We start from the raw sequence: 45968 nt of genomic DNA on the forward strand, positions 1-45968 counted from the left end.
ACCCCAAGGCCGAGAGTCTGTAAAAGTGTAACTCATTCAAATCATTGGGATGCTGGCGTAGCTCAATCGGCAGAGCAGCGGTTTTGTAAACCGCAGGTTGGAGGTTCGATTCCTCTCGCCAGCTCCATAGCTTTCCCCGACATTTCAGCGAGTTGCAGGAGAGGTCTGTTCTGGGAGTTCTGTACAAAAGCCCCGTCTGCTACCACTTTGCTACCACGTGCTACCGCCCGCTCTGATTGAGACGGTAGTGCGTCAAGGCGATCCAATGCACCGGGTGCTTTCTTCTTCAGCCATCTCCCATAAGTGCTCACTGTTAATTCAATCGTCGCGTGTCCCAATTGCTCTTGAACGTACGGGGCTGGGACACCCTCGGAAAGCAGGATCGAGGCGTAGGTATGGCGCAAACAATGAGGGGTGAAGTGTGTCGGCAACTTCGATGCCTTCAACGCATGGGTCATGCCCTTGCGCACATTTGCCGGATCGAGTGGCGTCCCCACCTTGCTCACGAATAGCCACGAAGGACGATTATTCCATCCATATTTGAGCGTGTCTTGTTTGCGCGCCCGTATATGAGATCCCAGCGTTTCCGCGAGGGAACGCGAGACATCCACCGTCCGCCCATGGCCAGACTTCGGCGTATCAAGCGCTCCATCTTCCGAAAAGGCACGGGCAATACGGATTGTCTTGCTATGAAGATCCACATCCTCAACTTGGAGCGCCAAGGCCTCCCCTAACCTCATGCCGGTTCCGGCCAATACGAAGAAGAGAGGATAGTAGCGTGGAGCTTGCTGCAAGACCGTAGCAAGGAAGTGTTGCCGCTGGACCTTGGTCATCGCCTTGATCTCTTCTTGGCGCGTCGTCTTTGAGACCGTCAGCTTCAGCACCCGTCCCAGGTTCGCAGCAGGATTGGCCGCGATCAGTCCGTCTTCAATCGCAGCGTTGAGCATCACCCGCAGCACAGCCTGAATGTTCCGCACCGTTCGCTTCTCAAGACCGGCTTGAAGTTTGTCTGCTAGAAACACCTTGATTCGTCCACGGTCCAAGTCACGAACGCGAATCTTCTCGAACCGGGGGGAAATATGAAGGTCAAGAATTTCGGTGTAGCGGGCGAGGGTGCGCGGTTTGACGGTTTGGCCAATAAGTCGCTTCCAATGCTCAGCATATTCCATCAGGGTGCTGGAAGCCGGAAGAGTAGAGGTTACTCGGTGACGTGCTTCTGGTCCGACTTTATCTCGGTGGGCATCTGCATCGGTCTTCCGGTCGAACGTCTTCCAATGACGGACTCCAGCCCCATCGCGCCAATCCACCACATATTTGCCGCGCCGTTTTCGCACACAAGCCATACATCACCGGCTATTGCGGGACTTCAGTAATCGAATCACAGGTTGCATCGCTTCTCGAAGTGCCAATTCATTGCGTTCCCATCAGGCCACGAGGACAGGATACGATTCGTATACTGCTAGTTTCAACCACCATGTTGGGCCATATACGCGTGCAAATCGGACGGTTTCACCCTCACCGATTTTCCCAGTCGGATGGCCTTCAGCTCTCCGTGACGGCACAATTCATAGGCGCGATATTGGCTGAGCTTCAGTCTCGCTGCAACTTGCCCGATCGTGAGCAAATCCTCGTCGCTCGCGCTGTCTGCGGAGCCCATTAGAGCTCGCTGAACCAGCAACGGCTGAAGCGACGCGAGTCCGATCAACAGTGCCTGCGCGATCTCCGGTGGCAGGATCGCCGCCTTTGCGGGGTCCTGGATCAATTGATCAAGGCTCGGTGGTGTCATGATCTCGCTTCCCCTTTACCTTAGTAGCGTGACAATGCTCGGCGGTTCCGTTTGATTGCTGTCAGGCAGTCAGCCGACTTCACGACGTGCGAGCTCGATAGCCAGCGGTCGAACTCCTCTCGCTTCACCAGGATCTTCCATGCGAGCACGATCTTCGCGCCACACGAGCACTTCTGTGACGTCATACCGTGTGCCTTAGACGAAGAGATACAGAAATCGTGTGGCACGGTGAGACTTATGAGCGGGTTCAGAATTTATAACCATACCGAAAAGGTAGGGGGCCGCAGAAAGGAAGGGATTCCTCAACAGTGACCGTCACAGTCCATACCCGTTGACAGCAGATTACCCATGACCGTAAGAAATTTTCCGAATCTCCAGAAGAAGTCAGTACTTAGGGAAGGTCTGATTTATTCCCCTTTCCTGATGTGCTAAGAGAAGTGCGGCACTGAACGGGAGGCGCGCCCATGCATCAGCAGACCTTTGCAGAAGTCCCCTTCGAGCAATATCGCAAACCCACCCGCCGCGAGCGGTTCCTCGACGAGATGAATCGCGTGGTGCCGTGGGCCAAATTGGTCGCGGCGATCGAGCCGGTCTACCCCAAAGCCGACGGGCCCGGGCGTCCGCCGGTCGGGATCGAACGCATGCTGCGCCTCCATTGTCTCCAACAGTGGTTCAACCTGTCAGATCCGGCGGTGGAAGAAGCGCTGTATGACTCCCGCGCCATGCGGCAGTTCGTCGGGATTGATCTGGGCCGTGAGCCCGTCCCCGATGAGACGACGATCTGCAAGTTTCGGCATCTGCTGGAGACGCACGAGTTGGGGAAACAGCTCTTTGCCGGGATCGGGGAGTATCTGACCCAGCAGGGGTTGCAGGTGAGTCGAGGCACCATTGTGGATGCGACCATCATCAGCGCGCCCAGTTCGACCAAGAATCGGACGAAGGAGCGAGATCCCGAGATGCATCAGACGAAGAAGGGCAATCAGTGGTACTTCGGCATGAAAGCGCATATCGGTGTGGATAGCCAGGTATTACCGGAGTTGCTGCATGGCCAGGAGACCCGCGTGTGGGGCGATGCCGCCTACAGTGGGCAACGCGCGGTGCTTCGACAGCACGCCCCCCACGCCAAGAGTTTCATCCAGACCAAAGCCCATCGCCATCGGCCGCTGAGTGAGGAAGAACGGGATCGCAACCGCACCAAGTCGAAAGTCCGGGCGAAGGTCGAGCATGCGTTCTTGGTCATCAAGCGGATCGTCGGCTGGGTCAAAGTCCGGTACCGGGGGCTAGCCAAGAATACCCACTGGCTCCAGATCAGCTGCGGCTTAGCGAATCTGTATGTGGTACGACGGCGGCTCTTGGCGGGCACGTAGGGAACATGTGTCCGGGGGCTGGCAGCGGGCGATCGGCCAGTGGATACGCCCAACCAACAGGCTCTCGAAACAGCCGATGCCCACCGAATTCGTCCTGGTGATGACCCCAGAAACAGAATTCCGAGTGGACACGTGAATTAATCAGACCTTCCTTAGCAGTACACTCCAATAACCAGCACATAATGCAAGAATGGCCAGTTGCCGACAGGGAAACTCATGAGGACGAGATGACCACAAGAACACCGCCCCGGGAGTTCATGGATAGGATTCGCAACGATGCAACCACGCTCCAGGAGAGGATTCCAGCTATGGTTTGGACTCAGTTTTAGTCCGTCCAAGATTGAATTCACCGTCGATAGGGTAAAGTTTTCCAATACATGGCCAATTGTCTATGGCTTGGTACGAGTATCTGATTGGTCGCGTCACTCGGAGCTACTTGTGATCGATGCATTGCTAGAAGGCAGCTTCGCTCCCCGCGGAGGCTTTCTCGCTGTCAAGGCGATTCCTAAGCCCTTCCGAGAGTTCCCCACAAGTCCTTGCCAGAACAGCGAAACCACTCTCTAGGAGTGGCGTTTGGATGTTTTTTGTACTCAGTTTAGCTCAGTTCAATTGAGGGGAATTGGGGCCTATTTTGCTCTCAAGAGAACACGCCGGGAACACGTAGGGTTTTTCTGTAGAGATGTCGGAGGCTCGCGACGCAGGCTGACCAGTCGTGCGAAGCGCTCGTCCCGCCTTTCTGTGTCGTGGTCGCTCTTTCGCCTGTCTGGGAGGCTCCACGCGACAGTACGGCGCAGCTCTTCCGAAAAGGTTGTTGATCTCCTCGCAGGGCGTTAGGACCCATCGTACAAATCATCAACAACAACCGACTTAAGGCCGACTCTAAGTTTCTTGGAATGACTCAAACTGCTTGACTGCACTTGAGATATCACGCTCATAGGTTGGGTAGCGTGACGAAAAACCAGACTAGAAAGATGGCAAGTGCCAGTAACAGCCCTGTAAATGCGATCGAGTCGATTTTATTCCTGGTTTGCTTTGTCATCTTGTTCCTTATCTTGATGAGCATGTGAGGGAGAGGTCGGGGAACTCTACAATCATGGCACCCTCCGCTGAGCTCAGATCAGCGCCGATGGGTAGCCAGAATCTCTATCTACGTTCATCTTGCTCCTCATCGGCGTCGCCCTCGGTCGATTCCCCTTTTGAAAGCAGCTCTTCTATCTGCGCTTCGTGGCACGTTAAGTCCTTTGCATTGAGCGCCTTCCCGCCGACCTTGCTGGATTGGTGAGGCTTGCCTACCCTTACGTTTTGACGACTTTCGTTCATGTCAGGCTCCGATCATGCCTTCCGTGATGGTGCCCTTATCCCCATGTGCGATGCAACTCGCTCACGTGCTCCACCCCGTTGGTCTTGTCGATGACCCACTGCGCGTCATATGACGGCAGACGACGGCAGTTAGGACGCCGGAGCCGGATCCTTATATCCGATGTAGTTTCCTGTCCAGTGGGAATAGCGTCGATTGACCCACCTGCGCACTTCCTCTTTCTGCAGTTCTCCATACCGCTTTTGAATGACCGAACTAAACGTCGCCAAATCCCCTCGGATCTCCGTCAAATCCTCCGCTGTAATCTTTGACCAGTAATCCTTGAGCGGTGTTTTCAATTGCTCCCAGAATTGTCCGAACTGTTCCTGGTTCATACGAATCTCCTTTGCCATGATGTGGGAAACCACCATCTGTCCAAGGCCCACCTTCGCACTCACGGCTCGTGGACAGAACGGACTTCTGGCGTAAAAGCGGCGGAGACCGGGGAATCAGACGCGCAGGAATAGGAGAGACGCGCGAGAGATGGGATAGTCGGCGTGGCTCAATACGTCACATTCACCCTACAGGGCCAACCACGGTCGTGTCAAATGGAGTCAATCGTGAATGTCTACGCGCTTGATGGGTAAAAACCGATGTCGATTATCCGTTCATGGTTGGCGATGTTTCAGATTCGGTAGGCCGTGCCACTCCAATACGATGGTATTGCCCTAACGGTCGGGATGTGCGCAGAGTGCTAGAGCACAAGTTGGGCATACAACAGTCTAGACAATTGCAAGATCCTAAGCACCGAACGCATGGGCCATGATTCGATGATTAGTAGTATTCGCACGTTCTTAAGACTGGAATCCGCCAGCGGCATTCTTCTGATGTTTGCCGCAGGCCTCGCCATGGTATGCGCCAATACCGGCCTGAAGCATCTGTATGAAAGCCTGTTGCAGATTCCCGTCGCGGTTCAATTTGGAAGCTTCCACATTCACAAACCTCTTCTCCTCTGGATCAATGATGGTCTAATGGTGCTGTTTTTCTTTCTAGTCGGGATGGAGTTGAAACGGGAATTCCTGGAGGGGGAACTATCCGATAGGGCCAATGTGGGGCTTCCGGCGCTGGGTGCTCTCGGGGGGATGGTGGTTCCTGGATTCATCTATTGGTGGGTCAACTATGACAATCCCGCCGGTATGGCGGGCTGGGCCGTTCCTATTGCCACCGATACGGCCTTCTCCTTGGGCATTCTCTCTTTGCTGGGTCAGCGTGTCCCGCTTTCCCTGAAGGTATTTCTGGTATCACTCGCTATTTTTGATGATGTCGGCGCCATTCTGATCATTGCTTTCTTTTTTTCTTCGAATCTCTCTACGACCATGATGTGGACTGCGGCGGTCTGCTTGGTGGTCCTCCTCTTTCTGAATCGAAAGGGCGTCACGGCCATTCCCCTCTATGCCTTGGTCGGCCTTGTGATGTGGACTGCGGTGTTGAAGTCCGGCGTGCACGCCACTTTGGCTGGTGTCCTTCTGGCAATGTTTATTCCCCTCACAGATGTCAGGAACAAGTCTCATTCACCGCTTCGGACCCTGGAGCAGGAACTTCACACCGCAGTGGCGTTTGTCACGTTGCCCCTGTTTGCCTTCTTTAATGCCGGCGTCTCCCTGAGTGAGGTATCTCTGGAAAGTCTCTTACATCCGGTCTCCCTGGGCATCACGTTGGGGTTGTTTCTCGGCAAGCCGCTGGGCGTCTTTTTGTTCTGCATGGCCGGGATCCTGCTGGGGATTGCCCGTCTGCCGATGGGAGTCACAGCGATCCAGCTGTCTGGGGTCGCCATCCTGTGTGGTATCGGGTTTACCATGAGTCTGTTTATCGGTGCGCTCGCCTTTGAGGAACTGCAGCGGCCTGCGTTGTTTGATGAGCGCATTGGGATTCTTCTCGGATCGCTCCTCTCGGCGATGGCCGGATATCTGGTACTCTGGCTGACACTCGGCAAAGCCGCGTCTCAAGCAAAGGACTGATTGATAAAACCGAGCCTCCCTCATTGCCAAGCCCTTCATCAGATCCAAGGTGTGGTAACCCAGCGGGAACCATCGAAATCTAAACATATTGGTGACTATCCAAATGATTAGTCAGTAATGAGTTTGACTCCTTCACAAGGTGCCTGTTAAGCTTGTCCTGCCTTACGGCTATTGTTTCTCCGCGCACTCCTCGTACTCACTCCCCGTCTCTGCGCGATCGTATGACGTTCTCATGCTCATCTCATTGAATGGCACGTCCTGCCGTTCGCGGGTGAGTCGACTCATTGTCGGCATGACAACAGAGCCCACAAGCTCCTCCGGTGGAGGAGTCTCTGATCGAGGCGCACCTCTGTACAGCAGGAGTTGCTATGAATTTCTTTTCGGCTCGGAGGGCTCACCACAAACGCAAGAGGAAGTCTGCCCACAAAAAACCGACCATTCGGTGGCACCTATTAGGGCTGTCTGATCCAATCCAGCGCGAGAGCGCATCCTCAATCGATGTCATCAGGGAGGGAGTCGCTTCGTTAGCGAAAGGATACCCGCTTACGTTGCACCATGTAAAAGGGAAGCCAGTGGTAAGGCAGAAACCAGAAGCTCGCCTGAGCAGGAAGAAACCGCTTGGGCACAAAACAGGAACATGACTAATATACACCGCTTTGTCCATTACCCGCTAAATAGGAACTGCAACCCAATGTCTCTCTTTCAGCCTTCCATCCAATGGTTCGTTCAGAATCCCCTCGCTGCGGCAACTCTTCTGTACATAATGGGACTGATTAGTGTCCTCGTCTATACCTATTTTGAACCTCGAGATGAGCGATAATCTTCTCGGTGTGAGTGATCACTTCACACAACAAAAGGAACGGTCATGAGCAAACGCGTCTTGTACGTCGGTGGCCTTTCAGAGGCCACCGACGATTATAAGCTCCGTGACTTATTTGGAATCTATGGTACGGTCGCACGCGCCTATATTGTGAGGCACAAATGCAGTGGGAAATCAGCTGGCTATGGATTTGTGGAAATGGGCTCGGGCGAGCAAGCTCTGAAGGCGGTCGTTTCCCTGGAAGGTACACTATTCGAGGGCAATTGCTTACGACTCTACGTCACACCCTATACCTCCACTCATTCCTAGGTTCTGCCCAACTATGCGAGAGGAACCGTACCAGTGAGTCGCATCAACTTGGATCCGCTGCTGACCTTTCCGGACGGATCACACCTGGTGATCAGCACGCAGTGTTCAGGATATGGAGAGTTGTACAGCCCCGTGATGGAGAAAGACGACCGCGCCGCGTTCCCAGCAATCTCGAACTACTTTGCAGTCTCAACCTGCATAAGCGTCCAAGAATACGCCGACAGTTACGCCCTTCAGCTCTATCCTAGTTCTGCTGAAACAATTGAAAAAAACCGCCGTCTCTCATTTGGCCTGGTCCACGCTCAGTCTTTCCGAAGCGAAGATTCTCCTCCTAGGACTCACGATAACATCACAACACACGGATACCCAGATTGTCATTTCAACCGGAACCGACGCGCTACTTCTTTGTTCCACAAATCTCGACAGTTGCTTCAACTTGACCATCTCTTGGACTGACCATCAACAACATCCCCTTATGCTCTGCAGCTCTCTTAAATCGAGTCGCATAGCCCTCATCGTATGGGTGTGCTTCGATCGTGGTCTCGCCGCTTTTGCGATCGTATACACTTTCAAGGACAAAGGCCTCCACAGTTTGCGTGCCATTCAACCGTGGTTTGCTCATGACGCGCCAGAATCGATTCTCCTGGTCGAACATCCTATTCGAAGTGTCCAGGGTGGCATTGGAACACAGCTTCACACCTTTCGAGACCTCCACATACTCACCTCGATCGACGAATTGAGCAAAGCCTGACAAGGGAGATCCGATCACAATTGCAAGAACCAGTACATACATGGACATAAATCCTCCTTCAGTAAGACAGCGGAAATCCATTCATGCGTGACCAAGCGGATTAAGAATCAGTTCACGTACAAGTTCCTGGATAGTTGTCATTCAACACTCGCTCAGTCGTTCCCCCCACAGCCGAGGCCATTTCCTGATGTCTAGCCGCTCGCACACGGAGGGAGGGCACTCTTACACCGGGACTCCGAGCCGAGCAGAAATCACTGACAGAATCTCCTTCCGCTTCTGCAAATCTTCCCGCATCGCCTGATTATCGGTGTGACCTATTTCAGTCCCAAGGTCTGAAATCGTACCCTTGACCGCCCATAACAATATCTCCTGCTCTTGTGGTACCAACTCCAACTGCATACGCTCCTCCTTCTTAAGAAGTTCTTCAGAAATGTCCTCGTCTGCAACGCACGCGTACAAATTCAGTCGTGCGGCCAGCGAGCCGAGTTATAATGTCTTATCCTGAATGAGCCTCTTCCCTGGCACCTTCTCTTCGGTCATTAACACCACTCCTGAAACAGCATCGACATAGACCGCCGTAATCGATTCTTCAGTGGTCAAAATTTCAACATTCCATACGGTCTTCTCCCCCCTCTTCTCCAGTTCTGCTTGAATGGCCTGCCCTGCAGTGCTTGCCAAAGCCGTCTCTACGGCTCCCCCAATCGTGATCTTGGTGGAAGTCGCCATGGCGATAACTTCCACCTCTTTGAGTTTCCCCTTATCAGCGCTCCAAACCATTTCACCGATAATTCCTGCTAAGCCGATCACCGTCCCTCCAATCAAGATTGCCCGCCATATCGTAAAACTTTTATTGGTCATGGCTGCCTCCTTTATGCATGACGGAAGATGTAGGAACATGACCACAAAGCCCCAGGCGGTCACGTTCACTCCACCTGCCAAACCACCGCGTCCATATAGACAGTTTCCTTTCTCAGCCGAAGTCCATGTCTTTGCTCTACTCATTCCTTCGCCCGCAAGCAAATCGTGGGCTCAAACTTGTGCCTTATTTCTTTGGTACCGGCATGCCGTCTTTCACCGGCTGTTCAACCGCGCCTTTTAGTGAGTCGACAACTTGGGGCTCCAGTATCCCGGTATTCTTGGGATCAATCGGCATCCTGCCCATTGTGGTATCTCCGGATTTCGCAGCCTCCTGAATGGATTGGCGATAGGTCAAGTTCGACTGGCCCGTATCGTTCGCAAACTCTCCGCTTGATGGATACCCAGGATGCTTGGGCAGCATCGCTGGATTCGCCATCGCAAGCGCGGTCATTCCGATGAACACAAGTCCCGTCCAGGTAATCGTATAGAGTCTCATGATGAAGACCTCCCTCGCTGAACACTCCGCTATCGCCTCGATAGAAGACGATCCCAATCCGTGACCAGGAAGTCGTCTCTGTCAGGACGGTGACAGACGGAAGTTCTCACAATCAGCCAGTGAGGGCACCACCCTCACCAGACCGTCGAACATCATCGGCACTCTGGCATTGAAGCGGCGGAGACTGGGGAATCGATCGCGCCGGGAAGGATGCGGGAAGCGCAAAGGATGGGACAGTCAGCGAAACTGGAATATCAGAGTGTAGGCAAACTCGCCAACGTTACATTCCTCACTTTCATGGCATGTAAGAGGTAACGAACACTCTACTAGAGAGGCGTGCGCCCCTCCCTTCTATTACTCTACTCTATTACTCTACAAAAGTTTACCATTTATAGTCAATATATATTCTCAACGGTGTACATTATATTTATTTATTAACTTAATTTGGTTAACTTCATGAAACAAGGTCACCATTACATACCTCGATCATCCGAGCACGATGCGAATGTGGTGCTCACCGTCTGTGACGAGAGAAATATTGTCCCGATTGATCAACGGCTTGCCATCAAGTTCCGCCAGCGTCACCCCGCGGCTCACATGACATGGATTTTCCACCGTAATGTCATAGATTGCGGCATGATACCGGAAACGAATGGAGTACCCCGGCCAGTGGCGTGGAACACAAGGATCGAGAGAGAGTGTGGTACCACGCAAGAGAAAGCCGAGCATCCACTCCGTACCGGCCCGGTAGAGCCAACCAGCTGCCCCGCTGTACCAAGTCCATCCCCCGCGTCCAACATGCGGTGGTTCGGCGTACACGTCACCGGCGACGACATAGGGCTCGAGTTTGTAGCGCTGGACGCTCGCTCGCGAGGAGATCCGATGGACAGGGTTCAACATGCGAAACAACTCGCCGGCCTTGTCCCCCTCACCCAACGCCGCGAAGGCCAGCACGGTCCAGACTGCCGCGTGGGTATATTGCCCTCCGTTTTCTCGTACGCCAGGGACATAGCCTTTGATATAGCCAGGATCCTTCGCCATCTGATCAAAAGGTGGGGTCAACAGGCGAATGAGCCCATACTGCCGGTTCACAAGATGCCGTTCCACCGCCGCCATGGCGCGCGCGCCGCGGTCTGGATCTGCCGCGCCGCTGATCACTCCCCAGGACTGAGCAATCGAATCAATGCGGCATTCCTCATCAGCAGCGGAACCGAGCGATGTCCCATCATCAAAGTACGCGCGGCGATACCATTCTCCGTCCCAGCCGTCCCGCTCGATCGCGGCCTTCAACGCACTTACATGGAGCCGCCACATTTCAGCACGAGCACGCTCCCCGCGCTGAGCCGCCACCTTGGCAAACTCCCAGAGAACCGTATGCAGAAACCAGCCGAGCCAGACACTTTCCCCTTTGCCTTCCTGACCAACGCGGTTCATCCCGTCATTCCAGTCTCCAGAGCCCATGAGGGGAAGGCCATGACTGCCGACGACAAGGCTGCGATCCAACGCACGTGCACAATGTTCAAAGAGGGTGGCGCGCTTCTGGGACACACGTGGTTCGAAATAGGATTCCTGTTGTCCTTCAGCTAGCGTCGGGCCTTCTAGGAAAGGGACCAATTCGTCCAACACAGTCATGTCGCCGGTGACTTCGAGAAACTGGATTACCGCATACGGCAACCAGACGAGATCGTCGGACATGCGGGTCCGCACACCGCGTCCGGACGGAGGATGCCACCAATGCTGGACGTCGCCCTCGACAAACTGCCGCGCGGCGGCCCTCAGCAAATGCTCACGCGTGACATCGCGTGCCGCCACGCTCAAAGCCATGACATCTTGAAGTTGATCGCGAAACCCATAGGCTCCACTCAATTGATAGAACGCCGCACGCGCCCAGACGCGACAGACCAGTGTCTGATAGAGCACCCAGCGATTCAACAGGATATCCATGGCGCGTTCCGGCGTCTGAACCTGGACAACACCCAACAGGTCGTCCCACCGGCGAGTAACCTCACCCAAGAGCGCGTCCACGTCTGCCCCACGATAGCGGTTCAGCAGAAGCCGTGCCTGCTCTCTCCCCGCTGTCTGGCCAAGAAACCAGATGATCTCGGCGCGTTCACCTGCTTTCAACTCGATCGACCGTTGAAGGGCCCCACAAGGGTCGAGACCTGCTCCGACCTTTCCGGATAATGCATCACCCGTTTCCAGCGCCAGAGGACGCTCAACGGTTCCGTTACGGCCGAGAAATTCCGTGCGATCACCGGTCCACGAGGTCTGTGTTCCGGCAAGATCGCTAAATGCAATGCGCCCATCGAACTCGCCCCCCAGCATACTGCGCGCACAAAGTGCCCCGGTCACCGGATCGCTCTCCGTGAGAATGTACGGTGCGGACGCACTGCGGGAACTCCCGAGTACCCACTCCACATAGGCCGTGACTGTAAGATGCCGAGGGCGACCGGACATATTCTGCAACCTCAATCGGGAGATCTTGATCGGATCGTCAAGCGGCACAAATTGCAGCAATTCGGCCAGGATACCGTGTGAACCATGATGGAAGCGGCTATAGCCCTGTCCATGACAAGCCAGATAAGGTGCCAGCTCGTCGCGAATCGGCAGTGCCGTTGGGCTCCAGATCTCTCCGGAATCGTCATCGCGGATATAGAGCATCTCACCCGACGGATCGGTTACCGGATCATTTGACCACGGCGTCAGCTGATTCTCGTGGCTGTTCAGCGACCAAGTAAACCCGGATCCAGACTCGGACACGAGGAACCCGAACGACGGGTTCGCGATGACGTTGATCCAGGGTCGTGGCGTCCGCAATCCTTCGCCGAGAATCGTGACATATTCGCGTCCATCGTCCGCGAAGCCGCCCAAGCCGTTGAAGAATTCGAGCTCTCGCTCAGGCAACGGCACATCCAGCCGTCTGACGGCACGCCGCACCGGCAGATTCAATGGCGCCACATGATGTCTGCGCTGTAAGCGAGTCAGCTGCTCCACCAACGTGCCGCGCCGGCCAAGCAGGACGACACGAGCGACCTGCTGCAGCAACAACCGATCCTGCTCTGAGAGCAGGTCGGTCCGCAGAAGATAAATACTGCCTCGCGCCCCGCCGGTATCCGGGCAGAGGCGCAGCCGACTGCCGCGCACAAGCCCTTCCAGCGAACCTTGCAATCCCTGCTCATACGACGAGGCCTTCTCATTCAGGATGATCACATCGGTTGATAATTGCCTCATGCGCCAGTATTCATGCGCTCGGAGCAATTGCCGGACGATGTCGACATCGTCCGCTTTGTCAATGCAGGTCAACACGATGGGCAGATCGCCTGAGATGCCGTGCGCCCACAGCGCCGCACGGTCCACCGTGCAGTGGCTCAGTGTTTCGGAAGACGGCCGCAGCGAGGCATCGGCGTACAGCACGGCATTAGCCAGTCGCTGGAACAACTGCGCTTCGTCGGTCTCGATACCGAGGTGATGGAGTTGCACTCGCGCTTGCGTCCAGGCCAGCGACAGGGCACGCTCAAAGACTCTCGGGTCGCTGTACTTGTCGACCAGCTCCAACACGTGATCGCGGGCTGAGCTGATAATGGTTGAAAACACCACGCGCACGATCCCTCCTGGAGGTACCCGCACCGTACGGCGCAAGCTCATCACCGGATCAAGTACGGATCCGACAGTATTCGAGAGCGGCCGTCCATCACTCATCGACACGGCCGAACGAGCGTGGTGTCCGCGCCCGAGGAACCGGGCGCGATCCGTTTCATATTGAAGGGCGCCCACCGTGTCTCCTTCGACCACCACCACCTGGGCCACCCACACCGCCGCTTCTTCATCTGATCGCCTGCGACGCGTCGCAAGTAACGCGCCGACCTCCGGCACGAATTCCGTCTGCACAAAGAGATTGCCAAAAGCCGGATGGGCCACATCGGCGGCCTGTGGAGCCAAGGACAGCTCGGCGTAGGAAGTCACTTCTAGCTCGCGCATGCTGGTTCCCATATTGGTCACGGAGATGCGCCGCACTTCAGCATCATCTTCTGACGATACCACCACGTCGAGCGTCGTGTTCCAATCGCCGTCCCGCCGGATAATTTCAGCCCGTTCTTCGGTAAACGACACCGCATAGTCATCGGCATCGACGCCGCTAGGCTGATAACCGGCCGACCATACTGACCCAGTTTGGATATCGCGCAGAAAAATATACGAACCCCAGCAGTCCCGCGTCGCATCCTCGCGCCAGCGAGTCACTGCAATATCCCGCCACCGGCTGTACCCCGAACCGGCGGTGGTCAGCATGACCGCATATTGTCCGTTGGACAGCAGATGTGTCCGCGGAGTCACCTCATGCGGCGAGGTAAATCGCCGCATGACGGGCGGTATGAGATCGCGAACTTGCGCTGCTGCAGCGACTTCTTCCGCGCGAGGGCGCGTCACGGGCACGTCGCGCGGAGTCCGTTCCTGAAGCAGGAGTTCGGTAGCCCGGACGATCGGCTCGGCATGGAAACGGTCCCTCATCAGTCCGTTGTTCAGGACATTCGCGAGCGAGACCAGCGTCATGCCTTGATGATGGGACATATAGGCCCGCACGATGGCCACGGCTTTTCCTTCGGGCACCCGTGTCACCGTGTAATCCAGTGCTTCATAGAACCCGTATGTTCCCCTCCCACCGGCCTCGGCGAGGCGCCTGAATCCTACCGTCGCTTCCAGAGGATCAATCATCGCCGCGAGGGCTGTGGCATAGGGCGCGATGACCACATCCTCACTCAGGCCGCGCTTGAGCCCCAGACCCGGCACACCAAAACTGGAATACTGGTACGTCAGATCAAGATCACGCGTATTATAAGCCGACTCCGAAATACCCCAGGGCACGCCTCGCTCTCTACCGTATTGAATCTGCCGGCGGACAATCAGCTCATACGTACGGCACAGTAGGCTGCCTGCCGGAAAACGCATCACCAACGCCGGCATGAGGTATTCGAAGATGGAGCCCGACCAGGACACGAGCGCCGAACCGTCTCCAACGGGCGTCAGGGCACGGCCCAAGTGAAACCAATGCGATGACGGCACGTCACCCTTGGCGATGGCGATAAAGCTCGCCAGCCTAGCCTCCGACGCCAGCAGGTCGTAGCAACTGGGGTCTAGGCTGGACTCCGGCACCCGATAGCCAATGGACAATAGTTTGCGTGTCGGATCAAAAAGAAACGTGAAATCCATGGCGTTCACCATGTGCTCCGCATGCTGTGCGATCGCCGTCAGACGGCGGGCCAAGGCCGTGATACCCGCGACCGATTGCCGGATGACATCAGCCAGGAGTGTGATCCTTGCCAAGGTAGCCCGATCCTGGGAGGGATAACTGAGCAACTGTTCCCGCAAGCGATCCAGCTCACGGAGCGCATCCGCAAACCGTGCGGGGGCACTCTCAAGTGTTGGAATCGGATGAAAGAACGGCTCGATCACCGCCCACTCCGGTGATGGTCCCGACGGATGGTCGAACATGGCCGCCAGGTCCTTCGCACTGAATCGGAGCCATGGAAGCAAAAGTTCCGCATCTCGGAGGTGGCTTTCTACGCAGGTCCGGACCGCATCGGCCCAGGCGCGCAACTCCCCATCGGACTCATCACTGCGCTCCTGTCCCAGTGCCTGAGCCATATCCGAGACAGTATGAGACAGGGTGGTGAGCCTGCCAAACCTGGCGGTCCAGCCGGCGGCATCGACCGGCCTCGACAGGAGCGCCATGGCCAGCATATCGACGGCTTGGCTTAGCTGCTTCCTGGTCACCGTGTGGGTCTGTCGCTGATCCGGAATCTCCTCCAGGGCATCGCGCAGCAGTTGGATGGCATCATCGATCCCGGCAAACACATCGCCGTTGACCGAAGATTGCTGAATCAACTTGTGGCATCCGTTCCCCACAACCAACAAATGTCCCGCGAGATTTCCACTATCGACGGAGGACACATACTTGGGATCCAGCGGATGAAGGGTACGTGTGTCGTACCAATTATAAAAATGTCCACGAAACAACTCGAGACGGTTCATGGTCGCCAGCGTGGCTTCCAGTCGTTCAGTGGCATCCAGGGTTCCCAACCATCCGACGTCACGGGCGACCAGGGTTGAGAGCAGATAGAGTCCTATGTTGGTCGGCGAGGTCCGGTGGGCGACGACGGGTTTCGGATCTTCTTGAAAATTATCAGGCGGCAGCGCATGATCCTCGGGCGAGACGAACGTTTCGAAGAACCGCCAGGTCCGGCGTGCGATTAATCGGAGCGCTCGTGCATCGGACGGAGAAATCGGTTCGGCTCCCATGAATCGAGGCGGAAGACTGACCCACCGGGCTACGGCAGGGGCCGATATCCAAAGCAGTACGAACGGAGCCGCAGCAGCCCAGGACTCATAGCCCCCAAACACTATCACCCCACCAGCCGCCGCGACGGCAAGCGCCACACCGCCCGCCATGCGACGATACATCCCCCTCAGATTGCACGTATAGGCATCCTCGGCTTGAGCTGCAGTCACCCACTCCAACATCCGTTTGTGCGTGAAGACGAGACGACCGAGGGTACGAAGAATTGCATCCGTCATGAGCCATGCCTGATGCACGAGGAAGGTGACGGTTAACGCAATCTGCCTCATGGCCAATGTGAGGTCTGTGCCTGCTCCACGGAAATGGGTACGCAAGGCAATACCGGATCGACGCGGATAGAGTCCGAGTACAAAGGACAACAGCGAGGGAATCGCGATGGTGGTCAAAATGAACCCAGACCAGACCCAGGCAGATTGTTCCGGCAGGATCCATCCGACGTTCAATGTCAGTAACGCTGCAGGAGCCGACAGGCTGCGGCGGAGGTTGTCGAGGATCTTCCAGCGGCCGATGGCGGGAATGACCACCGCGCGATGCGGCTCAGAGCCGGTATGTCCTCGCCCAAACAGCCATGGCAGCAGCTGCCAATCGCCTCGTACCCATCGATGCTGCCTGGCTGCCGCCGCCTCGTAGTGGGCAGGAAATGCTTCGAACAGCTCGATATCGGTCGCCAGAGCTGCGCGCGTGAACAATCCTTCAAACAGATCGTGGCTGAGCATGGCATTGTCCGGCACCTTGCCCGCCAGCGCCGCTTCGAACGCATCGATCTCGTAAATGCCCTTGCCTGTGTAGGACCCTTCTCGAAACAAATCCTGGTACACATCCGACACAGCCGATGCATAGGGATCGATCCCGCTGGGCCCGGAAAACGTCTGTTGAAAATACGAGCCCTCTCCGCTGCCTGGGAACGACGGCGTAATCCTCGGCTGGACGACCCCATACCCTTCAAGCACCCGCCCGGCGCTCGGATCGAATTGAGGCCGGTTCAGGGGGTGCGCCATAGTGCCGATCAACCGGTGGGCGGCACCACGAGGTAACCGGGTATCTGTATCCAACGTAATGACGAACCGGACCGAGGGAATCACCTCAGGAAGCTGCCCACCGACGGACATGAACGTGGTGCTCGTCGAGCCACGTAACCATTGATTCAACTCATGCAGCTTGCCTCGCTTCCGCTCCCATCCCATCCACACCTGCTCAGACTCGTTCCAGACTCGCCTGCGATGCAACAGGACAAAGCGCAAACCACTGCCAGCCGCTGGGCCATACCGCTTGTTTAGATTCGCAATCCCCTCTACTGCAGCGGCCAGCAGTTCCGCGTCACTCGGAATACTTTCCCTTGGGGCATCTCTCCAATCTGAGAGCAGCGCGAAGCGCAGATCATCATCCACATTCGCCAGATAGTGCACTTCTAATCGCTCTACCAGTTCATCGATATCCTGCCGGCTGCTCAGCAACGTGGGAACCACCACGATTGTTCGAAACTCCTTCGGAATGCCATTCTTCAATGCCATCCGAGGCAATGACCGAGGTCCGAGAATCGACATGACCGTACGATTGAGAAGCGCCATGGCCAAGTCCGAGGCCGGCACCAGTGCAAAGAGACCGAGACAGGCCAAGCCCGCAACAGTCACCCCGGTACCGACCGCATGCCAGAGTGGAACAGCGAGAACGATGGCAGTCAGCACGGCGAGCGATCCCAGATAGCCCACAGCCGGCGCCCGGACGCACCAGCGAAGAATCCGGCATTTCCAGGGCACTCGGTAGCCGAGCTCGCGTTCAAGTGCCTGCCGGCCACGAGAGATCAGGTAATAACCGGGATCGGTATGCCGATCCCGCTCCGGCTGCTCACGCGCATGCTGCTCAATCCCAGCCAGTCTGGCACGGTCCACGACCCGTGCGGTCACGTCGACTTCCGACAAACCCGTACCGCGCGAGAGATCCTCGATCGCGTGGCGATAGGTATCCCGCGTGGCGAAATCCATCTCGGCATAGCGTGAATCCTTCCGCAGAATCTTGTCGACCGAACTGACGCTTTCGAAAAAGTCCGCCCAATCAAACACGGACGTCAACCGCATGCTCGTAATGATGTTGCGAACCGTGACACTCGTGGCCGCCTGCTGCTGATGCTCCGTATGCACCATGTCGTCAGCAGTCGTGCCCTGCACGGCCAAACGTTCGTCGAGCCACAGCAGCACGGGACGCACCTTCGGGTCCAGGTCACGGAGTCGCTGAACAAGCTGTACGGCGAATGCAGCGGTTAATGGTCGGCGCTCAACATGGCGGAGAACCGTGGCCGGAGGCTCGGAGATTAATACCCCGGTTCCCAACAAGCTGTCGGCCAGTTCGTCGGCTTCCAGCCTGTCAGCGCGGCTCTGAACGATCCGCTCAATCAGCCTGCGAAGATTCTCTACCAGGACGACACGCAGCGAGATCGCCACCGCCCACAACTCACCAATCGTCAGCGGTTGCACGCGCTGATAGGCCATGACAAAGCGACGGAGCATGTCGGGATCGAATCGACTGTCAGTGTGGGCCACAAATGCCCAGGCCACTCCAAAGACCCGGGGGTGATTCTTCAAGTGGCCCGACGCAAGTTTGGGCAATTGCCGGTAATACCCGGGAGGCAAATCATCGATGATCTCGCGCAGTTGTTCGTCGACAATATGGAAATTGTCGACGAACCATTCAGCCGCTGGGGTAATCGCTTTCTCATCGCGGATCGTACGAGCGATCGCCTGATAGCACTCCACCAATACCCGTCTATTATCAAGGACTCGTGGCGTGAGCAATTGGCCCACCCGTGCATCGTCGGTGACGGCCTGTGCCACCGCGAGGCTTGCAGCATGCTGTTCAAGCCGCTCGACGCCGAAAAGCTCGGCACGAATCGGTTCTTCCAGTTCAACACGCTTGGCAACAGGTGAAAACATTTTGCCCATAGACGTACCGACCAACTCCAGAGTCATCAGGCTGACTCACCTGCTGAATCACAACACACATACGGAACGTCAGATCATCGAGTGTGGTCAGTAGAGGAGAGTTCAGATTCAATTGTGCGATTCAGGATGGCCAAGAGCATACCTCTTCACCGCCTTTGAAGGCAGAACTATGGATCCGTGGTCGTTTCAAACGCTTTCACGACGAGGGCTTTCTCCTTCATCTTGTTCACCAAACCTGCGTAGGAATGGTCGCGGATAATGCTGGCGAACTGCGCATGGTAATTGCTCACCAGTCCCGCGCCATCGATAATCACATCGTACGCATACCAATGGCCGGACACATCCGTCAGACGAAAATCGAGGAGAGTCTCTGTCTTAGGACTAGACAGCTTCGCTCTCACCTCGGCAAAGTTCTCTTCACGCTGTTCAGACAGGTAGAGCATTTGCTCATCAGCGTAGTTGTGAATTCGGCAGGCAAACGTATCGCGGAGTACCTGAACAAAGAGGGCAACAAATTCCTGCCGCTCAGTGTCAGTCAATTCTATCCAGGACCAGCCCAGAGCTCGTTTCGCCATGTCTTCATAGTTGATGCGTTGCCTGATAATTTGTTCAATCTTCTGACGTCGTTCCCCGGAGCGGCCCAGCCGGTTCAACTCTTCACTGTTGAGAATATGGATCACCTCATTGATGGTGCTTTTGACTGATTCTGTAGCAGTCTGCTCGGCGGAAGCCGTAGGAGTTCCGATCAGTAGCGCAACCAGGCAGGCAATCACCACCCAGATCAAACCAAAACCCGTTCTGGAACTGATGAATCCCCTACCAGGGGTACTGTTGGACATCTGAACATTCATAGGTTCCTTCCCCACAGTGATCGCGTCACGCGACTTAGATAGTTTGCCCTTCCATGCTGGCTTAGCATGCTGACGATTGTCAGATTCAGCGCGCCCTGACTTTGCGGTGGTCGCGTTGGTTCGGCCTCGTTAGAATGTGATTCTTCATCTTTTCGTAGGTCGTTTGCGGAATGCCTGCCTTCGTCACCAGCTCATCCGTGCGTTGATAGGGTCGTCCCTCCACGATCTTCTTGGCATAGGTGTCTCCGATTCCGACCAGAGTCTTAAGCTGGTCAAGTGTCCCTGAATTAATGTCGACCATCATCATAGGCTCCATCCTAGGAACAAACCCTATACACGATCCCAGGACTATGAGTATGGGCGCTCACATCCTTGAGAATGTGCACAAGCACCATCTATTAAACGGGGCAACTCCCTATCGGAACGTGTCATCCGTATGAACGTAGATCCGTCTGCAGAGGCAGACTCAGCCACGGGCGCTCAGGCCCATTACGGCTTTACAGTTGGCGCTCGTTTCGTCCGTCCCATCAGGGTCAGAAGAACCAGAACTACCAGGAGAAAGCCCAGCCCGCCACTGGGGAGATAGCCCCAGCTGCTACTGTGGGGCCAGACCGGAAGGAGGCCAAGAAACAACACTCCTAATACGACAATAAGAATTGTGTTCATCTTCATGCTCCCTTTGTTTGCACATTCACCAAACACTCGATCATTCTGTGGCCATGCACACTGTGGCCACGCTTTCTTCTCACCGGACAGATGTTTGCTATCACGAATGAGGGACGGCTGAGCATCTAAGCTCCAGCATAGTGAGAAGACCGCTGATAATCTGGTCAAAACAGCTCAGGCGAAGAAATAGGGAGGACAGTAGACCACGATCGCCATAGTGGAACTGGCAGGAGCATCGTTCAAGCGTTTCTCCGCTTGGCTTTCATACCAGCTACATCTTCCCGCACCAGTCTCAGATAGATCCTCTCCCGCCGAAGATTTCCAATCTGTGCCTGGATATCGGTCAACAGACAATCGATTCCCCGCACCCTGATCCTCCGACTGGCCAGCCTGCGTTGAACAGACAGCCGACTGCCCTCACCGGTCATGACGTTCGCCGATATGGGGGATACGCCTCGCACGTCGTCTTTGCAGAGTTCCATCGTTGATCCCTCCTCAATACCCGACACATGTTCAATTCGATCCCGGTGCACGGCAGCAACAGCGCCCGCTCATCGGATCGATGCATACTCTTCCGAGTGAATCTTGATGCGTTCAACGTCGCCCGTCCTGACCCTCTCGCGCCGGATCGCTCGCGTTTGAACCGAACAGCGGAAACGATTCGCGCGAACGACGGCATCCTCAATACACCCACAATTGATGCAGCGTGTGGCCGTGTAGAACGAGTCTGTTCTGATGCTCAGATCATCGAATGTTTCGCGTACAAGTAGTCCCCGACAGCGTTGGCAGACCATAGGTCCTCCTTCTGCGCCCCATGACTCGCACATGAAGCATCAAGCACGACCGCAAATTGGAACCTCTCGCGTTGAGGCTTATTCCCTCAAGAGACCAGCGAGACTCTCCGCGTGTGCTTCTTCTTGCGCCAGAATCCGCTCCAAGACCTGCTGGGTCGTAGGATCATTGGAACCAATAAAGGTGATCATGTCGCGATAGCCCTCGATCGCGACCCGTTCGGCGAGCAAATCGGCCCTGATCATCTCTACCAACGACTCTCCTTCGATATGTTCCGCATGGCTCCGGGTCAGCAGCCGTTCAGCAGACAACTCCGGCTTGCCTCCAAGCTGAAGAATGCGCTCAACCAATCGATCAGCATGCGCTCGCTCCTCAGTCACATGTTGGAGGAGCTTCGCCTTCACGTGACGAGCACTGATCCCGGCGGTCATGAAGTAATGACGCTTGTAACGGAGGATGCAGATAATTTCCGTGGCCAGTGCTTCGTTCAGTACTCTGATCACAGTTTTCCTGTTGGCCTTGTTCCCTTCCGTCGTTGCGGTATCTCTCATCATGGGAGTTCCCTTCATGACCCCATCCTTGCGGACAGCGGCCCCGTTGGTCTTATCCCCACCAGAAGTCCGCTGCAGCACTCCTGTTCTCCAATCTGGACCGGATTGCTTCGGCAACATCCTGCCGGCCACAATAGCCTGGGTTACAGGCTCAATCTTCCTGCACTCCTAAGCGACTACGCGCGCTCCTCTATCAACGATCGCGTGTGTGTCAATCGAACGCGCCCGTTTCGTTTGAATAATGCATTGGGCATGCGCAACCTCTTCCGTCGTGCCGTGGACCATCAGGATAAACTTGCTTGATCTGAGCGCTGTTTCGTAATTGAGAACACTGTCTTTGGGAATCCCCAAGTTACTGAGCGCCGCTCCGATCACCGTCATTCCCCCGGTTACGATGGTCTCGTCAAGCGCACCAATGACCCACCCAAGGAGAGGTCCCACAATCAACACCGGGCCGATCCCCGGGATGGCCGTGCCCCAATATTTCAGGCGATCATCGCCGGTGTTGTAATAGCCCACTATGTGTTTATCTGTGTGGTAGTCCTTCCCGACGATCGAGAGCTTTTTGACATTGAAGGCCGCTTGTTTGAGCGCGTTGATAGCGGCCTCAACCTCGGTGTGTGTGTTACAAATGGCAACGACTGCATGACGCTCACCCATAGCTGGCTCTCCTTTGTTGTGTCATGCGTTTTGCTGTCATAGGCCCGCCAGGTACATCGCTATCGAATTGGGACGAGGCTTCTTATCCGTGGCAAGCGCATCCACGACATTCTCTAGGTCGATGAGTATGATTGATCGGACGGCTGCAGTCTGTTCACAATTGCTCAGTTGGGAATGATTGCAAAATGGTGGGAACGCCGGAGGAGGCCTGGCTCGGACTTACGAAATCAATGTGGCGGAATCAGATGGAGACCTTAGTCGCGGAGTAAAACATTGAGGAGAGAATGATGCCCATGCAATCCAGCATTCGGAGTAACCTCCTGGTCGATCTAAGCCCTGTCCGAAGCAGGTGGATCGTCGTGCTGACCTCGCACAACCAAGAGATCAACAGTGAACTATCGTATTGGTGATCCGTTGAAGCTGATACAGCTTATCGTGAGTGGCGGCTAACGTTGCCTTAAATAGCGAAAGAATTCCGAATCCGGGCTCATCACCAGGGTCGATCCGTCTTTAAAGGCGATCTTGTAGGCTTCCATCGAACGCGTAAATTCGAAAAATTTTGGATCTTGGCGATAGGCATCGGCATAGATCCGAAACGCTTTGGCATCACCGCCGCCTCGAAGTTCCTCAGATTGCTTATAGGCTTGGGCCAAGAGGATTTCCCGGTCTTTCTCGGCTTCCGACCGTATTTTTTGCGCTTCCTCCGCGCCTTCAGCCCGATATTGTTTCGCCTGTCGCTCTCGTTCCGCTTGCATACGTGCAAAAACCGCCTTCTCGTTTTGTTCGGGTAAATCAGCCCGCTTGATCCGAACATCCTGAATCTCGATGCCGTACACGGACGCTTTCTCATTCGCTCGTTCCGTGACCACCTTCATGATATCGGCCCGCGTGCTCGAGACGATTTCGAGTAATTCATGTCGGCCCAACTCAACACGGAGCTCGGAATAGATAATATCGTTCAGCCGTTGAAGCGCCCCCCGTTGACTTTGGAATGCTTGATACACTTTCAACGGATCGGTGATCCGCCATTTGGCGAAATTATCCAAGAGCAGCGTCTTCTTGTCCGAGGTAATGACATCCTGCGCGTTTGAATCATAATCGAGCAACCGTTTCTCGAAATACGTCACCTCCTGCACGAACGGAATCTTCACGTACAGCCCTGGTTCGGTGATGTTGCGGACGGGCTTACCGAGTTGCACGACGATGGCCGTTTGGATCACGTCCACAACAAAGAGGGGCAACGCCCCAAGGGTAACTAACGTGATGATCATGGCGAGGAGAGCGATGAACAGTCGCTGTTTGGTCATGATGCGGGGCCTCTCGATCTGATCGTAGAAGGTAACTCCGGCCGGAGTTCCTCGACCTCCGGTTGTGAGACGGGCTTGGCCGGAGGCTTTGAGCCTGGCCTGGAGAGACGATCCAACGGCAGATAGGGCAGCACCCGCTCGCCGCCCTTCCCGTCGATGATGATTTTCTCCATCTGGGGCAAGATCGCTTCCATCGTCTCGATATAAATCCGTTTGCTGATCACGTCCTTGGCTTGGCTATACTCCTTCAGGATATCAAGGAAACGATTCGCCTCGCCTTGCGCGCGGTTCAGGCGTGCCTGCGCAAACCCCTTTGCTCGATTCACCAGCTCAGCGGCTTCCCCTTTCGCTCTCGGAATAATGTCGTTGCGGTACCCTTGAGCCTGATTGATCAGCTTTTCTCTGTCTTCTTTGGCGTTCGTGACATCCTTGAAGGCGGCCGCCACTGCTTCCGGCGGATCGACGTCTTGGAGTTGCACGGCCGCAATCTGTACCCCAGCATGGTACTGATCGAGGATCGTTTGCAGGAGGGTCATGGTGTCTGCTTGAATCACGGCTTTGCCGGTGGTCAGGGCCTCGTCGATCTTGCTCTTGCCGACCACTTCTCGCATCGAGGCTTCAGCCGCCTTTCCGATGGTTTCATGGATATCCGCAACGTTGAACAGGAAGTCGCGGGCTTCTTTGATCTTATATTGGACGATGAACTCGATCCCGAGGATGTTCATATCGCCGGTCAGCATCAGGGCTTCTTGGGGCACCATCTGCTGGCGTCCCTGCTGGGTGGTGCGGAAACCGACTTCCACTCGATAGAGTTTCTCGACCTTCGGCTGGAGGACGGTTTCTACAAAGGGAATCTTGAAATGCGGTCCGGGGTCGGCTGCGCGAACCGGAACCCCGAACCGTTTCACTACCCCTTCTTCGTCCGGTGCAACGATAAACACGCTCTGCCAACCCAGGAAAATCAGTACGCCCACAATGATGATAGTCCGCGCGCCGCCAGAGGGAAGAAGGTTCTTCAATCCCCCAGAGGGAAAGAGATCCTCGAATTGCGTCTTGGCCTGCTTGAGCGCCGCCTCAACCGGATCCGACTTCTTGCCCCATGGCTCCTTAGGGTCCCATGTCATAAATAGTTGGTCTCCAGGCATTAAGAGACGTCTGTAAACAGCTCTCGGAGTTGCAAATCAGTAACTCATATGGAAAACCACGGAGTGCGCTGGCTCGACTGTGATCGATTCAACGAGAAGAGCGGCCACGAGCATCTCCCCACCGAGTCCCCATCGATATATTCTGCATAACTCTGGATCAGCAGCAGCACAAGGGACCAATTTGGTTGGCCTCAAAACTGGACAGCGTGTTCAACCAATTGATCAGCATTGTCACTCACCTCGGTGACATGCTGCCTTCACATGGCGAGCGCTGATCTCGGCGGTCTCGAAGTAACGGCACTTGTAGCGCAGGATGCTAATCACTTTCGTGGCCAACACATCGTCAGGATTCTGATCACGGTCTCCCTGTTGGCCTTGTAGCCTAGGGTCATCGTGACACCTTCAGCTCTCGGTTATGACTCAGCATAATGAAGCTGCCCGCTGCAGTCTGTTCGGAATTGCTCACTATTGAAGAAATACGAAAAACCGCAATGCAGAGGCGACCTGGCGTGGATGGACTGAGGCGATGGAGCCAAAGTAGCTGGAGTCTCTGGCGTCGCGTCCCAGATGTCGGTTGGTGAAGCTCCCTTGGACGAGCATAGGGCAAACGGAACCCTGCAGGAACCTTCACAATGTACTGTTAGTCGTGGAGCACGACATTGAGGAGAGAACTATGCACGTGTAATGCACCATTCCGGTGTGACCCACCTTTGTAATCGATGAACCCCAGCTTGCGGAACTTATTCATAAAGAAGCTGACGCGTGAACGGGTGGTGCCGATCATTTCGGCCAACGTTTCCTGACTGATCTTGGCAATGACCGTTTCCGGCTTGCTCTCCTTCCCAAAGTGGGCCAACAGCAGCAGCGCCCGCGCCAGCCGCTTCTCGCTGGAATTGAACAGTTGATCCACCAGATCCTCTTGGATTCGGATCGAGTGCGTCAGTAAATAGGACATAAACGCCTCGGAGAACCGGGGCTGCTCCTGAAGCATGCGGAGCATGACCGCTTTGTCGATGCGGATAATCTGGGAGTCTTCCAAGGCGGTCGCGGTCGCCGTACGGACCGTCTGTCCCACGAGACAGGATTCTCCCAAAAAGGCCCCCCGCTCAAGAATCGCCACGACGGCTTCTCTGCCATGTTCCGAGACCACGGTTACTTTCACCTTGCCTGTCTGAATATAGAAGACCGCCTCAGTTGTATCTCCTTGTGCGAAGAGAATCTGTTTCTTGGGGAACGAGAGAATCGTTTTGCCCTGGTCGGCCTTATTAAGAAAGGTGTCCAGATTGAATGGTGGTCGTATGCGTATCATGCCTCGCCCTCATCCCATTTTTGGATCGACTGAGCCACCCCTGCTGTAGGCCACGTCATGACGCAATCGTACTCAGCGCATGCATCAGGGCCCATACAGATGGTTCGTGCCCACTTCCGGCACAGTCTCCCCGGATCATCCCGCTCTACTCATTCGACAAGAACATCCCGTTATCGACCGCGGTTCAGCGAATACGATCCGCCGGACGGCGAGACGGGAGTCTGCAGACTGTCCACGCTCTGCTGCATTTCCCGTAATGCCAGACCGATCTGCTTGGCCGAGCAATGACGCAGGGCATGGATACTGTCTCCCATCCACAACCGAAGGCCTTTTCTGGACGGTGAATTCAGTGTCAAGACATAGGTGCGTGTTGTCGTCTTCATAGCATCCTCCGTAATCATTGGACCCACCGCTTCACGCTCGAACTGAGCCCGAGACAACCGGCCATGTTCAGTGTCCCGCTATGCCGTCCGAAATACCGCAAGAAGATCCGTCAATGCCATGGTCTTGTGTTTTACCGCAGCCCGCTCCGCTTGTAGCTCTTCCCACGCAACCTCTTTAGACGCCCCACCCATCAGGCAGGCCGTCACCAGCGAAGCGATCCGATTGCACTCTTGCTCAACCTTGGCCTTGACCACCCGATTGCCGGCCAGCATGACCAGCACGGCGGCCCTGGTCGAAGCAAGATGCGCCTGCAACTCGGCCTCTGAATGGTTGATACGTACCGCCTCACTCACGCAGCGGTCCATGCTTTGGGCCAAAAAGAGATACAATCGAGCCAGCGTATCCGTGATGTCGAGATGGCTATGAATGTGAGATTGAACAGTCATGTTTCATACTTCTTCCAGTTGCAGACACCAGTGCGTCTCCATAACGGCTTATACATCATGAGATAACCGGCTGCCTGGCCCCCTGCACGGCTTTCGCGGACAGACTCGGCTCCGACGTATCCTGCATCGACGTCTTCAGCTCCTGGATAGCCCGTGCGACATCCTGTTCGGTCGATCCAAACCGGTCGGCCATCACCTTGATCGCTTGAGCGATCGCTTTCTTCATGGTTGAGATTTGCTCTTGGGGTGTCATGATTCATCTTCCTCCCTGTAAATGCTTGTGGCGAATGTGATCGGTCAGGACACTTGACGGGGACGTCCCATCAACAAGTGGATCATGAGCAATACGATCCCACTCAACAGCAGGGTCCAAGAACTCTGTGTCGCAACCGTGGCTATTCCTGCCCAATTCAAGCCCCCGGCAATCAGTCCGAAGAAGACAAACATGCCCGCGTAGTACAACATCGTGAACTCCTTCCCGGAGATGCAGCGCCTCCGAGGAACATGCCCTACACATCCCGGTGTCTGCCCTCGGTGCAGGCCACTCCATGATGTGCCCCTGGCTGGCACAACCATACATTGCGACTCGTGAGAAACGATCGTAGCCAGAAGACACTCTCGGGCGTCGAAGCGGCGGAGACTGCTGAATTGATTGCGCAGGAAAGAGCCGCGCGCGCAAGGGACGAGACAGCCAGCGTAACTCAAACGTCAGGGAGGGAGAACCTTGACCGCGATCGCTTCTCTCCTCTAGCTACAGTTGAAGCTTAGAAGCCTTAACAATATCTTGTCAAGTAGCATCTTGCAATGTCTCCTATATACTTCTAAACTTAACTAATTTTTTTAATCTCGACACACGGAGTTTGCTCATGGATATTGCGCTCCTCATCAGAAATCGATTGAAAGAGTTGAGGCTAGACCAGCGGGATCTCGCTCGTGCGGCCGACGTGACCGAATCGTATATCTCACAGTTGCTGACGCAGAAAAAACTCCCACCGGCGCCGAACCGGACCGATATGTACGAGAAGATCGGACGAGCACTGAAATTGCCACAGGGACAGCTTGCCAAACTCGCCGATCAGCAGCGCCGCGACCAGCTCAGGAAACGGATCGGAGAGCAGCCGACCCCCTTGCTGCACAACGTGCGCGAATTGATCCTTCGCAAGTGTGATCCCAAAAAGACCAAGCAGATCCGCGAGATTTTCGAGAAACAGCACTTCGGCGAACTCGAGCGGTTCGTCACACAGAAGCTGCTCGGCGTCGTCAAAAGTGTCGCTCGGCAGGAACTCGATAATCCGACGTGGGTGCGGAAGGTGGCTCGACTGAGCAAGAAAAGCTATCCGCAGATGCGCGTCAGAGTACTGGAATTCTTGGATACGACAATCTTCGATCTCTCGGACGAGAACTGCATCGCATTCCTCGATCCCTTGATCGAATCCTGGGATATTGACCTTGCTACCTTTTGCATGGAAATTGTCCTGAACCGTCGGGTGGCACCGGGGCACCATAAGACGTTCGAGTTTATGGAACGAGGACCGGACAAGACGTCAGGGGAAGAGCCTGGGCTGAAAGAATTTCTTCAAAATTCCTTACTGAGCGGGGATGCAACGGAGGAGGAACTCGTATTTTTGCGGGCGTTGACGTTTGAGAATAAACGGCCGACCTCGCTTTACTATTACCGAGAGCTTCAAAACTTGAGAGACCCGCTGCACTTTCAACCTTCTCCCAGGAAAACTTCGTCACGGTAATTTCATGTTGACCCTTTGCTATTCGGTCAGCATATAGCTCACGAACAGAGCAACCGCCCATGCAAACATATATACGAGCAGGACATGTTCAAATTTACTATCCCACCACAAATTCACGACAGCCTCCCGACGGTCAGCGTCGGCACTCACCTGCTGTACGAAGTGCCGCATCCGCATGTGATCTTTTGCGGTCGCATACGTCATGACAAGCCCTGACGTCGCTCCCTGATCCGCGTAGTCCACTTCCGCACCGACTAGTACCGAGTGTCCGGCACATTCATGAGGCCTTCACGTCACTCTAGCCGACGACCTGTGTCATCCTCTCGAACGGAGGACTCCAGAGGCATTTCTATTGTTCTACTTGGCATCCATCACCATTGACATAGCTTCAACAATCGACTTTCTGCATGTCCGCTAGGACAGCCCGAACCATTTCTTCACCCTTTCGTGTCATTGGAATTATTGAGATGCCCCCTCCTATGGACCGCTATTGGCTGCTTACCGTGCACAGCCTTCTTCAATCTCAACGGAAGCGCCCCCTGGAGACGGGCGCGGTTCAGAGCCGGTGGACTGTGCCCCATTTTGTTTGCCTCAATCCCCCGGTCCGTCGCCGCGCCACAGAGGAGACAACGCCATCCAGATACCGAGGGCTGCCCCATGTCGCTCATTTGGACGGCAATCATGAGGCCTTGGCAACGTAGACATTGCATGACAGTTCTCCCGTAATTTGAATCTACAACACCTTTCTCAATGTATTTGCCCAGATAATGCACGCATAGATAGATTCAGCCTGATTTCGATGGCAAAACCGAAGCCAGGATCTCCTGATGAACAGTAAGAATCTGGCCATGCGAGGCCTCCCTCAACAAACATTCCGATACGTCTACAATACCCCCTCACCAAACGATGCCAGCACAACCGTCCACATTACCGCGCTGAGAGCGTCAGGTCGCACTGTCTTTCAAGCCTTTGCGATCGCAGCGGCCGGTTTCTGGATGTACTCTTTGTACCCGTATCGCTCAGCTAAGTAGGCCTTGGCATCCTCGCTCACATACTCGGCAAACTTGTATCGATCATCTTCAACGGTCTTGGCGTCTGCCATCACCTGGTCGGTCGGGATCGCATACTCAATGTTGCAGGACGTATAGGCTTGGATATAGGTCGGCCCGACTTCACGAGCGATCAGCACGGCCTTCTTGATGCAACTTTCCACCCGGCGCGGATTATTCGGCACGACGGTGGCGATGTAGGCGCAGCCCGCGATTTTCGCCATGGCGACCATGTCCATTTTTTCGAACTTCTTGCCGAGCGGGGCCATCTTGAGTACAGCCCCTCTGGTCGTCATGCCGCTTTCTTGTCCGCCGGTATTCCCGTAGACTTCATTGTCCAGCATGATCGTCGTGAATCGCTCTTTCCGGAACCAGGAGTGGAGGACTTGCTGGAATCCGATGTCGGCGGTGCCACCGTCACCGGCCATGACGACGACGTCCTTGGGCTTGTCGCCGAAACGAACTCGTAATCCGCGCGACAGTCCACTGGCGACGCCGTTCTGGTCTCCATAGTTGCCGTACACGAACGGAATCGCAGCCTGTGAAATCGCCAGCCGGCCGCAACCTGCCGTCCCGACGGTAATCGTGTCTTCGGGATTTGGGAATGCCACGATGGCGAGCCGGATGAATAGAGTCATCGCACAACCGGCGCACATCGGATGCTCCTCGAGGATTTCTTTGAAGTTTCCCATTTGCGAGACGGTCGTCTTCTTTCCGAAGGGCCCGTGCTCCACCATATCCCGATATTCTTTCGGCATGAAGGATTCGAATCCTGGGCTGAACTTTACATAATCGAGACTCATCTGATACCTCGCTTTCACTGTTGTCCGCCGTTGCGGTGGTGATGTGTATATTTCTTACTCAGTCAACTGCCTACCCATTGGTCTGTCTGTGTGTCCGGTTCATCCGCCGCGTCCCGCCAGCACGCCGGATCGCATGCCGATCGCCTTCTTAACCTCCTCGACGATCACTTCCGGTGGCAAGGTCATGCCGCCGCAGACGCGGGGTCCGGCAACGACGCGCTTGCTGTTCGGGATCGTGGCTTTGATTTCCTTGGCCAGCCATCCGATGACATTGAACTCGGGCACGATGATGTGCGAGGCATGTTTGGTCGCTTCGAGAAGTTCTTCTTCCGGCCATGGGCGTAGGGTTTTGATTTTTACCAGCCCGACACGAATTCCTTCATCGGCCAGGAGGCGGATGGCTTCCCGTCCTTGGGAGACGGCGGTTCCCGAGGAGACGATGAGGATGTCGGCGTCGACGTCTTCGGTTTCGATCAGGCCGTCCAGCCAGGCGATCGTGTGTTTGCGCGACCGCTCTGCAGCGGCCCAGACTTCCTGTTGCCAGCTCGCATGCGTGGCATAGCTGATGTAGTTGCTCTTCATCACAAACGGATCGCGCATCATCCGCACCGGAGGACATTCCATATCCATGCAGGGGACGGGTGAGCGATAGGGATCATAGGGGGGCAGGCACATGTCGACGGGCGTCAGGTCGACCGTGTCCTTCGTATGGGTCACGAAAAATCCGTCGCAACAGAGGGCCAAGGGCAAATGCACGTCCGGCTCTTCCGACACCATGTAGCCCTTGATGATCCAGTCATAGAAATCCTGTGCGGTTTCCGCATGCCAGACGAGCATGCCCGTATTCATGAGGTAGGCGATCTCGATGGTGTCCGGCTGGATCGACAGGGGAGAATTGATGCCGCGACAGGTGACGATACATTGGATCGGCAATCTGGCTCCGGACCACATCGGAAAGTTTTCCATAGCCCGCATGGTACCCGGCCCGGCGGTCGTCGTGAAGACACGGGCCCCGCCGAAGGCAGCGCCGGCGCATTGCGACATGACCGCAAATTCGCTTTCCCCACGGAAATAATCGCCGATATATCCCTCGGCAAAGAGCTCGCCGCAGAGGGCGGCCGCTTCGCTCTGGGGTGTGATGGGATAGGCCACCATCACATCGACATTGGCGCGCCTGACGGCTTCCTTAATCACTTCACTGCCGGTAAAAAACGACGGCGTACGAGGCGCGTCGTTCATCATGATGTGTGGATCGGTGATGACTTGTCCCTTCTTATTCGTGGTTCCGATGATGGCTGTACTGTCCATGGGTAATCCCTTTCTATCGAACGGCGGTGGCCGGCGATCTGGGGCACCGTGTGATGACCTTATGCGCTGAATGAACTGCCGCAGCCACAGGTCGTTTTCGCCTGCGGGTTCTTAATCGCAAAGCCGGAGCCTTGCACGCTGTCCATATAGTCGACTTCGCAGCCGGCCAGCAGCGGGGCGCTTTGGGAGTCCATGATCACTTTCACATCACCCTTTTCTATGACGGTATCGTCCTCGCTCATGTTGGACTCGAAGGCCATCCCGTACTGGTAGCCATGGCAACCCCCGCCTTTGACGAATACGCGCAGGCCGACCGTGTCTTTCTCTTCCTGCATGAGTTCTCTAAGTTTTCCTTCAGCAGTCGCTGTAATCGTAATCATGGCATCTCCTCTTCGCTGGTTTGTAAAGCTACTCGTTAGGTCCTCACCGACTCACATGTTGAGACACTTCTCCACGGAAGTAACTCATCGCCTCCAATCACGGGAAAAGCCTGCATCTCAAAGTGGCTCTGACGTCGAAGGGGCGGAGACTGGGAAATCGATCGCGCTAGAGAGGACGCAGGAGGCGCAAGAGATTAGGACAGTCCGCGCAACTGGGACGTGGAGGCAGACCATACATCAACCACATGGTCCTTTCGCTTTGTGGCGTGTTCATACGGACTCTCGATTAATCATTGTGAGACCTGTTCCTGCCTACTCGATCTGCGCACGTAGACGCTTATACTCCTGATCGTGCGACGAGAAACCAGACCAGGAAGCTGGCCAGTGCTACTAACAGTCCTGCGAATGCGATCGAGTCAATTTTATTTCTGGTTTGTGTTGTCATTGTGTTCTTTCTTTTGATGCGCACGTGAGGGATTAGGATGAGCGACCCTACACCTCATGGCACCGTCCGCGGTGCCTAGATCAGCTCAACGGACAGTAGAACTTTGTCCGTGCATGCTACGCGCCTCCCGGATGAGAGTCTGGTCACAATTGCTCACTGATGAGATGCGCAGCCTACACAGTTGAGTCAATGCGCTAGAGCTGTACCAGCTCCAGCCTGCGAGAGCGCATGGTCTTCCTTGGCTCGTTGCCCAGGAAACCCGACATTGAAGAGCGCCAGATTGGGATGTTGAAACTCAAGGCGTTTCTCTCTGTTCGGGAAGGATCGATCCCCGATCGCCAGCAACTGCTGCTTATTGAGCAATAACTCGCGCTTGTCGTAGACGGCCCATTCATATTCCCGGGTCATGGCGAGTGCGTCAACTGGGCAAGCCTGGACGCACATCCCACAAAAAAGGCACCGAGTCATGTCCATAGAATATTCCTTGGCATATCGTTTGACAGGCTCGCCCGGCACTTCGTCGCTCACAACTGTGATCACACGAGAAGGACAAGCTGCCTCGCAGAGATCACAGCCTACGCACTTATCGGTCCCATCGTCATAGCGCAGCAAGGCCAACATGCCCCGATAGTTGTCTGGCAAGACCCGTTTCTCGTGGGGATACTGGAGAGTTATCGGCTTGTAATGAATGAGATGGCTCATGGTGGACTTCATTCCTACAGCAATCTCATAGAAGGTGATCAGCTTGATCCACTCTTTGAATCCCCGATAGTGCCCTGTCAATCTCTCTCTGAGCTTCATATGTATTCTTTCTTGGACCTGGTGCGCTGTCCGCCAGGCTCTCTCTGACATGTCCACGCTCTTTCGTCCGCAAGACTAGTGCGATGAGCTGTTTTCGCTCCTCCATATCATGGCCGGGGGAGCAGTTCGGCGCGAGAGATACACCGCGACAATCAGGACCACCACGACCAGCACATTCGCCCCAAGGTCCATGAGATAGCGGTTGAATATGAGATCGGTCAGTTCGCCCATGTACGACACTTGAGCCCCGGTTGTCAGGATACGCCGCGTTGAGGCAATCACGCAGATATATAAGAAGGGTTCCAGGGTAATCACTTTAGTTTTGAGAAAATTAATGGTGGTCCTGAACAACTCCAAGAGAATGATCACCAGCAAGAGATCATGCACCAGCCCGAGGACAGCAAGAACCGGGTCTTCTCCCACCGCCACCGCAAACACGTACCACGCACGGAGAAAGAGCACCATGCTGACCACCAGGAAGCTCAGTCCGGTCGTGAAGTATCCAAACCCGTCAAGGGCTTCCATCATGCCGATGGTCTTGTCACTCAGGATCCCTTGGAAAAAAGACCATCGGTTGGTCTGGTTATGTCTACCCAGTTCGACAACTTTCTCCATGATTTCTCCTCACGTACTACGCATATCCTCATCTTCACCCATCAGGTGCGCCGCCCTATGCTGGGCAAACAGGCCACAGAGTTGCATCCCACCTTGTCTGCTGTCTGATGGTGCAATCAATACCGTCTATCTTCCTGCTCCTCTGGGATCGAGGCCCAAATCGTGATGCCCCACAAGAGCACGACAATCGCAAGTAAACTGTAAATCTGATACATGTTTCTCACCTCCTTTTCAGTGCCACTTCGAGTGTGCTCATTCACCTCAACCCGCTCTTCGCCTCAGTCTCCTGAATCCAAGCAGGGCCAGGAATCCACTGTCGGCCTTTGTGAATCTGCCGTGAGCGGCATTCAGAATTTCGGTGCCGCTCGCATCGTTTTTCTCACCTCCTCTTCACCCGCACAGCTTTGTTCAGCCAGCATGCGTTGCCCGGCACTGGCAAATGCAGGAATTCTGGCCACGCAAGCTTTGAACGTATCCTCCGCAGCACCCGATGCCGTGACGGTAAGCTCTGCGATCGGAGCGAATCCCACGGCTTTGTCTACAAGCAGATCTGCCGCCTGAACCGGTTGAGTCGATTGTATCGACAATGCGGCGAACAGCACGATGGTCAAGGCGACAACTCCAGATTTGGTAATAGTTGAGATTCTCATGGTGACAACCTCCTCGTACGTGTTAGGGGTCTCTGCTCGGACGTCCCAGGGCTGACCCACGTGATGGAGTGCATGTGATCCATAACAGTGCATACCTACTGAATGGACCTAGATGAATGAGCACAGGAGACACGAAATCCGTGGAATTCGGTATTCGCACAGCGCACCTCTTGATTCGATGAGACTCGGTATTCGAAGCTGCTGCTGGAGACTGAGGAATCAGACGCGCCGGAGGGATGGTAAATGCGCGAGAGATAGGACAGTCGACGTCGTTCTTAACGTCATGACATCACCCTACAAGCCATGACTACTGCTGTCAATGCTTGGAATTCACACATGCGCTGCAACACTCTGTTTCTATGGAACTATATTTATTATTCGGACGAGCATTCCCCGGTGAGTGGACCGGAGACATCAGACATCTGTTGATTCCGTTTCACCGACGCAGCGATTGCCCAATTTTTTTCAGGTCTGCATCATAGTGCTTGACTCTCACGCCGATAGCGCCCAAGGTGATATGCAGCTCCGGTGACTGTCCTATCTCTTACGCTTCCTACTTCTTCTCAGCGTGACCGATTCCTCAGCCTCCGCCGCTCCGATGCCGCAATTCTTTGAACGGCTATGAACGCCAATTGGCCGAAGGGAAGGAATGGCAGTTCCGAACTCCATGCGGGCCAAAAAGAGATGGTTTGGCTGGAAGAATGCCTTTCACGAACAATGACTAATGATCCAAGGTCTCTCTTGGATGAAGGAGAAGCGCTCATGAACACACGGATTGCTCTGATCGTATGCGCGACGTTGGTCATCGTTGGATTAGTCTTGACAGGATTGGCGAACGGGCTCGGCAATGCGAACGAGCCTACCTCCCTCAATGATGCCTGGCTCACCACAAAGACCAAGATTGCCCTGTTTACTGATGCTCGAGTGATGGGAAGAGAGATCAACGTCGAAAGTGCACAGGGTTTAGTGATGATCCGGGGCAACGTGAGTTCTGATGAGACAAAGCAGACGGTGGAAGGTATCGCCAACGGAATCAATGGAGTCAAGTCGGTGAAGAACGACTTGCAAGTGGTGCGACCATCTCAGCGTGAGGTGATCAACGACAAACACGAGGCGGGTATCATTCGGGACCAGAATGAACCGTGCCAAGACCGGTCCGACTGAAGAACTCGCGTAGTGAGACCCGGGACGCAAAGGAGAGCACTGTGAAGCGCCTAGCTCGAGTCACCCTATGCTTGTGTTTATTAGATGATACACGGAAGGAGACATCATGGATACAAACTTGCTGACATTTGCAGGCGTGATTCTTGGGTTGGTAATTACAGCGGTCGTCATCTACAAGAAAGGTCAGCAGCCGTAAGATGTCTCTCAGTCAGAAGTTCGCTACGTTCCGTCCTGTGCATTGAATGGGGGTCTTGCCCCAAGGCTACAGCACCCGCGCACATCTTGCCGGTGAGTTCTGGAAGGCCACCGTTGACACTTGTGAGAAAGGCGGTGTCTATGTCGGGGTCCTGCACTCCATTCTCTCCGTTACGCCATGAGATCCATGGGTTCATCCGTTCCTGTGAAACGATCCTTTCCTCTCCGGTTCTCGGAGGCAATACGCCGTTGTCTCCTGAAGAGAGAAAAATCGTTCGGTATTACTCAGAGGAACTGAAAGCCTACCTCCTCGAATCGCAGATACACTGAGCGCTGAGTCGTTGATTCAGTAGGCGTCGAGCGGAGGCCAGGTTCTGTCTGAATGTCTGCAAAGCATGGTCGAAGTTAGTGTCACGAGTGAAGTATTTCGAACGCGAAGCGCCAGGCGAAACTATCTGCTCGTCGTCAGAAACTCGGGGGTCAGGCTGCTTTTTGATGGTATCCTTGGATACCAATGAGGGGCATGCCGGGATAACAATCGGTTGGGGGGGGAAGCTTCTGGTGTCAGGACAAGCCAAAATAGAAAGAGGTAACGCTCACGTCTCCGCTGCCTGCGGCGCATTCCCTTCGCTGCGGTTGTTGGCCAAGACATACGCCTTTCGCTTCTCACCCACCGCCTTCTTTACCAGTTCCACCGTATCTCGCCGCATCTCTGGAAGCTCTTCCACAATCTTCGTGTACGGTTCTGCTCGTTTCTTAGCGCCTTCATAGGACATCTTGAGTGGCGTGAGGAGACGAAGGACGGTGAATGGCGCTATGAAGCGCTCCTCCATTCGGTAATGCTGGTCTCCCAATGCCGGCATTGTACGACCAGTGATTGTAGACATGCGCGACGCCATGACTCTCTAAGACCTTGCGATAGTCAGGACCCAGCAAGCCTGCATTCCTGATCTCGACCGCATAGCGAAAATCCTTGGGGAGTTGGCTGAAGAAGGCATCCAGTCGCGAGCAGAATTCTTCGCTGGACATCCCGTGCCGTTGAAACTCGAAGAGAAAGGGGCCGGTGCGCGGTTCAAATTTTTCCTCCCGATAGGGAGTCAGCATGAGCTCGTTGAAGAGTTTTGCGTTAAAAGATCGCGGGCTGAGCTGGCTTGTGTCTCATAGGGGGCTACTTCGCTCAATCCCGGTTCACGCGCCAAATCCCGAGACGATTACCCTCGGTGCTTTTTGAGATAGGCCGCTGGCGGCATGATGGTGACACCGTTGATGGTCTGCCCATAGAAGCGACCAAACGCCTTGAAATCTCCGCTTAGCAAATGGGTCGCACGGACACTGATCGCCGCCCAGAGAATGGGACGGTCGTTCTCTGGGAGTTTCGCCAAGATCGACAGCTCTCCCTGTGGCGGCAAGACCGACACCACCTCGACGGAGCGACACAACTGTTCTAACTCTGCCTGTTGCTGCCCTGATGAGAGATTCCGCTTCGCCTCCTCCAGGGCATATGCCGACGTTACCAACTGCGTACGCGGCAGTGTAAATAACGTGCGAAGAGGAGTCTCGACACGGTAGGCCGCAGAGAACAGGACGTTGGCATCAAGAAAGACCCGGTCCACGGACTAGGAACGAACCGGCTTGTAGTGAGGAATCTTTCGAACGTCGAGGCCCATCTTCCGAACGGCCTCTTTGGCCCGCGCGTAGTCCTTCGGACCGACTGCATTGGAGAGAAGAAACTCCGCCTGCCGTTCCGGGGTATACATCTCGAGGGGAAATGCGGCAGCCGGTCGAATCAGAACGCCTTCGGCCCGTTCCTCGGCAATCACGAGCGACCCCTCCGTGATACCAAAACGGCGCCGCAGCAAGGCCGGAATCACCACAGCCCCTCGTTTGCCGACCTTGCTCGTTTCTGCGGGCATGACGCCTCCACCATACGTGAGATAATCAGACTGTCTGAATGTCAGGCAGGATTAAGTGTAGCCCCGTTACGGAGGAAAAGCAAGCGCCCGTGGCGCCGTCGGCCTGAACCGGCTTCGGGGTCGATGTTGCGCGTCAGTCGGCCACGGGGTGCTCCGTTAAGCGTCATTGCCAGCCCCACTCATCGTTCACGATCTTTCCCTCGCCCCCGTTCAGGTTCCGGAGTCCGGCCTCGTCCTTCCAGATAGCGCACGAGATCCACAGCCAATTGTCGGTCCTCTCCTCGCTCGGATCGTGCAAGCGTTTTCAGGACCTGCTCGTAATGATGCATGACCTCCCGCTGTTTCCGTGGCATGTGGGTGACTCGTTTCTGGCGATCGAGCCGCTTCGCTTGTGTGGTCCGATCATGCAGATGCCGCACCGTCCACCGTTCGTGCGTCGTACGATGAACCCGGCTCGTCGTGGTGGCCTCTATGCCATGTTCTCGTAAGGCCTCCGCAAACCCTTCACGCCAGCGTTGAAGATCGGCCTTCCTTGGATTGAGCCGAATCCCATCGAGGCCTGCGGCTTTCACCGTCAGATGCACATGTGGATGTGGAGACGGGTGCGGGTCCGGATCGGTCTCAAACGTGTGGAGGACCATCGCGTACTGAAACCCTGAGAACTCCCGCATCGCAAAATCACGCGCCGCCCGTTGGACAGATAGCGGATCAGTCTGTGTCGGCATGGAGAGGACGAGATGAAAGGCATCGCGCATCGTCGAGTCCGCGAGGATCGGTGTCCCCCCATCGCGCCATTCAGCTTTCAGATCGGCCACCGCCTCTTTTCCCTGAATCACCTGACCGTCTTGATCCTCGATGTCGAGTTGGCCATCGCGCGAAATGTAGGTGAGGTTGTTCGAGATGCCCTTCATCCCTTTCGGCGCCCTGACGAGTTTCACCACGACTTGCGGTGCACGACGGACCATGGCTTGTAATTTCCGCCGCACATAGGTCGCACGAGCCTGTGGCGTGCTGAGCCGTCCGCCGGTACTCACAGCCTTGGCTGAGCCAAGAGAAATGCGCGCGCTGCGACGCGGCCGTGGCAAGGTCTCCGTTGAGATGTTGAAGAGCCGACTCCCCCACTCATCCAGCTGCCGGTCGATCTGGCTGATCACAGGACTCATTGGAGCTGCCACCGCGCGACACTTCCACGCAAGACATCGGAGACCTTATCGGTATGGGCCCGGATCACGCGAGAGAGTTCGGTGATGACTTCGACTCGAAACGCGGCCCGGTTCTGAGGCGCGGTGTTCAAGACTTTCGCAATCTGGTTAAGGTTCCGCCCCAAGGCAAGCAGCTGTTGATTTGATCGGGTCAGGGCGGCGAGTTCCGGCTGCCCTACATGGGGATCCCCAGTCAATTTGGTGCGGATCATCGCGACCACCCAGGCTGTCGGCTGATAACCCTCGTGCCGGGCACAGGTGCGCAGCGCGGCGAGTTCGGAGGGCGTCACATTCAGTTTCATGCGGGCGGTGGCTCGCTCTCTTCGCCGGGTGACGCGTAGCCGAGGCGGAGCAGACGGTGTCGCGTGCCCGTCGAGGGCCTGCCGTAAGACCTGCCGAAGGGCATGGCTCGGGGTGACGCCCTGCTGCTGACACCAAGCTTGCCAGGCCACTTTCAGCTCCCCCAGATCCACCGTAATGGTCGTGGTCCGTCTTTCGGATGAGGCAATAGGCATGGGGAGGGAGCATACAACAAAGTCACAATGTAAGACAACTGGGGCTCAAGGCCATATCCTGCAAAATAAAAAAAGAAAGAAAAGAAAGAATAAGAAAGAAGATACAGATTTAGACCAACCCACCACCCACACGCGTCATGCCTCACCGCCCCAGGGAGGCATCAGCCGCGTCTCCGCAATACGTCGCACACGGATCCGCCCTGCCGCCGATGTTCGATCCATCGGCTCGTCCTCCCCAACGGAGAACGGGGCCGGAGACGCGAAGAAAAGAACAAGAGAGGAGAGAGGGGAGCCCTCCCCCCACCCCCATCCCGAGGACGCAGGTCGGGAGAGTTCTGGTCGGTAAGGGGGCATGATCTGATGATCTAATTACATCATGCCCCGTGAACCGATCGAGGAGATCACGGGGAGAGGATATCTCGAACCGCGGCGTGGGCAAAGAAACCCTGCTCTCGGAGCGTGGCAAACCAGGCTCCGGCGAACTTCTTCAAATCTTGTTTCAGCGCGGGCACGACATGGGTGCGTGTGCCCGCCTCGTCATAACAATACACCTCCTGAACGATCCCCAGGTAGTCGTTCCGAAATGATATCGGTTCAGCTGCTGCGCCGTCGGGTACGTTGTGAAACAGGAACACGATGTCGGGATCGCGCATGAGGTCGCCGTTTTGCTCGCCATAGTGACATAGCGATACCAGCCGCTGCCCGTCCGGATTGACGCCGATCTCCTCGACCGAGAGTGGCATGTAGCCACGCACCGTGATGCGCACACTATGGGCACCGCCAAGCAGCTGATCGAGATGCGTCGCAAATTCCTGATACCTCTTCATCATCTTGTTTCCTTTCTTCAGATACAGGAAGCCCCCGACCCGTGGGCCGGAGGCTTCCCGTGACGGTCAGCGATCCGACCGCTCCGCGATCCAGCGTGTCGCCTGTTGAACGACGACGATCAGCGCGTCAAGGTCTGCGACTCCGAAGGAGTCGGAATTCTTCCAGACTCCATCCTGTCCCTTGTACGAGCAGGACACGGTCACGTTGTAGAACGGACCCTTCAGGCCCTCGTTTTGCCAGATGCTCGCCGTGATGCGGCTGCATCGGAGCGTGGTGACCGGCTGGGGTTTCTTGTCTTGAGGTGCCATAGTCTTGTCTCCTTTAAGTTAGAGTTGATGTGTTGGCCTCTCACGAGGCAGTGGAGGCCACACAGCGACGACAAAGGAGACAGAGAGGCCGCTGCACCCTGGCGGGCCGGCGGGCGCGAAGCGGAGGAATGACCGCGAAAGACGACGCGAGTTCTCGCGGCGGGCGGGCATGATCGACGCAGCCTGCCGGTGGAAAGCCAGGGCGGTGGCCGGATGCCCACAGGCACCGGACCTGAAACCACAAGCTGGTCCCCGCTCATCACCAGCACGGCATGGCAGAGCAGCTTCAACGGACGAGGCGAGAAGGTCTTGTTCAGATAGGCCGAAGCGACCAAGCTCGTTCGCCAAGATGGAAGAGAGTCAACGAGTCGGCTTCGAGACGGTCTTGTGCTTGTTGCAGTTGTCGGCCAGCAGGCGACCGACTACGCGTCAGATGGTTGATGAACGCAGTGGAAGACCGAACGGCTCTCACGAGGTTGCCGGGGTAGCATCACCATAGTTGTAGTGAAAGAAGGGATGAGAATCAGAGACGACCGGCGTAAGAACGAAGCACCGCCACGAATTGTGTTAAGGACTGGCGTTCAAGCGTGTCGAGGTATTCACCCGTGGTCTTGGGAGGATGTTTGAGCCTCGCCCGATGTGTTCTGACAGCGGCGCAGACGATGCTCGGTGCCAGGTTGAACAGGTGCAGCAGAAACTCATCGGGGTGTTGGGGCGTAATGCCGTATTTTTGGAGTTCCTTGTCGGGAAAGTCCGTGAGGTTGTAGGTGACAATGACGTCAGCCCTCCCGCGAATGGCGGCCGCCAAGACATGCCGATCATTCGAGTCTGGCAGGGTGAGGGAGGGAATCAACTCCTCAAAATCTTCAACGAGGCAGTCGCGAGCATGCAGATCCATGAGGTCTCTCGTGCGACGGAGCTGCACCGCAGTGAGATCTGGTCGATCCTCAAGCACCGCCCGTATCCACTCGTCGTGAATGTGTGAGGACCATTTGGCACGAAACAGATCTGTTATCGCCAATTCGAGGAGCAGATCACGGAGCGGAGCGGGATACAAAACACAGGCATCGTAGAGCGCGGTGAAGGTGGCCACATTCAATAGCCCATCTTCAGTGCTTGCGCGTCTTCGGTCAGTTGATCGAGGGTCGCACGGCGGTCCGCGTCGATCTGATGTTTGTAGCGCATGAGATCGGCGAAGAGAATGCGCCGATGGGTTCCCACCTTGCGGTAGGGGATTTTCTGCTCGTCTAACAGATGCACCAGGAACGGACGGGACACATTCAGCACGTCCGCAGCCTCTTGCGTCGTGAGTTCGGCATGGACCGGAATCAGTGTGACGGCATTGCCCGCCGACATTTCGTCAAGGATGCTGAAGAGGAGTCGGACAGCCGAAGGAGGCAAAAAGAGACGTTCAGGGGTTTTCCGCTTCTGAATAATCTGAACATGGAGATCCAGGGACTGGCCTTGATGCGAGGCCAAGGCATGGAGCGCTTTCTTCGCGAGCGCGGCATCCTCCGCCGTCGGTACAATCGGTTCTCTGGTCGACGTGGTCATGGATGCGCTCCTCTCTTCTCTGAAGGCAGTATAGCAGTCAATCGAAATAAGCGCAATAACCGAAACAAGTGAAATGCTATGCAGGTTTCTGTTGTGGTGGTGCGGTTTGTTCAGACCGCACCACGCGGCAGTGGCGGTTCCTCGCCCCGTGATGGTGTCCCTCCCTCGGCTCCTCGATCACCATCGAAGAGCCAAGCCGACCATGAACGGACTCAGACACCGGACTCGCACACCGACCTCTTCTCAACATCGTGTTGCGCCCCCTCACCCACGCGGGGGCGCAACGGAATTTCCCTGTCTGTGGCAACGCGCGGCTGCAAGCGTGACATCGTTCGCGATGGCGCGGTTGCCACGGGCGTGCCACACCCCTTGATGTGCAACGGATGTTCTCTCGGCACGATCGAGTCGCGTGGAGCGACACGACGGTGCCTAATCCCATGTGGCACGGCGTCTCCAGACGCGGTGCCTCAAAGACCTGACTGGAGAAGTCTCAGCCCAGAGAGCCTTCCGGGGGATTCCTACAGCGTGCATGGTCAAGAATGTAGAGCAGAACTTTTCGCCGCGCATCCCATGCCATTGGAACTCCATGAGAAAAGGGCCGGAGGAAGGTCAGCAGGAGGTCATTAAATAGCGTAGCATCAAGAAACCGCGACTCGAGCTGGCCAGCAGTGGTCCATGTCTGGATAAAACTGTTCGCATTTATCTGTAAGTGCATGCATATTTATCCACTCGTATGAAGCGCGTTGAGCTGGATCGCCAAACTAAAGCTGTGTTCCGCCGCCATCGAGGCATGCTACGAACCTCTCAAGCCCTGAAGCTTGGGATCCATCCACGCATTCCTCCCCGACCCTCATCTTCTGGCCTACTCTCCTGAGAGTGCGATCGCGGAGAAATTTCAGGCGATGGTGCAGCTGGATTCAGCGCTCAGCCGAATGAAGGATTTTTATGACATTTGGCTACTTGCCAGCGGTCATCCATTTGATGGCTCTGTTGTAACCGAAGCGCTCCAGGCCACGTTCACGCGGCGTCTTGTTTCCTTTCTTCAGATGCAGGAAGCCCCCGACGCGAAGGCCGGAGGCTTCCTCACTGCGATCAGCGACCCGACCGCTCGGTGACCCAGAGTTTCGCCTGTTGGGCGACCGCCACAAGAGCGTCAAGGTCCGCCAGGCCGAAGGATTCGGAATTCTTCCAGACCCCGTCCTGGCCCTTGTACGAACGGGCCACGGTCACGTTGTAGAACGGGCCTTTCATGCCCTCGTTCTTCCAGATGCTCGCCTTGATGCTGCTGCATCGAAGCGTGGTGACCGGCTTGGGTTTTTTGTCGTGAGGTGCCATGTGTTGTCTCCTTTAGTTAGAGTTGATGTGTTGGCCTCTCACGAGGCAGTGGAGGCCACACAGCGACGACAAAGGAGACAGAGAGGCCTCCGCCACCTGGCGGGCCGGCGGGCGCGAAGCGGAGGAATGACCGCGAAAGACGACGCGAGTTCTCGCGGCGGGCGGGCATGATCGACGCAGCCTGCCGGTGGAAAGCCAGGGCGGTGGCCGGATGCCCACAGGCACCGGACCTGAAACCACAAGCTGGTCCCCGCTCATCACCAGCACGGCATGGCAGAGCAGCTTCAACGGACGAGGCGAGAAGGTCTTGTTCAGATAGGCCGAAGCGACCAAGCTCGTTCGCCAAGATGGAAGAGAGTCAACGAGTCGGCTTCGAGACGGTCTTGTGCTTGTTGCAGTTGTCGGCCAGCAGGCGACCGACTACGCGTCAGATGGTTGATGAACGCAGTGGAAGACCGAACGGCTTTCGAGGCTGTAGGGGAAGTGGCACCTTAGTTGTAGTAAAGAAGGGATGAGAATCCGAGACGAGCGGCGTGCGAAACGATCAGACGTTTCCGGCGACTCTTAAACCAGACTGAGTTTGAAGGGACGGATGGACTGGATGGCGAGAAAGTCCCGTTGATTCTGCGTCACGACGGTCCCACCAATTGCGTGGGCTGACAGCGCAATGAGGACGTCGTGGGTGAGTGAATGAGCCTGTCCGAGCGGTATCCATGGACGGCTTGAAGCTGCCGTAGGACGCCACCGGCGTCTTCGTAGACTTCCTCAGATGGGACGAGCAGCCGACCCAGTTTCCGAAAGGTTCTGAACAGATCGTGCAAACGCGTTCGATCCTCAGTTGAAACCAAAAGGGCAGGAGTCTTTGTGTGATCGTCAAGACAAAATAAAGGTCGATAGGCGCGCCATGGGAGGCTATCCGCCGGAGGACCTATTACAAATCTGAAGCATATGGAAGGTCGTGAGGACTACCCTCAAAGAGGGCAAAGAGAGTGGGTACCGGACGTGCTTACAGAAACTCGATGTGTCCTTCCATCTCGTCAGCATCGAGGACCTGGTGGAGTAACATCAAACCATGAATGGTCTCTCCGATCGACGTTCCTTGTGGGGCATACACGATGCCACAATGAGGATGCCCAGCAGCATGGAGACGGAGGAAATCGCTATCTTGCGTAAAAATCACCCGCCGTTCAGCACGGGCTCGCTGCATATGCGCGGCGTCGGGTGCGCTGAGGAGGCCTGCCTCACCCACTGTCTTGATATCAACGCCTCGTTCGCGTAAGCCTTGCACAACGGCTCTGGGAACGTGTTCGTCGAGATAGAACCTAATTTTTCCCGGCATTCAGCTTGTGCTTGAGCTTGGAGGGCGTGGCGTGGCGTAAGGACTCGGCAAAGGCCTGGCCCTCAGCCATGTCTTTGTCGATATCGGCGCGATGATCGAAATAGTACGCGAGGGCGGCATGGACATCAGCTAGCGTCAGGTCATAGTCGCTGGCAATTTCATCGACACTTTTCCCCAACCGCTCATGCCACATGACAATATCGCACACGGTAATACGATGGCCTGCAACACGGGGTTTCCCCCCTGCAATATCAAGGCTCGTTTCAATGTGCTGATCTAATGTTTTCGTGGGCATGAAGGACCCCCTTACTTCCACTAGCGACAGCCTCTAATGTAGCAGAGTTGTTTCTGATACACCAGAACCACCAGCGAACTGTTGAATAGATCAAAAGAGAGTGTTGGTGGTTAGATGCTTGGAGCACGCGCTGAATGAGTCTTGTAATCAAAATGATGTAGTACTCTATTCGGGGTCCTCTGCTACCACGCTGCTACCAGGACAGGACAAACTAGCCCCATCTTGCCCCCTATCGGAGGAGTCGTCTTTTGTTGTTTCTTGTGGGGTTAGGTTGTCTGAGGTGGGACTAGAGACAGTTTGTAAACCGCAGGTTGGAGGTTCGATTCCTCTCGCCAGCTCCAAACCAAGCTCGCTCGATCCGGAGCGCTCCCAATCTGCGCGACGGAATAAACGCCTCCTGTGAATCCATTTCTATTGTTCGAC

The 45968-nt window shown here is 55.6% G+C and carries 46 protein-coding genes and 1 tRNA gene; 6 read left to right on the forward strand and 41 right to left on the reverse strand.

The window, feature by feature from the left end:
• Positions 1–51 precede the first annotated feature (51 nt).
• A tRNA-Thr gene (locus tag P0120_24285) sits at positions 52–127 on the forward strand.
• A gap of 1338 nt (positions 128–1465) precedes the next feature.
• Here P0120_24285 and P0120_24290 read toward each other — a convergent pair.
• Complete coding sequence (locus P0120_24290) at positions 1466–1786, reverse strand: helix-turn-helix domain-containing protein (GenBank protein MDF0677428.1); 321 nt, start codon at positions 1784–1786, stop codon at positions 1466–1468.
• A 464-nt stretch (positions 1787–2250) separates the two neighbouring features.
• On the opposite strand from P0120_24290, the gene P0120_24295 reads away from it, so the two are divergent.
• On the forward strand, positions 2251–3153 hold the full coding sequence (locus P0120_24295; protein ID MDF0677429.1) for an IS5 family transposase: 903 nt from the start codon (positions 2251–2253) through the stop codon (positions 3151–3153).
• A gap of 1143 nt (positions 3154–4296) precedes the next feature.
• Here P0120_24295 and P0120_24300 read toward each other — a convergent pair.
• Both P0120_24300 and P0120_24305 read right to left on the reverse strand, forming a co-directional pair.
• Positions 4297–4473: a hypothetical protein gene (locus P0120_24300; GenBank protein ID MDF0677430.1), complete on the reverse strand. Its 177-nt coding sequence runs from the start codon at positions 4471–4473 to the stop codon at positions 4297–4299.
• A 129-nt stretch (positions 4474–4602) separates the two neighbouring features.
• Complete coding sequence (locus P0120_24305) at positions 4603–4845, reverse strand: hypothetical protein (GenBank protein ID MDF0677431.1); 243 nt, start codon at positions 4843–4845, stop codon at positions 4603–4605.
• A gap of 435 nt (positions 4846–5280) precedes the next feature.
• Between P0120_24305 and nhaA the strand changes: the two genes are divergently transcribed.
• The gene (gene nhaA, locus P0120_24310) at positions 5281–6468 is read left to right on the forward strand and encodes a Na+/H+ antiporter NhaA (protein MDF0677432.1); all 1188 of its coding nucleotides are present in this window, start codon (positions 5281–5283) and stop codon (positions 6466–6468) included.
• An 865-nt stretch (positions 6469–7333) separates the two neighbouring features.
• Complete coding sequence (locus P0120_24315; protein ID MDF0677433.1) at positions 7334–7597, forward strand: RNA-binding protein; 264 nt, start codon at positions 7334–7336, stop codon at positions 7595–7597.
• A gap of 397 nt (positions 7598–7994) precedes the next feature.
• Here P0120_24315 and P0120_24320 read toward each other — a convergent pair whose 3' ends face one another.
• From P0120_24320 to P0120_24405, 18 genes are all read right to left on the reverse strand, one after another.
• A complete protein-coding gene (locus tag P0120_24320; protein ID MDF0677434.1) occupies positions 7995–8396 on the reverse strand; it encodes a hypothetical protein in 402 nt (133 codons plus the stop codon).
• 174 nt (positions 8397–8570) lie between these two features.
• Positions 8571–8747 (reverse strand): hypothetical protein, encoded by a 177-nt coding sequence (locus P0120_24325; GenBank protein ID MDF0677435.1) that lies wholly within the window; start codon positions 8745–8747, stop codon positions 8571–8573.
• Between the two features lie 87 nt (positions 8748–8834).
• Entirely contained in the window at positions 8835–9206 is a 372-nt protein-coding gene (locus P0120_24330; GenBank protein MDF0677436.1) for a PepSY domain-containing protein, read from the reverse strand.
• A 184-nt stretch (positions 9207–9390) separates the two neighbouring features.
• A complete protein-coding gene (locus P0120_24335; GenBank protein ID MDF0677437.1) occupies positions 9391–9702 on the reverse strand; it encodes a hypothetical protein in 312 nt (103 codons plus the stop codon).
• 486 nt (positions 9703–10188) lie between these two features.
• A complete protein-coding gene (locus tag P0120_24340; protein ID MDF0677438.1) occupies positions 10189–19017 on the reverse strand; it encodes a glucoamylase family protein in 8829 nt (2942 codons plus the stop codon).
• A 140-nt stretch (positions 19018–19157) separates the two neighbouring features.
• Entirely contained in the window at positions 19158–19841 is a 684-nt protein-coding gene (locus P0120_24345) for an ABC transporter substrate-binding protein (protein MDF0677439.1), read from the reverse strand.
• 85 nt (positions 19842–19926) lie between these two features.
• Entirely contained in the window at positions 19927–20148 is a 222-nt protein-coding gene (locus P0120_24350; GenBank protein MDF0677440.1) for a helix-hairpin-helix domain-containing protein, read from the reverse strand.
• 182 nt (positions 20149–20330) lie between these two features.
• Positions 20331–20507 (reverse strand): DUF3309 family protein, encoded by a 177-nt coding sequence (locus tag P0120_24355; protein ID MDF0677441.1) that lies wholly within the window; start codon positions 20505–20507, stop codon positions 20331–20333.
• Positions 20508–20746: 239 nt separating this feature from the next.
• On the reverse strand, positions 20747–20989 hold the full coding sequence (locus tag P0120_24360) for a hypothetical protein (GenBank protein ID MDF0677442.1): 243 nt from the start codon (positions 20987–20989) through the stop codon (positions 20747–20749).
• A 390-nt stretch (positions 20990–21379) separates the two neighbouring features.
• The gene (locus P0120_24365) at positions 21380–21931 is read right to left on the reverse strand and encodes a ferritin-like domain-containing protein (GenBank protein ID MDF0677443.1); all 552 of its coding nucleotides are present in this window, start codon (positions 21929–21931) and stop codon (positions 21380–21382) included.
• 87 nt (positions 21932–22018) lie between these two features.
• The gene (locus P0120_24370) at positions 22019–22510 is read right to left on the reverse strand and encodes a hypothetical protein (protein MDF0677444.1); all 492 of its coding nucleotides are present in this window, start codon (positions 22508–22510) and stop codon (positions 22019–22021) included.
• A gap of 446 nt (positions 22511–22956) precedes the next feature.
• Positions 22957–23817 (reverse strand): protease modulator HflC, encoded by an 861-nt coding sequence (locus P0120_24375; GenBank protein ID MDF0677445.1) that lies wholly within the window; start codon positions 23815–23817, stop codon positions 22957–22959.
• Positions 23814–24941: an FtsH protease activity modulator HflK gene (hflK, locus tag P0120_24380; GenBank protein MDF0677446.1), complete on the reverse strand. Its 1128-nt coding sequence runs from the start codon at positions 24939–24941 to the stop codon at positions 23814–23816. The genes P0120_24375 and hflK overlap by 4 nt, the downstream gene beginning before the upstream one ends.
• 661 nt (positions 24942–25602) lie before the next feature.
• Positions 25603–26271, reverse strand: a complete 669-nt coding sequence (locus P0120_24385) for a Crp/Fnr family transcriptional regulator (GenBank protein ID MDF0677447.1) — start codon at positions 26269–26271, stop codon at positions 25603–25605.
• 170 nt (positions 26272–26441) lie between these two features.
• On the reverse strand, positions 26442–26654 hold the full coding sequence (locus P0120_24390) for a hypothetical protein (GenBank protein ID MDF0677448.1): 213 nt from the start codon (positions 26652–26654) through the stop codon (positions 26442–26444).
• Positions 26655–26732: 78 nt separating this feature from the next.
• Positions 26733–27101 carry a hypothetical protein gene (locus tag P0120_24395; GenBank protein MDF0677449.1) on the reverse strand — a complete coding sequence of 123 codons (369 nt, stop codon included), beginning with the start codon at positions 27099–27101 and terminating at the stop codon, positions 26733–26735.
• Positions 27102–27156: 55 nt separating this feature from the next.
• Entirely contained in the window at positions 27157–27354 is a 198-nt protein-coding gene (locus P0120_24400) for a hypothetical protein (protein MDF0677450.1), read from the reverse strand.
• A 44-nt stretch (positions 27355–27398) separates the two neighbouring features.
• Positions 27399–27566, reverse strand: coding sequence for a hypothetical protein (locus P0120_24405; GenBank protein ID MDF0677451.1), 168 nt, complete (start codon positions 27564–27566; stop codon positions 27399–27401).
• 401 nt (positions 27567–27967) lie between these two features.
• Between P0120_24405 and P0120_24410 the strand changes: the two genes are divergently transcribed.
• Positions 27968–28846, forward strand: coding sequence for a helix-turn-helix transcriptional regulator (locus P0120_24410; protein ID MDF0677452.1), 879 nt, complete (start codon positions 27968–27970; stop codon positions 28844–28846).
• An 18-nt stretch (positions 28847–28864) separates the two neighbouring features.
• Here the strand turns inward: P0120_24410 and P0120_24415 are convergent, their stop codons facing one another.
• From P0120_24415 to P0120_24445, 7 genes are all read right to left on the reverse strand, one after another.
• Entirely contained in the window at positions 28865–29050 is a 186-nt protein-coding gene (locus P0120_24415; protein MDF0677453.1) for a hypothetical protein, read from the reverse strand.
• Between the two features lie 757 nt (positions 29051–29807).
• Positions 29808–30698 carry a thiamine pyrophosphate-dependent enzyme gene (locus P0120_24420; GenBank protein MDF0677454.1) on the reverse strand — a complete coding sequence of 297 codons (891 nt, stop codon included), beginning with the start codon at positions 30696–30698 and terminating at the stop codon, positions 29808–29810.
• Between the two features lie 99 nt (positions 30699–30797).
• A complete protein-coding gene (locus P0120_24425; protein MDF0677455.1) occupies positions 30798–32006 on the reverse strand; it encodes a transketolase C-terminal domain-containing protein in 1209 nt (402 codons plus the stop codon).
• Positions 32007–32065: 59 nt separating this feature from the next.
• Positions 32066–32386 carry an iron-sulfur cluster insertion protein ErpA gene (erpA, locus tag P0120_24430; protein MDF0677456.1) on the reverse strand — a complete coding sequence of 107 codons (321 nt, stop codon included), beginning with the start codon at positions 32384–32386 and terminating at the stop codon, positions 32066–32068.
• 631 nt (positions 32387–33017) lie between these two features.
• On the reverse strand, positions 33018–33632 hold the full coding sequence (nuoI, locus tag P0120_24435) for an NADH-quinone oxidoreductase subunit NuoI (GenBank protein ID MDF0677457.1): 615 nt from the start codon (positions 33630–33632) through the stop codon (positions 33018–33020).
• A 75-nt stretch (positions 33633–33707) separates the two neighbouring features.
• The gene (locus P0120_24440) at positions 33708–34247 is read right to left on the reverse strand and encodes a phosphate-starvation-inducible PsiE family protein (GenBank protein MDF0677458.1); all 540 of its coding nucleotides are present in this window, start codon (positions 34245–34247) and stop codon (positions 33708–33710) included.
• 347 nt (positions 34248–34594) lie between these two features.
• Complete coding sequence (locus tag P0120_24445) at positions 34595–34897, reverse strand: hypothetical protein (GenBank protein ID MDF0677459.1); 303 nt, start codon at positions 34895–34897, stop codon at positions 34595–34597.
• 762 nt (positions 34898–35659) lie between these two features.
• Here P0120_24445 and P0120_24450 point away from each other — a divergent pair.
• Positions 35660–36061: a BON domain-containing protein gene (locus P0120_24450; GenBank protein MDF0677460.1), complete on the forward strand. Its 402-nt coding sequence runs from the start codon at positions 35660–35662 to the stop codon at positions 36059–36061.
• Positions 36062–36852: 791 nt separating this feature from the next.
• On the opposite strand, the gene P0120_24455 is transcribed toward P0120_24450, so the two are convergent.
• The 13 genes from P0120_24455 to P0120_24515 form a co-directional block, all read right to left on the reverse strand.
• A complete protein-coding gene (locus P0120_24455) occupies positions 36853–37089 on the reverse strand; it encodes a hypothetical protein (protein MDF0677461.1) in 237 nt (78 codons plus the stop codon).
• Positions 37022–37360, reverse strand: a complete 339-nt coding sequence (locus tag P0120_24460) for a DUF72 domain-containing protein (GenBank protein MDF0677462.1) — start codon at positions 37358–37360, stop codon at positions 37022–37024. Before P0120_24460 ends, P0120_24455 begins: the two co-directional genes overlap by 68 nt.
• Positions 37361–37467: 107 nt before the next feature.
• Positions 37468–37869: a hypothetical protein gene (locus P0120_24465; protein MDF0677463.1), complete on the reverse strand. Its 402-nt coding sequence runs from the start codon at positions 37867–37869 to the stop codon at positions 37468–37470.
• Positions 37870–37872: 3 nt separating this feature from the next.
• Complete coding sequence (locus P0120_24470) at positions 37873–38169, reverse strand: AbrB/MazE/SpoVT family DNA-binding domain-containing protein (GenBank protein ID MDF0677464.1); 297 nt, start codon at positions 38167–38169, stop codon at positions 37873–37875.
• 179 nt (positions 38170–38348) lie between these two features.
• Complete coding sequence (locus P0120_24475; GenBank protein ID MDF0677465.1) at positions 38349–39332, reverse strand: hypothetical protein; 984 nt, start codon at positions 39330–39332, stop codon at positions 38349–38351.
• Positions 39329–39886, reverse strand: coding sequence for a hypothetical protein (locus tag P0120_24480; GenBank protein MDF0677466.1), 558 nt, complete (start codon positions 39884–39886; stop codon positions 39329–39331). The genes P0120_24475 and P0120_24480 overlap by 4 nt, the downstream gene beginning before the upstream one ends.
• 401 nt (positions 39887–40287) lie before the next feature.
• Complete coding sequence (locus tag P0120_24485; GenBank protein MDF0677467.1) at positions 40288–40716, reverse strand: hypothetical protein; 429 nt, start codon at positions 40714–40716, stop codon at positions 40288–40290.
• Between the two features lie 63 nt (positions 40717–40779).
• Positions 40780–41022, reverse strand: a complete 243-nt coding sequence (locus P0120_24490; protein MDF0677468.1) for a hypothetical protein — start codon at positions 41020–41022, stop codon at positions 40780–40782.
• 523 nt (positions 41023–41545) lie between these two features.
• The gene (locus P0120_24495) at positions 41546–42115 is read right to left on the reverse strand and encodes a PIN domain-containing protein (GenBank protein MDF0677469.1); all 570 of its coding nucleotides are present in this window, start codon (positions 42113–42115) and stop codon (positions 41546–41548) included.
• Positions 42116–42117: 2 nt separating this feature from the next.
• On the reverse strand, positions 42118–42576 hold the full coding sequence (locus P0120_24500; protein ID MDF0677470.1) for a helix-turn-helix domain-containing protein: 459 nt from the start codon (positions 42574–42576) through the stop codon (positions 42118–42120).
• Positions 42577–43668: 1092 nt separating this feature from the next.
• The gene (locus P0120_24505; GenBank protein ID MDF0677471.1) at positions 43669–43911 is read right to left on the reverse strand and encodes a hypothetical protein; all 243 of its coding nucleotides are present in this window, start codon (positions 43909–43911) and stop codon (positions 43669–43671) included.
• A 1006-nt stretch (positions 43912–44917) separates the two neighbouring features.
• Positions 44918–45250, reverse strand: a complete 333-nt coding sequence (locus P0120_24510) for a DUF5615 family PIN-like protein (GenBank protein MDF0677472.1) — start codon at positions 45248–45250, stop codon at positions 44918–44920.
• Positions 45234–45545, reverse strand: a complete 312-nt coding sequence (locus P0120_24515) for a DUF433 domain-containing protein (protein ID MDF0677473.1) — start codon at positions 45543–45545, stop codon at positions 45234–45236. Before P0120_24515 ends, P0120_24510 begins: the two co-directional genes overlap by 17 nt.
• Positions 45546–45968 lie beyond the last annotated feature (423 nt).

The organism is Nitrospira sp., assembly GCA_029194675.1.
Taxonomy (GTDB): domain Bacteria; phylum Nitrospirota; class Nitrospiria; order Nitrospirales; family Nitrospiraceae; genus Nitrospira_D.

Coding starts and splice junctions, on each gene's coding strand:
- P0120_24290 (MDF0677428.1), bottom strand. CDS start 1,786: ATGACACCACCGAGCCTTGATCAATTGATCCAGGACCCCGCAAAGGCG.
- P0120_24295 (MDF0677429.1), top strand. CDS start 2,251: ATGCATCAGCAGACCTTTGCAGAAGTCCCCTTCGAGCAATATCGCAAA.
- P0120_24300 (MDF0677430.1), bottom strand. CDS start 4,473: ATGAACGAAAGTCGTCAAAACGTAAGGGTAGGCAAGCCTCACCAATCC.
- P0120_24305 (MDF0677431.1), bottom strand. CDS start 4,845: ATGAACCAGGAACAGTTCGGACAATTCTGGGAGCAATTGAAAACACCG.
- nhaA (MDF0677432.1), top strand. CDS start 5,281: ATGATTAGTAGTATTCGCACGTTCTTAAGACTGGAATCCGCCAGCGGC.
- P0120_24315 (MDF0677433.1), top strand. CDS start 7,334: ATGAGCAAACGCGTCTTGTACGTCGGTGGCCTTTCAGAGGCCACCGAC.
- P0120_24320 (MDF0677434.1), bottom strand. CDS start 8,396: ATGTCCATGTATGTACTGGTTCTTGCAATTGTGATCGGATCTCCCTTG.
- P0120_24325 (MDF0677435.1), bottom strand. CDS start 8,747: ATGCAGTTGGAGTTGGTACCACAAGAGCAGGAGATATTGTTATGGGCG.
- P0120_24330 (MDF0677436.1), bottom strand. CDS start 9,206: ATGACCAATAAAAGTTTTACGATATGGCGGGCAATCTTGATTGGAGGG.
- P0120_24335 (MDF0677437.1), bottom strand. CDS start 9,702: ATGAGACTCTATACGATTACCTGGACGGGACTTGTGTTCATCGGAATG.
- P0120_24340 (MDF0677438.1), bottom strand. CDS start 19,017: ATGACTCTGGAGTTGGTCGGTACGTCTATGGGCAAAATGTTTTCACCT.
- P0120_24345 (MDF0677439.1), bottom strand. CDS start 19,841: ATGAATGTTCAGATGTCCAACAGTACCCCTGGTAGGGGATTCATCAGT.
- P0120_24350 (MDF0677440.1), bottom strand. CDS start 20,148: ATGATGATGGTCGACATTAATTCAGGGACACTTGACCAGCTTAAGACT.
- P0120_24355 (MDF0677441.1), bottom strand. CDS start 20,507: ATGAACACAATTCTTATTGTCGTATTAGGAGTGTTGTTTCTTGGCCTC.
- P0120_24360 (MDF0677442.1), bottom strand. CDS start 20,989: ATGGAACTCTGCAAAGACGACGTGCGAGGCGTATCCCCCATATCGGCG.
- P0120_24370 (MDF0677444.1), bottom strand. CDS start 22,510: ATGGGTGAGCGTCATGCAGTCGTTGCCATTTGTAACACACACACCGAG.
- P0120_24375 (MDF0677445.1), bottom strand. CDS start 23,817: ATGACCAAACAGCGACTGTTCATCGCTCTCCTCGCCATGATCATCACG.
- hflK (MDF0677446.1), bottom strand. CDS start 24,941: ATGACATGGGACCCTAAGGAGCCATGGGGCAAGAAGTCGGATCCGGTT.
- P0120_24385 (MDF0677447.1), bottom strand. CDS start 26,271: ATGATACGCATACGACCACCATTCAATCTGGACACCTTTCTTAATAAG.
- P0120_24390 (MDF0677448.1), bottom strand. CDS start 26,654: ATGAAGACGACAACACGCACCTATGTCTTGACACTGAATTCACCGTCC.
- P0120_24395 (MDF0677449.1), bottom strand. CDS start 27,101: ATGACTGTTCAATCTCACATTCATAGCCATCTCGACATCACGGATACG.
- P0120_24400 (MDF0677450.1), bottom strand. CDS start 27,354: ATGACACCCCAAGAGCAAATCTCAACCATGAAGAAAGCGATCGCTCAA.
- P0120_24405 (MDF0677451.1), bottom strand. CDS start 27,566: ATGTTGTACTACGCGGGCATGTTTGTCTTCTTCGGACTGATTGCCGGG.
- P0120_24410 (MDF0677452.1), top strand. CDS start 27,968: ATGGATATTGCGCTCCTCATCAGAAATCGATTGAAAGAGTTGAGGCTA.
- P0120_24415 (MDF0677453.1), bottom strand. CDS start 29,050: ATGACGTATGCGACCGCAAAAGATCACATGCGGATGCGGCACTTCGTA.
- P0120_24420 (MDF0677454.1), bottom strand. CDS start 30,698: ATGAGTCTCGATTATGTAAAGTTCAGCCCAGGATTCGAATCCTTCATG.
- P0120_24425 (MDF0677455.1), bottom strand. CDS start 32,006: ATGGACAGTACAGCCATCATCGGAACCACGAATAAGAAGGGACAAGTC.
- erpA (MDF0677456.1), bottom strand. CDS start 32,386: ATGATTACGATTACAGCGACTGCTGAAGGAAAACTTAGAGAACTCATG.
- nuoI (MDF0677457.1), bottom strand. CDS start 33,632: ATGAAGCTCAGAGAGAGATTGACAGGGCACTATCGGGGATTCAAAGAG.
- P0120_24440 (MDF0677458.1), bottom strand. CDS start 34,247: ATGGAGAAAGTTGTCGAACTGGGTAGACATAACCAGACCAACCGATGG.
- P0120_24445 (MDF0677459.1), bottom strand. CDS start 34,897: ATGAGAATCTCAACTATTACCAAATCTGGAGTTGTCGCCTTGACCATC.
- P0120_24450 (MDF0677460.1), top strand. CDS start 35,660: ATGAACACACGGATTGCTCTGATCGTATGCGCGACGTTGGTCATCGTT.
- P0120_24455 (MDF0677461.1), bottom strand. CDS start 37,089: ATGGAGGAGCGCTTCATAGCGCCATTCACCGTCCTTCGTCTCCTCACG.
- P0120_24460 (MDF0677462.1), bottom strand. CDS start 37,360: ATGCTGACTCCCTATCGGGAGGAAAAATTTGAACCGCGCACCGGCCCC.
- P0120_24470 (MDF0677464.1), bottom strand. CDS start 38,169: ATGCCCGCAGAAACGAGCAAGGTCGGCAAACGAGGGGCTGTGGTGATT.
- P0120_24475 (MDF0677465.1), bottom strand. CDS start 39,332: ATGAGTCCTGTGATCAGCCAGATCGACCGGCAGCTGGATGAGTGGGGG.
- P0120_24480 (MDF0677466.1), bottom strand. CDS start 39,886: ATGCCTATTGCCTCATCCGAAAGACGGACCACGACCATTACGGTGGAT.
- P0120_24485 (MDF0677467.1), bottom strand. CDS start 40,716: ATGATGAAGAGGTATCAGGAATTTGCGACGCATCTCGATCAGCTGCTT.
- P0120_24490 (MDF0677468.1), bottom strand. CDS start 41,022: ATGGCACCTCAAGACAAGAAACCCCAGCCGGTCACCACGCTCCGATGC.
- P0120_24500 (MDF0677470.1), bottom strand. CDS start 42,576: ATGACCACGTCGACCAGAGAACCGATTGTACCGACGGCGGAGGATGCC.
- P0120_24505 (MDF0677471.1), bottom strand. CDS start 43,911: ATGGCACCTCACGACAAAAAACCCAAGCCGGTCACCACGCTTCGATGC.
- P0120_24510 (MDF0677472.1), bottom strand. CDS start 45,250: ATGCCGGGAAAAATTAGGTTCTATCTCGACGAACACGTTCCCAGAGCC.
- P0120_24515 (MDF0677473.1), bottom strand. CDS start 45,545: ATGCCCACGAAAACATTAGATCAGCACATTGAAACGAGCCTTGATATT.